Below are 56676 nucleotides of genomic sequence, written 5' to 3' on the forward strand. Positions count from 1 at the left end.
CCGGAGTGGAGGCGATGTTTTCCGAACTGGATCGCAAGACAGGGGCCAAGCACTTGCGGGTGCGGGGGCTGGAAGCCGTGCGATTCTGCGTGGTCCTGAAGGTTTTGGGGATGAACATTTTCCGGGCGACGCGTTACCGGAGGGCGAAAAATGGGGGCGGCCCCAGGTCAGGGGGCCTGAATCTCCCTGTTTTGCGCCTGCTTTTTCATTTCAAAGAACAAATTGTGCGCCTGTGGGAGAAGATGGGCTTGAATCCGGGTGGAAAACGGATTCGGATTGATATCCGCTGTTCATCGCCCCATTTCAGGCTGCAACCCGATTTTTAACTTTTTACCTGGGCATCATATATGACGCATCTTTAGAGAAAAACATTTTTTGTTGCTTATCCAGAGGGCGCCTTGGCATCAAGCGGCGTCTTGGTCAAGACTTCGCTCTTTCCTTCTTGGATCCGGCGCTTTCAACGGAAGAATATCCAGCGGGTATTCATTGCGAGCGTCTTTTCGGCCGGTCAGCAATGCCATCCGTCCCGCATCGGGAAGTTTCACTCCTTGGGATGACGCGTCCATATGAGAACCATTATAAAGGATGAATTTCAATGGGATAAACCTGTATGGAATTTAGACGCCCCCTATTTATGCAATATACACCCAACTCCCACAAAATGGAGTACTTTCGATATCTTTTTAAAACGCCTTCGGCTTCTTTTTCAAAGGAATGCATGGCATCAAGGGGGATGGAAAGCGTCGCCTCTCCTTGTGAATCAAAAACATTCCCGCGAAAGGAAAGAACTTCGCTCCCAAAAAAATTACGCCTTAGCTCCTTGCCGTTTTTTTCATAGGATTCATAACCCGCCAAGTGCACCGTAAAGATTTCCACCCTGCTCAAATCTCCTTGCAGTTTCCAATCCAGCTTAACCTTGTCGCCAAGGCGCAAAAAATCCGAATGGAGAATCAATGCCGCTTCCGTACTGAACCAGCTGAAAGCCTCTCGCGCTAGCAGGAGGGCGAAAACCGCCTCCGCCGCAAACAGGGCGAAAAACCAGAAAAACAGCAGGAGGTCGTCTTTGTTGAACCAAGCGTCAAACATGCCTAACAGGGTGTACCCAACCCCGCAGGCCAACGCCCAGAAAACGCCTGTACAAAACACCCTATCCATATTTCGGGGCTGAAAAATCAACTTGCCGTTTTTCTTTTTGGGCGCGCCTATCCTGACTAACATAAGTCCCCCATTCCTTATTTGAGATGGGCATTCTATGCTTCAACCATGGACCTTCATCTGTCTGTCAGTGATTATGGATGGATCTTGCGATGTTTAGCACGAAGCGGCGCCGGGGTAAATCCCTGACGGCATGTCATGCGCTTTTTTCTGCTTCCAAGGCGGCCCCAATATTCAGGCCTTGGGATCAGGATCATACCACATGCAGTGCTTTGCCCAAAAATATGCCCGGATTCCTAAAGATTTTTCGCCTAAAGCCCGATAAAACGAATACCATTAATATTCTCTTAGGGCGGCTGCTCCCGGGCTGCGGAAAGGAGACAAAAATTAAATAGGGAGGCTTTGGAGCCAATCGCGGTTCCAATGGGTTCCAGGCAACCAACAACCTTTTTCGGATTTAAAAAAAAGGAGGCAGCCATGGACAAACACCTTGTCAATTACGACACTCTCATCAAAGTCACCCGGGCCATTTCCATGAGCAAAGACCCGGAAGAAATCGCCATTCTGGCGGTCAACTCCATCAAGCGGGCCCTGTCAGTCAAGGGCGTCACCCTTTTCTTGGTCAACAGAAAAACCCAGGAGCTTGAAGTCGCCGCATCCACAGGGCTCAGCCAGGAATACCTGGAAAAAGGCCCCGTAAGCGCCATCCGCTCCATTGCGGACTCCCTGGATTCCGGCCCCATCGCCATTTACAACGTCACCGACGATCCCAGGCTCCAATATCCCCAGGAAGCCGTCAAGGAAGGCATTGCCTCCATTCTTTCCGTGCCTATTGAAATTCACGGCCAGGCCATGGGCGCATTGCGCGTGTACACCTCCGAGCCCTGGGAGTTTGTCATGGGCGACGTGAGCATGGTGCAGGCTGTGGGCCAGATGGTGGGCATGGCCCTGGATATGGCCAGGCTCACGCGCGGCTACAAAAGCAGCATAGAGGTCCTCAAAACCATGCGGGATCCCTCCCGCATGAAACCGCCCGTCATGGAGGGCTTTGAAGGGCTGCCCGTATGATTTCGCCGCCCCGGCGAACGGGGCTCGAACGCAACTCCGACTCCTTGCGGAGGCTGGAGAACCTGGACCGGCCTCCGCAAGACTCCTCTCCCAGGACCGTCCTCAAAGGCGCACGCCAAAGAACGATGGATCTCCGCTTGCGGTGTTGACGCTCTGTACAGATTATCGTGAATTCAAAGGAAAATTGATTTTTCGAGAGAAACGATGCGGATTGTATTCGTCTTTAAAACTTATTCAATATCCTGCGCACCAGCCCGACTTCGGGATCGTTTTGCCGGTATTTTTTCAAGCTGGCCATCATCTCGTTGATGGCGCCCGCCGCCGTTTCCCGCACTTCCTCCAGGACTTTGGGATCGTTCTCGCATCCTTTGTAGGGGGCCGTATCAATGGGTCTGCCAAAATAGCAATAAAAACGCTCCGGCCTTGGCAGCACGCTGAGCCCAAGCCCTCGGGCCAGGGGAGGAATGGCCTCCCCCTCCCTGACCAAATCCGGAAACCCGGAAATTTTGGACAGCAGCCTTCCCGGCCGGGATTTCATCACGTCCCCGCCGTCCAGAAATATGGAATAGGCGTAGTCCGGGCCCAGCGAGGCGATGGGGAGGATGGGGTATCCGTACTTGATCGCCAGCCGGGCGAAGCCGTATCGCTCCTTCCAGATGAGGTTGTGGATTTCCCCTTTGCGCCGGCAGACCTCCCTGCCCCCGCCCGGGTAGACCAATATATCGTCCCCGGCTTTCATGAGCCGCGCGCAGTTTTCGGGAGTCCCCTCCACCACGCCGAATTTTTCCAGAAACCGCCTCCACCCCGGAATTTTAAAATGAAAGCGGTCCCCCAGCCCGCGGGGGAAAACGCCGGTCTCCCGGTATAGGGCCACGGCGTACAAGGGGGCGTCCATGACTCCGTAGATGGTGTGGTTGCCGACGAACAAGTGCGGCTGGGAAGGGTCCACATTATCAAGCCCGAAAATCAGCGGGTTGAAATAGAGCCTGGGCAAGGTCTGCAGCAGGTGCATGGTTTCCGCGGACAAGGGCGGTCTGAATACATCTCTTTTTGGGGGCATCGCTAAACTTCGCTGTATCTGAAACAGTCCACAAGGTGATCGTTAACCATGCCCATGGACTGCATGTAGGCGTAGCATATGGTCGGGCCGACGAAATTGAATCCCCTTTTCTTCAAATCCTTGCTGATAGTCTGCGCCAAAGGGGTTTGGGCCGGAACCTCATCCATGGTTTTCCAGGCGTTTTTGATGGGCCTTCCGTCCACAAAATTCCATATATAGGAATCAAAGGACCCGAATGCTTCCTGAACCTTGAGAAAAGCCCGGGCGTTTTGCACGGCGGATTTGATTTTAAGGCGATTGCGGATAATCCCGGCGTCCTGGGCCAGCGCCTCCATCCTGGTTTCGTCGTACCGGGCGATTTTTTCGGGATCGAATGCGTCAAAGGCTTTATGATAGTTGGCCCTCTTACGCAGAATGGTAATCCAGGCCAAGCCGGCCTGGGCGCCTTCCAAAATCAAAAACTCAAACAGCCTGCGGTCGTCGTGGCAGGGCAGGCCCCATTCCAGGTCGTGATAGGCGATATAATCCGGGTCGTTCCCGGGCCATGGACAGCGTACTTTCATGAAATATTCCGGATTCAGAGGTAGTTTATTTTTCCGAGCAGAGTATTAACCAGCCGTTCAAACAGCTTCATTTCAATATCGGCCGGGGCGGGTCCTGTCAATACCGTATTCTGGGTATTCCGGGCGCGCATTCTAACAGTCGGCATTCCGGAAGCGGCCGCGGGTAAAAAGAATTTGGGAGGCAAGATTACACCTGGCTGTACCTGAAGCAATCCACTTGGTGGTCGTTGACCATGCCGATGGTCTGCATGAAAGCGTAGCAAATAGTGGGGCCGACGAAATTGAATCCCCTTGCCTTTAAATCCTTGCTGAGCACCTGGGCCAGAGGGGTTTGGGCGGGGGCGTCCTCCCAGGTTTTCCAGGCGTTCTTGATGGGAGTCCCGTCCACAAAGCGCCAGAGGTAGGAGTCAAAGGAGCCGAACTTCTCCTGAACCTTGAGGAAGGCCCGGGCGTTTTGCACGGCGGATTTGATCTTCAGGCGGTTGCGGATAATTCCGGAGTCCTGGGCCAGGGTTTCTATTCTGGATTCGTCGTACCGGGCGACTTTAGCCGGATCGAAAGCATCAAAGGCCTTGCGGTAATTGGACCGCCTGCGCAAGATAGTCACCCAGGCCAACCCGGCCTGGGCGCCGTCCAGAACCAAAAACTCGAACAGCTTGTGGTCGTCATGGCAGGGCAAGCCCCATTCCAGGTCGTGATAGGCGATTAATTCCGGATCGTCCCCGGTCCATGTGCAGCGTATTTTCATGTTTTTTTTGGATTCAGAGGTGGTTTGATTTTTCGGCGCGTTCAACCGGTTCCATTTTGATAACGGCAGGGGAAAGCTGTGTCAATATGATTGTGGGACTAACTCGGAGATGATTTTTTGATTTAGGGCATTTAGCAGGCGAGTGCTGGGAGCCTTCCCCTCCTGGCTTTGAGGGCGAGCAACCATGGTTTTCCCAAGAAGGAAAAGGCTCCCAAGATGAAATCAATTTTAGGTTTGCGGACTATTTTCCTTGATTGATGAAATCCGGCTTGGTGAACTCAGGGCCGGGGTAGTTGTAAAAGCCCTTGCCCGTTTTTGCGCCCAATTCCCCTTTGTCCACATAGGTTTTCAAAAAAGCGGCGTTTTCCTTTAACCTGGGGTCGTCGTCATATGTGGACCAATACTCGGTGATGTGGTGGCAGGTGTCCAGGCCGATGGAGTCCATGATGGCGAAGGGTCCCGTGTGGACGCCCATGACGCCCATCCAGGCGCGATCCACATCCTGGGGTTCGGCCACGCCGCGCGCCGCCAGGGATTGGGCCGCCCTAAGCCATTCGGTCAAAAGGGCGTTGAAGACGTAGCCCGGGCTTTCCTTTTTCAGGACGATGGAAACCAACTCCATCTGATCGCTAAAAGCCTTGACAGCCTCGATGGTCTCGGGCGCCGTGCCAGGGTGGGGCATGATGTCCACCACATTGTTAAAGGAAACGTCGTGAAAATGCAGGGCCGCAAATTTTTCCGGCCGCCCCGTGGCTTCCGCAAAGGCCGAGGGCAGCAGGGTGGAGGTGTTGGTCGTAAAAATGACGTGCTCGGGGCATAGTTCGTTGAACTGGGCGAAAACCTTGCCCTTCAGCTTGGGAACCTCGGGAACGGATTCGTTGATAATGTCCGCGCCTTCGGCGGCCGCGGCAGCGTCGCTGGTGAAGCTCATGCGCTTCAACGCAGCTTCCGCCTCTTCCTGCGACAGCTTGCCCATCCTCACAAAGCGCCTGCCCAGTTTGGCCGCCCTGTCCTGGGCGAAAGCCAGGCTCTCTTCGCTGATATCGTACACTGCCACGTCCAGGCCCTTGGTTGCGCACAAAAAACCGATCTGGTGCCCCATGGTGCCCGCTCCCAGAATCAATACCTTTTTAAATTCCATACCGCTCACCTTCTCTCCTTATTGGCCGTAATGGCCTTATTCTCTGCAAAGGCTTCCGCCGTCCACCGTCAAGGTCGCTCCCGTGGTGTAGGATCCGGCTTCGGAGACCAGATACAACACAGCCCCGGCCATTTCAATCGGCTCGGCGTGCCTGCGCATGGGCAGCGTCTTGGTGACGGATTCCTTCACGTCGTCGTCATCAAATAGGGCCTGGGCGAACTTGGTCCTGGTCAACCCGGGCAGCAGGGCGTTGACGCGAATATTGTCAGGCCCCAACTCCATGGCGTAAGCCCTGGTCAGCATAATGAGAGCCGCCTTGGTGATGGAGTAGATGCCCCGGAACTTGGCGGGGTTGATCCCGTTGACCGAGGACGTATTGACAATGGCGCCGCCCCCGCCTTTTCTCATAAGGGGCGCCGCATATTGACACATGAAAAAAGGCCCCTTGAGGTTGACGTCCAGAGTCTTGTCCCAAACCCCTTCGTTCGCCTGTTCCATGGGGCCGTAATAGGGGTTGGCAGCCGCGTTGTTCACCAGGATGTCCAGCTTTCCAAAGCGCTTGTCCACTTCCTGAAACAGCCCCTCTATCTTGTCCACGTATCCCATATGGCAGGGAATCACGTCCGCCTGGCCGCCTTTATCCCGGATGTCCCGGGCCACCTGCTCCAGGGCTTCGGCCTTCCGGCTGACCAGGATGCAGTGGGCGCCGTTTTCCGCCAATGTGTGTGCGATAGCCTCTCCGATTCCCCGGCTTGCGCCGGTGATCAGGGCGATTTTTCCTTCCAGGGAAAAGTTGACTGCCATGGGGGACCTCCCTTTTTGGTTGGGGTTTGTTGAGCAGCAAATTTCAGCCGGTACACGGTTATTCATTTTGGCGATGATTGTCAAGAAAAAACGAACGTTCGTTCTATTTATGAACGTCGAGCATACTCTTGCGGAACCATGCGACCCTTCATTCCAAACTGCTTTTTAATCTTGTTTATAGATCCGGCGGATGGCCGGATCGCGCACTACAAATATTTTTCGTGGGACTCGCCGGCCGCCTGGGTAAAGGCCATGTGGGTCCAGGAAACCTCGTCTCTGCCCAGGAGGTCGGGCAGATCGGCGTTCAGGATTATTTTCAGTTCCTTTTCCGCGGCCAGCTTTTCCAAGGATTGGGCCGAGCACGGATGCATCACCCTTTCATCGGGCGAGGGGCCGTGCCTGAGGGTTATGATCAACACGCCTTTTGAATCCAAAAGGTCTGCCAGGGATTCCATGGCGGCGGGCCTTTGGTCGGGAGACACATGAATCCATACGGCGTTAACCAGAATCAGGGCGAATTTTTCATGCAGGCTCAGGACTGTGTTCAGCAGGGGAAGGCTGTCGTCAATCCATCGGACCGAGGATTGAGGGTGAAGCGCCCTGGCCCTTTCCCTCATGGCGGCGGAAGGCTCCACGGCGGTCGCCTGATATCCCCTTTCCTCCAGCCAGGAGGCGTCCCTGCCCGATCCGGCGCCCACGTCCAAAACTTTGGCGCCCGGCCTGGGCAGCAGGTGCAGCCATGGGGCGTAGGTTTGTTCCGGGCTCACGCCCTCGTAAAAGGAGGCGTATCGGCCGGCGTTTTTGGAGTAGCCTTTTTCCATCTCCCTCCCTGCTTGCCGGAACTTTAACGCAATAGCGGCCGTCTACATCAATTCGTACCTGGGCCGTCGCCTTCTTCTATGAATTGACGGGCGTATTTTCTATATAAATGATAAAAAAGCACCCCCATGACCTCGTGGCCCCTCAGCGCCAGTTCCTGTTTTTCCTGGTTTTTTGTGTCCTCGGTGGCTTGGTGAAAGTCGTCGATGAGAATCTTGACGATATCAGTGAATTGCTTGCCTATGGCGGACATGGTGATCTCAGGATGAAAGCTGGATTTGCGGTTGATTCCGGATTTGGCCATGGCCACCATGACCTTTCCGATGCTCACATCATCCTGGGAATACACGCTTTCCCCATTTTCGGTCCTGGATCCGATCAGGTTCCATTCCTTCAACTTGGGCAGCCAGCGGGCGGCCAGGCCCGTGGCTTCCAGAAAAGCCTCATCTCCCTTGACCCCTGTGCCCAAATAATGCTCCATGGGCCGAAAAAATTCCATGCGCAGCTTCAGCATAGCCTGCTTGCTGGCGCTTCTGTGCTCCCACAACACCTTTTTGATCGTGGGCAGCGGAAAAAAGAAATCGTTTTGCAACTCTTTAATTAAATGAATCCGTTCCACATAACTCTGGTCATAATCGGCGGAGTTGCTCCCGGTTTTTTCCGGCTTGGGCAACAAGCCGGCCCGGATGTAATAATGTATGGTTTGTTTGGGCACTCCGGTGCATTTGACCAATTCGCTGATTTTCATAAAACCTGCCTCCCTGTAAAATAACCGGGGTTTTCACCCCAGAGTGAACGCTATACCGGAATGGGGCCTTCTTCGCAACCAACGCAACTGCAAACGGAGCGGCGTCCGGCTTTTACTGGGGGGCGGACGCCAAAAAAAACAGGTTTCGATAAAGTGGATCTGCGGGGGTATTTGCCATAAGAACCGAACACTTGCTCGCAAAAAAATACCTGGGTACAGCCTTGTTTTCAACGACTGTAAGCAAAATCTACTTGACAATGTATCCTACTGTTTATTAAAAATAAAGCAAAACTTTCGTATATGTTCACTAAACGTATAGTGAACATATACTCTATACAGTTCTATTTATTCCGTTTTCTGTTCTTGAAGCTCGTTTTTGCGGAATTGTCCCTATATATAAAGTCCGAAGCCGAACCTGATTTCCTTTTTAGGGTTTGGTCGCCATAAAATACAGACCTTCCCCCATCTGCAATTCCAGGAAGGTTAAGAGCCGGATACGGCTGGACGGGATTTACACATCCGGATAAATCCGGAGGCCCGTCCCAGGCGGGAAAAGGCGGAGGCCTTGTTTGACAAGGCCGGATGAGATCAGCCGGAAACGTTTCATTTCCTTGTTTCCACGGGAAATGTCGTCTTTAGAGCAGGATCTGAATTTATGTCCGGGCCCGTACCCTCCCCCTTACCGCCAGGGCGCTGTGCGCCCGAGGCGGTCCGCACCGGCAATAGATGTATTGTTGCATATAAGTCGCCCAAAAAATCTAAATTATCACGCTGGTGCGGTGGAGTGCGTGCTCGCCGGACAGGAGGCGTGGTTCACCCACACAAAATGAGGAGGGAGCTTATGAAATCATGCAAGATCATCGTTGTACTTATGGTGGGACTGGCGTTGTCCTGGGGGCTATTCCTGTCCACCGCAGCAGCAAAACCGATTAAAATCGGCATTTTGGGCCCCATGTCCTTCACTCAGGGCGAGGGGCACTGGAACGGCGCAACCATGGCCGCCGAAGAGGTGAATGCGGCGGGCGGCATTCTGGTGGGCAAGGAAAAACGGAAAATCGAACTGGTGAAAGTGGACACCAACGAGTTTCTGAGCATTCCGGACGCCACCAACGCTGCGGAAATGGCCGTGAGACGCCACAAGGTGGACTTTCTCATGGGCGGTTTCCGCACGGAAGCGGTTCTGGTCATGCAGGACATCGCCATGGAAGCCAAAAAGGTGTTCATCGGCTGCGGCGCTGCGCACCCCCAGCTTTGCACCCGAGTTTTGGACGACTATGACACCTATAAATACTGGTTCCGCCTGACTCCCATCAATTCCAGCTACCTGGGCAAGGTGGACTTTATTCTTCTGGGCACCGTGGGCCACATCATCAAAACCCAGCTGGGCGTGGAAAAAGTCAAGGTGGCCATTGTGGCTGAAAAAGCCGCCTGGGCCGACCCCATTGTGGCCGCCGCCCAAAAGGTGATTCCCGAAAAAATGGGCATGGAAGTGGCCGGCGTATGGCGTCCTTCCCCGGTTGCCACCGACTGCTCCGCCGAACTCTCCGCCATCCAGAGAGCCGGCGCTCACATCGTCTTCACCACCTTTTCATCCTCCGTGGGCCTGACCTTCGCCAAGCAAATGGGCGAACTCAAGGTTCCGGCCGCCCCGGTGGGCATCAACGTGGAAAGCCAAAAGACGGGCTTCTGGGAAGCCACGAACGGCGCCGGCAACTATGTGTTGACCATCAACACTTACGCTCCGGTGGCAATCAGCGATACCACCATCCCCTTTGTGACCGAATACAGAAAACGCTTCGGCGAAACCCCCAACTATACGGCGGGCACCCACGACGCAATCAAACTGCTCCAGGTGGCCATCGAAAAGGCCGGCTCCATAGACTCGGACAAGGTTGTGGCTGAGCTGGAGAAAATCGACTACACGGGCGCGGCCGGCAGGGTGGTGTTTGACAAGTCTCACGACGTAACCTGGGGCCCCCAGTACGTCACCTCCATCGGAACCCAATGGCAGGACGGGGAAATCCAATGCGTGTGGCCTTACAATTGGGAAGGCGTCACGTATGAAGGGTCCAAGCCTTACCAACTGCCCCCCTGGGTAGTGGAATACTGGAAAAAGTAGGACGATTTGCTTGTTTTTATCCGCCTTTCCCGGCCTTGGCGCCGGGAGGGCGGAGTTTATCAAAAACGAATCGAGCCGCCGCGCGAAGCCGGACCTTTAAGGCTTCGCGGGGAAGCTTGTGAGGTGATTTATGTTAGTTGATATTCTTATCGACGGCCTCATTAAGGGAAGTGTGTACGCCTTGCTGGCCATAGGGTTTTCCCTGGTCCTGGGCGTGGCGCGGATTATCAACATCGCCCATACCGCTCTTTACATGACGTCGGCGTACCTGATTTACGTTGGCACCAAAATAATGGGCCTGCCGGCCATATTATGCATGGTGACAGCCATATTTCTGACAATCCTTTTAGGGTTGCTCATTTACAATTTCTTTATCCGGCCAATCCAGGAGCACGAAGCCGCCATGCTCATATCCACCATTGCCGTGGGCATGATGCTCCAGGAAGTTTTTCTCATGATTTTTGGAGGTCACTACCTGGGCGTGGAGCCCCTCATTGGAGGTTACGCCACCATCATGGGAGTCAGGGTGACCAACCAGCATCTGCTGGCCTTGGGGCTGGCTATTATTGTTCTTGTGTCGGTTCGCTTTTTCCTCATGAAAACCCGCACGGGCCTGGCCATCCGTTCCACGGCCAACGACCGTGAAGTGGCCAACCTCATGGGAATGAACGTGACCGGCGTGGCTTTTGTTACCATGGCTGTTTCCGTTGGGCTCGCCTCCATTGCAGGGGCTATCGTGGTCCCGCTGGTGACGGTGGAGCCCACCATGTGGATGCATCCGCTGATTATGATGCTGGCCATCGTGGTGCTTGGCGGCCTGGGAAGCATCGAGGGTAGTTTTGTGGGGGCGTACATCTTGGGATTCGCCGAGTCCCTGGTTGTCTTTTTGCTGCCCAATGGTTCTTTTCTTAAGGATGCGGTGGCACTTACCATAATGATTTTGGTGCTGCTGGTCAGACCGGAAGGATTGTTCGGCGTATCCTTCGAGGAGGAGCGTTAGGATGCGTATGGTGGTTGCTTATATCCGCAGAGTATTCAAAATCCTGCGCGCTGAAGTGCTGGTGCTGCCCAGCCGGGTAGCTGTGCTGGTATTCATTGCAGCAGTTTTGGCGTTGCCCTTGGTGACTCAGGATTATTACATTCTGCGCATCATGATATTGACGTCCATTTTCGCCATTTTGGCGGCGAGCTGGGATTTGCTGTCCGGGTTTACCGGACAAATGAACTTCGGCCACGCACTATTTTTCGGGGTGGCCGCCTATGTAACGGCCCTGCTTAATCTCAGGCTAGGCCTGCCCCCTTATTTTTCCATTCCCCTGGGCGCCATGGGAGCGGTTTTGGCCGGCCTGATCATAGGCATTCCCTGCCTGCGCCTGAAAGGGTCGTACCTGGCTCTCACCACCCTGGCTTTTCCCATCATTCTTATGGGCCTCGTGTTCGCCTTTCCCGGCATCACCGGCGGGGAGCTCGGGCTTTCCGGCCTGAAAAAGCTCACCGGATCCCGCGTCGCCGACTATTACGTGACCAACGTTCTCATGCTGGTGCTGGGCGGAATCATGTGGAAAATCACGGATTCCAATACGGGAATCATCCTCCACGCCATCCGGGAGGATGAAGTCGCCGCCCGGGCGGCCGGGATCAACACCACCCGCTACAAGCTGCTTGCCTTTTGCCTGAGCGGTTTTTTTGCAGGAATCGCCGGCGGGCTTTACGCCCATTTCATGCGCCTTGCAGGCCCTTCCACATTGGAAGTAGGTCTTTCCTTTCAGGTGATTATCTGGTCGGTGTTCGGCGGCATGGTCTCCATCTACGGCCCTATTGCAGGCGTGTTCATCCTCAATCCATTCATGGAAGTGCTCCGGATTTTCCTGGACAATTTTCCCAGCCTTCCGGAAATGCGGATGTTCATTTTCGCCGCCCTGGTTCTTCTTACGCTCCGGTTCATGCCCGAGGGGCTGATTCCCTGGCTGCGGGACAAGGTGGAGTCGGAATGCCCCAGGTGCAAAGTGCGTAATGTATTTTTCCGACGAAGTTGCCGAATATGCAACGCCGAAATGACATGACAAATATTGATCCCCATACCTTAGAAATAGGGAGGTAAGTTTAGATGGACGCAATGCAGGCATATTTATCCAAGCCGTGGTTGCAACATTATCCGGAATCGGCGCCGCACACGATCGATATTCCGGAGGTTTCCGTCCCCGATCTTTTCAACCAGGTGACGGAAAAATTCGGCAAGAAGACCGCGGTGAATTTTTATGGCAGGAATATCAGTTATAAGGAGTTGAAAGATCAGGCGGATCGCTTCGCCGCGGCCCTGGATTCCATGGGAATCAAAAAGGGGGACCGGGTCGCCCTGTACCTTCTTAACTGTCCCCAATTCATCATTTGCTATATGGGCGCGTTGATGATCGGCGCCGTGGTCACCCCGGTCAGCCCGGTTTACAGCAGCAGCGAGGTGCGCCATCAACTCACGGACAGCGGCGCCAAGGTGATTGTTTGCCAGGATTTTCTCTACGACAATGTGGTCGAAGCGGAAGTGGAGCTGGAAAAAATTATTCTGACGGGCGTCAATGAATATTTGCCCAAGCTGAAGAAGTTCTTCAGCAAAGGCATCTTGGGCAAGGCGTACGGCGGCGTGGAAGCCCCGGACTCGGCGACCATGGCCGACCAGGGTTTGATCAGCCTCCAGGATCTGCTGAAAAAGCACTCCCCCAACCCGCCCAAGGTGAAAATCGACCCGGTTAACGACCTGGCCGCCCTGCCCTACACGGGCGGCACCACAGGCCATCCCAAGGCAGCCATGATCAGCCATTACACCATTGTGTCGTGCCAGGCTCAGGCCATGGAGTTCTGGGGCCACCTGCTGGAAGAGGGCAACGAAACCGTCATCGCCTTTTTGCCCTTGTTCCACATTTACGGCCAGGTGATCATCATGTTGACCGGCCTGGTGCACGGATTCAACCTGGTTCTGTTCACCACCCCGGATCTGGACAAGATTCTCAACGCCATGGACCAGTATCAGGCCTCGGCATTTTACGGGGTCCCCACCCTGTTCGAGTACCTGAAGGAATACGACAAAACCAACCGGGTGAACTGGAAAAAGCTCAAGCTGGTGGTTTGCGGCGCCGACACCCTGCACGACACCACCGTGGACGACTGGGAGCGCCGCACGGGCAGCCAGATCATCGAAGGCTACGGCATGACCGAAACCGCAGCCGCCAGTCTGGCCAACCCGCCGCACAGGCCGAAAAGAGGCTCCTTTGGAATTCCCTTGCCCAATATCACGGCGGCTATCATCGACGTGGACGGAACCGAAGCCATGCCCGTGGGTGAAGTCGGAGAACTGATCCTCTCCGGTCCCAGCATCATGACCGGCTACTGGCAGCGGTCCGACGAGAACAAGGATACCATGGTGGAACTCGCCGGCATGACCTGGCTCAGGACCGGCGACCTGGTAAAAATGGACGAGGAAGGGTATTTCTACTTTTTCGACAGAAAACGCGACCTCATCAAATACAAGGGATACTCGGTCTTCGCCAAGCACGTGGAGGAGGTCCTGTACGACCATCCCCAGGTCAAGGCCGCCGGCGTGGTAGGCGTTCCCAATCCCAAAGTCGGCCAGATGATCAAGGCATATGTGGTGCTCCAGGCGGAAGCCCGGGGAAAAATTTCCGAAGAGGAAATCACGGAATACTGCAAGACCAAACTCGCCCATTACAAAGTGCCCCAGATCATAGAATTCCGGGGCGAGCTGCCCAAGACCGACGTGGGCAAGGTGTCCAGACGCGAACTTCGGGAGGAAGTGGAGGAAGCCTAAAATGGCCCAATCTTTTTTGGAAGTAAAAAATCTGCGCAAGGAGTTCGGCGGGCTGACGGCGACCAATGACGTGACTTTCAGCATGGGCCGCCGGGAGATCATCGGCCTTATCGGACCGAACGGGGCGGGCAAAACCACCCTGTTGCGCCTGATCAGCGGCATACTCAAGCCCACGTCCGGCTCCATCAAATTCAAAGGCAAGAACATCACCGGCGCAAAAACCTGGAACATTGTGAACATGGGCATTGCCAGCACGTTCCAGAACATGCGCCCGTTCCGGCGTTTGCCCATCGTGGCCAACGTCATGGTGCCCTGCCTGAGCCCCAGAGCCATGAAACGCGGCGAATGGGTGAAAAAGGTGGAAGCCAAGGCCATGGACGCCCTGGAGTTCGCGGGCATATCGGACATGGCGCTGGAAAAGGCCTCCACCCTGTCCCAGGGGGACCTCAAGAGGCTGGAAGTGGCCAGGGCCGTGGCAACGGACCCGGAACTGCTTATTCTTGACGAGCCTTTTGGAGGCCTTAGCCCCGCGGAAACCGAGCTGATGGCCAAGTCCGTGGCCCGGCTTCACAAAGGCGGGCGCTTCGGCCGCCTGCACAGCGAAGGTCCGGCCATGATCATCATTGAGCACAAGCTGCAGCAGCTCATGAAAATCGTGGATCGCATCATTGTGCTGAACTTTGGAACCATACTGGCTGACGGCCCCCCGGACGTGGTGGTCAAAGACCCCAAGGTTATTGAGGCCTATCTGGGAGATGGAGGAACAACGTGCTCTTAGAAGTTTCCAACCTGACTGTTTGTTACGACAGGGCCGTGTTGATCAATGACGTCTCCCTCAACGTGGATGAGGGAGAACTGGTCAGTCTCGTGGGCCCGAACGGCGCCGGCAAAACCACCGTACTCCGCGCTATCACGGGGTTGGTGGCCTGGGATAAAATGACCCTTAAGGGGACGTCCCAGGGGGACATCACGCTTAAAGGCAAGGTGATGTTCAACGGTAAGGATATCTCGAAAACCCCGGCCCATCAAATCGTAAAAATGGGGCTTGTCCACTGCCCTGAGCGGCGCAGGCCCTTTAAAGAATTAACCGTTAAGGAAAACCTCATGGCCGGCGCTTTTCTCCATATGAAAAAAGCCGACCTGCAGGACGAACTGGACAAGGTGTTCAAGCTGTTTCCGGTCCTGGGGGACCGTTTGAACCAGGTGTCCGGCACCCTGTCCGGCGGCGAGCAGCAGATGCTGGCCGTGGGCAGGGCTCTCATGTCCCGGCCCAAGCTCCTGCTTATTGACGAGCCGTCCACTGGGCTGGCGCCCCTGATGCGGCAGGAGGTTTTTAACAAAATCGCCGAAATCAGGTCCCTGGGCATCACCATCATGCTGGTGGAGCAGGAAGTGGCCTCGGTTTTCGGCATGGCCTCCAGAAGCTACGTGCTTTCCACGGGCAAGATTATCGCCCAGGGCGCATGCGACGCCCTGCTGGAAGACGAAATGATCCGCAAGACCTACCTGGGCCTGTAGGGCCCGGCGAACAACAACCCGTCTTGTAAAGGCCACTACCGTCCCCCCGGAAAAGGACGCTGGATCCCGGCTAGCGGGCCGGTCCTGAAAAAAGGACCGCCCCTTGCCGGGATGACGGCCTCTCCCGCCTCCTGCAATTTCATCGGGCGATTTAGGCCCTATTTGGTTGGGTTTCGCAAGCTCAACCTACATCGCGGTTGCCAAGGTTGGGTTAAGAAATCCGGCTTCCAAACATCACGCGGCCATAGCTGTTTATGGCCTTCAAACCCAACAAAAAAACGCCCCAATTGATCCATAAAAAAACAGCCCGCAAAACGCCTTTAAAAGCGTCCTGCGGGCTGAGTTATTTTAGATTTTTAGTATGGAACGCGGCTTTCCTTTATTACTCCGTTCCCGGCACGGTCTGGGTTAAAATCGCCAGGCCCGACTCCTGCATTTCCCGTTGCAACTCCAGGTTCGCGTTTAGCACCGCCGATTGCTCCGGGCTTAAAAGGCCGTCCGTCATCTGACTGATTTCATGATGATAGGTCGCCAGGTCCCCGGTCCTTTCAAAGGCGATTTCCGGGTCCTCAAGCACTTGGGCGAACCCCTGGGGAGTGCGCGTGGATTGCAAAGACGGATAGTCCTGAATTTGCTGCACCATCAGCTCCAGCAACTGCTCTTCGTACACGGCGTTTAGCGGGACGCCGGCGTCCTTTTCGGCCAGCACAGCCAGTTGATGCTGTATGCGGGCCATGCGGACATCTTCAAAATCCTGATAGACCTGATTCAGCTCCTCCCCCAAAGTCTGGGCGATGGCGGCGTCCAGAGGCTGGACCACTGCGGCTGCCTGTTCCGCCAGTTCGGCCCGTTGGGTTTCCGTCAAATCCCGGGAGAGAAGTTGGACAATGTATTCGTTGGCCGCGGCCTGTCTTTCAATAACCAGAGCGCGGAATCGCTCCGCAGTTTCAGGCGGAAGGTCGAGGAGTTCGTCCAGGGCGTTATCCAGCATATTGGAGGCCGCCCTGTGGCGTGTCCGCAAAATGCTTCCCTGTTTCATTTTTTGTATGGCTTGGACTTCTGCGGAATTGGGAGGAGGAAAGGCGGGAGGCTCAACTCTTCCTGCTTCCGGAAGGTCTTGAATCTGCTTTTCAAAGGCCTCCACCGCCGCCTGGTAATTCCGCCCCTGATTCAGGCGGCTTTTCTCCTGGGAAACATTGTCGGGAATGACGGGCAAACGGGCTTCGTCCAGCAATGCTTCCAAACGGTGCACTTTTGCGGATAACAGTTTGACCTGCCTTTGGGCTTCTCTCAGCTTTTCATGCTCGAAATAATTGAGCCAGGCCAAGGCGATGATCACCAGAGTAACGACAAAGCTGATCTTCCTGGATCGCATTTTAGACGCATCCTCAAACGCAGGGAACGCAAGTATGTCATGTAAGGGAAGGGGCGGGGATTAATCTTCGGGCTCCGCCCACACAATGTGGCTTTTGTTGATGAACAAGACCTTGCCGGAGCATCCTCGATTCTCACAATTGGTGAGAACGATAAACTGGCTCTCCCCCTTGGTGAAGAGGTCGGAGACTCTTTCCTTAATGCCTATGTTGACCTCGCCCATGAGGGTGGATCCGTCAGTCGTCCGGACCGTGATGCGCCTATAGTCCTTTTTAAAGACATCCATCCTGGCTTTTTCATATAGCTTTTCCGGCGGCACGATCATCACCTCCATTGCATCTCATGATTAGGTGTGTGAAGCGTTATGTTGAATTTGACCATAAGCGGGGCCGGTCTGTCAACCCGGATTATCCGTTAATATGCCTGAACTGTGTGCAATTTCACTAGGGCGCCAGCATTTGGCATTCAGGCGCTTGGCCTTTTGCCAATTGGATAAGGGCGCCGGCCGACGAACGGCTCATTGCGCAGTTGACGACCAGGGTTTTTCCGGCCATGGCCGTTCCTGCGTTTTCATGGATGTGCCCGCAAATGCACACCGCCGGTTCGCGTTTTTTAATCAGGGAAGCCACGCTTTTTGAGCCAGCATTGAACTTGCCCAAGACCTTGTCCGTCACGCCGTAAGGAGGCGGATGCACCACCAGGACGCAACCCGGAGTCAGAAGATTGTCCAGACGCCTGACAACGTCTTTTTCAAACAAGGCCAGCTTGGACCGAAACGGAATGGGAACCGTCCCTCCCGCGCCCACGAAGGTCGCGCCTTCCAGCATGGCGGTTTTCAGATGCAAATCCTCCACGCCGGGCGTTTTTGCTGCAAGCTCTTGTATGGATTTTCCGTCCGTATTGCCTTTTATGACAAAAACAGGCAGCCCCAGGGAGCTCAGGGTCTGCATGACATCCTGGGCGCCTTTGCCCATATGGCTGGACAAATCGCCGGCGGCGATCAGAACGTGGGGCTTTTCCCGCTGCACGGTTTTTTTTATGGCTTCCAGATGACCGGGGTTCCCATGGATGTCGGCCACGGCGTATATCAGCATGGATCTCCTATTTGGACCACATCTGCTCCAGGTGGTCTTTAATTTCAAAAAAATCCTGATAAGGAATATATTCCAAATTGTTTTTATCCATGTATTTGGCGAGGCTCGCCCGGGCGAAAACCGTCTGGGCGGCCAGCCCCATATTCAGGTCCGTAACGCCGTCTCCGATGGCGATGCTGTGCTTGTAATTATACATGCCCATCACCTTGGCCTTGGCCATCAGTTCGTCGCCCTCCTCAAAATCCGCCAGCACCCTCATGTTGGGTCCGTCCAGATCCAGGGACAGGGAGTAAACGCCCGCCAAACGCTTGGTCAAAGGCCCCAAAATGGCCTGGGCCATGACATGCAGCCCGCCGGAAACCAGGATGAAGGGGACGCCGCGTTTGTCCAGAAAGTCCAGGAACTCCACGAATCCGGGCCGGATTTCCTTACCCTGGCAAAAGTCGATGATATCCCCGTAAGCGCTGGACGGAAGGGATTCCACAAGCATGCGCACCCCTTGAGCCAGAGTGGCCTTGCCTGCGTAAATCTGCTCCAAAACCTGCCGGGCCTTGTCCGGAACCATCTCCATAAGCATGGTGGAAAAGGTTTCCTGAACGGTAATGGTGCCGTCAAAGTCGCAAAACACTATATTGTCGTATTCTGGTTGCATGGACCTTCCAATGGCAGAAGCACGGTGAACCGGCTTCCCTTTCCCACTTCGCTTTCCACGGAAATGGACGCGCCCATGGAATCCAAAATTCCTTTGACGATGGACAGCCCCAATCCCGTGCCGGTGATAAAACGGGTCTTGTCGTTCTTGACCCGGTAAAACTTGTCAAAAATATTCGCCAAGTGCTTTTCTTCAATGCCAAAGCCCGTGTCCGCCACCGTCACTGTAATGGCCGTTTCGTCGCCCCCTACCTCCACGGTTACGGAGCCGCCCTCGGGGGTGTAATTGATGGCGTTGGCGACCAGGTTGCCGAAAACGCTTTCCAGGGCCATGGGGTCCACGCGCATCTTCGGCAGAGGGGAAGCCGGCAATGTAATTCCCAGCTCCTGATTTTTCGCCTTGGCCTTGGCCTGCATAAAATCCACAATGCTGGATAGCAGCTCCTCCACCTGCAAAGGAACCTGCTGCTGCGCCACGTTGCCGCACTCGATCCGGGACACGTCCAGCAAATCGCCTATAAGGTCAATCAGGGACTGGGTTTTGTCCTTGGCCCGGGACAACAGATATTGTTCCTGCTCCGTGGCTTCGTCAACCACGCCCTGAATGACCAGGGCCAATTGCTCCCTGATGGTCGCCAGGGGAGATCGCAGCTCGTGGGACACCTTGGCCACAAACTCGGACTTCAGGCGATCCAGCATTTTCATGGCCGTGACGTCGTTCAACACCACCACGGCGCCCAGACATTCCCCGTCTTCACTTAGCACGGGTCTGCCGCGCGCTAAAAGATATTTATCCTCGGACAGGGCGAATTCCACGGCGGGCGCCTGATCCGCATCCGAAAACTTCCCCTGGGAAATTTCCATGGCCAGATTGACCACGCCGTCATCCGGAACATATTCGTTCATGGATTTGCCGGGTTGCGTGTCAGGAGGCAGGCCAAGATGACGCAGAAAAGCCGGGTTCATGAGAACCACCTGGCCTTCCGAATTGGTGACCACCATTCCGTTGGGCAGGGCTTCAATGATGGTGCGGACGCGGCTTTGCTCCTTGCCGAGATCGGCCAGAGTCCGCTGGCGTTTGGCCTCCAGCTCCAGGGTTTCCTGGCGAAGGCGCAGCTTTTCAATGGCTCTGCCTGCCACAATCCGCAACTGGGCGGGTTCAAAGGGTTTGGGTATAAAGTCGTAAGCCCCTTGCTTCATGGCTTCAATGGCGGTCTCCACCGTGGCGTAGCCGGTAATCACAATGACCAGGATGTCCTGGTCCTTTTCGTGAATGCGGCGCAGGACCTCCATGCCGTCGATTCCCGGCATTTTCAGGTCCAAAAAAACGATGGAAGGCCGCCACGTCTCCATGATTTCCAGGGCCTCCTCCCCGCGGGAAGCCTTTTGCACCTCGCAATCCATACGGATGAGGATGCGCTCGCACCCGTCCCGAATGTCCTTCTCATCGTCAACGACCAGAATTTGCATGATTTCCTGACTGTTTTTCATAGGCTGACCTTATTCATCCGCGCCGTCTTGGTCCGAGTCAAATTCCAGGGGCAGCTCGATTCTAAAAACCGCCCCCCCGTCATGATTGTTTGACGCCATAATCCTGCCGTGATGGCTCTCTACGATTCCATACACCAGAGAAAGTCCCAAGCCAGTTCCTTTGCCTTGCTCCTTGGTGGTGTAAAAAGGCTCGAAAACATGGGGCAGAACGTCCTCGGGTATGCCGGGGCCGGTGTCGGATATTTCAATGGCGGCGATCTTCCTATCGGGGATGCGGTAAGAGGTGATCCGCAACTCCCCCCGTCCCTCCATGGCCTCGGCCGCATTCAAGATGATGTTCATAAACACGTGGTTAAGCTGCTGAATGTCCGCCGGAACCGGCGGCAAATCCTCCGCCAGATTTTTTACAATAGTGATGTTTTGGAAGACGGACTGATTTTCCAGCAAAAACAAGGTCCGGGATATGGCCCGGTTCAGGTCGTGAGGCCGGACTTCCTGACGCGTCTGACGGGCGAATTCCAGCAATTCCTTGACAATGTCCCGGGAACGCTGGGCGTCGTCCAGAATGCGCTTGAGATCCGCAACCGCGCCTTCCGGCAGTTCGTATTCCTCCAAGATCAACTGGGCGAACAAGATGATGCCCCCCAATGGGTTGTTCAATTGATGGGCCACCCCGGCGGCCAGCTTGCCCAGGGATGCCATTTTCTCGGCTTGCAAAAGCTGCACCTGGGTTTTATGCAGCTCCTGCCGGATTTCCAGGGCTTGGCGCATGTCGTGAAAAAAGCCGATAGTGGCCACTTCGCGTTCGTTTTCGTAAATAATGGAGGCGTTCAAACGGATGGGCACCAGGTCTCCGTTTTTGCTCACCACGTCCACGGGATAGGATTTGAGCTTGCCCTTGCCGCCGTATTCGTCGGAACGCAGCTTGGCCATGATATTCTTGGCGCCGTCGCCGGGATAGACGTCCCGGATGTCCATTTCATACAGGGCGTAATTCCGGTCGAACCCGGAGATGTCGGAAGCGGCCTGATTAAACACGATGATCCGGCCGGTTTTGTCCGCGGCGATAACCCCGTCCACGGAGCTGTTGATGAGGTTGTGCAGAAAAGCGTTGGTGCGCTGCAACTGGGCCTCCAGGCCGCCCAGCGCAGGCACGTCCAGATCCAGCACCAGGGAGGCTTGTATTTCTCCGCCTGGCTGAATGGGCAGGGCCCGCAGGCAGGAGTCAATGTCCGGCCCCACAAACTCGTCGCCGGAAACGGAAGCAGCGTTTCCGGAGCTGAAAACCAGCTTGGCCGGGCATTGGGCGCAGGGGGAGTCTTGATTGTGCAGGACTCTGTAGCAATGTTTGCCGATGAGCGGCTCATCAAAGCGGTCCTGGACGAACTTGTTGGTCCCCAGGATGATGTAGTCCGGTGAGATAACCACCAGTTTGCGTGAAAAGGCGTCCACCCCGGCAAGCAGGGCGCGTACTTCTTCGTCCGATCTCTGCATGGTTCTCCCCCCTGAATGGTATTTCCGAAATATATGCGGCCGAAATTAGGATCCAGGAACTCGTTTATATTGTTACCATCAGGGGGCTTTAGGAGCAAGAACAAAGGCGGAATTAACGGGAAAAACGACCCCCTCCTGCAATGATTAACCTAGGATGGACTTGGCTCCCCACAGATTCCGCCTTTCGCCGGGCGCTACACCTTCATGAGCCACCCTTTGCCCATGGCGGTGGCCCCGACTTTGACAGCGGAGAGAAACCGCGATTGCAGGGCCTCGCTCAACAGGGCGCGCTTGACCGCGGGCATGCGCAAAAAGCCGCCCAGGATGCCCCGCATGGCCCGGTGGGTGATCTTGGTGGGATCGTCGAACAACTGGAACTGTGCCGTTCCTTTGTCCAGGGTCTGGAGGATCACCCGCTCAAAGGTGGTTTCCGGATGAATCACCCGTTGCTTGCGTTTTTCCAGCTTCAAGGCTCCGGGCTTGCAGGACAAGGCGCAGACGCCGCAGCCCAGGCAGATATCCTCGTCTATGATGGGCTTTTTCTTCTTTTTGCCCTGGCCTTTCACCGGTGCCAGGGATATGGCGTTGATGGGGCATGCATCGGCGCATTTGCCGCAGCCTAGGCATGCGTCGTCGTCCACCTCGGCGATGCAGGACGAGGTCACCAGGGTGTTGGGATATCCGTAGGTGCTGATGCCGTTCAGCATGGTGCAGCAGCAGGCGCAGCACTGGCAGATGAACCGGGGCCGGCGCTGTACGTTGTCGGAGTTGAGCACCAGCCCCCTTTCCACGGACTGGGCGAGCAGGTCCAGGATTTCCCCGTGGCTGGCTTCCCTGGCTAACCCGTGGCGCACCGCGTACCGGGCGCCCACGCTGAAGGAAAGGCACAGCTCCAAGGGGTGGTCGCACTCCTTTTTTTTCAAATGATGGGTCTTGTGCCGGCATGAGCATACGCCGATGCCGCAATAATCCTGCTCCTTGACCAGGGCGGAGGCTTTTTCATAATCCAGAATTTCCGTATAGGCCTGGTCGGACAATGCCTCTTCGTGCGGCATGGTCCGCATGAGGGAGACCTGGGAGTCGGAATGAAAATTGGAGAAAAAGAACAGGTCGTCGCCCATCATGTAATCGTGCAGGTATTTGGAAACCGTTTTGAAGTCCAGATCGTCGTTGACCCGCATCATGGTGAACTCAAACAGGCCGATGATCATGGGCGAAGGCATGTAGTAATAACGCCCGTTGGCGTGAATGTCGATCACCAGGCCCTTGTCGGCCATGGACTCGATCACCCTTTCAGCGCGGGCCGGGTCGCACCCCGTGCACTTGGCGATGCGGTGGACGTCGGCGAAGGAGTATGGCATCTTGACGATGATCTCCGCCTCCTCCTCGGTATACAATTTTTTCAACACGGTCATGAGCGCTTTGTTCTGGGGAACCCGCACCCACAGGCTGTCCATTTTCTCGCCAAGCTGCTCGTATAAATCCCTAACCGCCAAATGCCCCATGTTCTTCCCTCCCGCTCCTCAGGGCGTCAAAGCCCGTGATGTACCTCCGGCCCGTGTATTCCATAAGACCCTGGACGTCCTCGTCCCGGGGGTCCGGATACACGCCGGCGTTCACCAAATGTGCAAGGCCGTGGGCGTACACCCATCCCTGGTGAACGAATTTTCTCACTTCCTCTTCAGGCAGCCCTTGGACCAGCGGATACGCCGCCAGTTTCTCCACCAAGGCCGACAGGTTCTTTTCCATAAACTGCTTCAACAGGCCCGCGTTTTCCTCGCAGCAGATGCACCGGAACAAATGCTTTTCATCCCGGGCGAAAAGCACGTAACCCAGTCCCATGTCGATGAAGACGTCTCCCGTCCTTGGCGTGGACTCGTATTTCAGCAGAATTTCCAAAGCCCGGGCTGCAATGGCGTCCTCCAGATCCTTTCGGGATTTCAGGCAGGTGTGCACCGGCATGGTGGAGCACCCGAGCCTTTTGGCCACCCCCCGGGTGGACAGGGACTCCATGCCCCCGGTTCTGACCACCTCAAAGGCGGCGTTCAGGATCTGTATTTTAGTGAATTTTGACTTGGGCGGCATAGCAAGCCTTTGGGTTGAATTTTTCCACGCCTGGGCGATATATAACAGCCGTTATTTATACTGTCAACATTTTTTTAACAATCGGTAAAGAATGCCTGATTCCCAATTGGTTTTTTTAGCGGGCCCCCTTTTTTAAGGGGATTCCGCTTGTAATTTTTCGCGATTCTTCATCATTTTGGGTTTGAATGACGGATTTCGCTTGACCTTAAGTTTCACCCGGTTCATAGTACTTATAGAGTGGAGAGGGATTTATTGCCAGGCGCTATCATAGGCCTGCCTGAACCTTGACAGCGTCGGCAAGGTTCAGGAGGCTGAAGCCGTTATGTCTAAATCGCCCAACGCTCAATCCTCGTTATTCCATCAGTGCTCCTGGATATTTTTCAGCATAGACAAAACTTCGGTTTTTACCAACATGGCGAAAGATAACCATTTTCTGTACGGGACTCGCGTCTACTGAATCCTGGTATCCAAGAAAGGAGCAAAGTATGGACAAAATTTTACGAATCGACATGGGCGCCGAAGGCGGCCCCAAACTCGCTGAAAGCCCGCTGGGAGAATACGAAGGCCTGGGCGGCCGGGCCATGACTTCGGCGGTAGTGCTTAAGGAAGTGCCCGCCGACTGCCATCCCTTAGGGGAGGAAAACAAGTTCGTCATTGCTCCCGGCATGTTGAGCGGGACATTGGGCGCGCAGACCGGCCGGATTTCCGTGGGGTGCAAAAGCCCGTTGACCGGCGGCATCAAGGAAGCCAACTCCGGCGGCCAGGCGGCTCAGGTGCTGGCCAGGCTGGGCTACGCAGCCATCATTCTGGAAGGCAAGCCGGCTGACGGCTCCTGCTACAAGATCGTGATCAACAAGGACGGCGTTTCCATAGCCGAGGATAAATCCCTGGCCGGATTGGGCAACTACGCCCTTGTGGATAAGGTGAAGGCGGAATACGGCGACAAGGTGGCCACCATCTCCATCGGCCCCGCCGGCGAAATGAAGATGGGCGCTGCGTCCGTGGCTTTTTCCGACATGGAAATGCGGCCCACCCGCCATGCGGGCCGCGGAGGCGTAGGCGCCGTCATGGGCGCCAAGGGCGTGAAGGTGATCGTCCTGGACGACACGGACATGCCCCGCCGCCAGGCCAAGGACGTGGAAGCCTTCAAGGACGCCAACAAACGCTTTGTAGCGGGCCTGAACTCCCACCCGGTCACCAGCCAGGGCCTTCCGGCTTTCGGCACCAACGTTCTGGTGAACGTGGTGAATGAGGCCGGCGGCTTCCCCACCAAGAATTTTAAAACCGGCCGTTTTGAAGGCGCCTCCAAGATCAGCGGCGAGACCATGGCCGAGCAGACCGCTTCCCGCGGGGGCGTGGTCACCCGCGGATGCCACAAAGGCTGCGTGATCCGCTGCTCCGGCGACTACACAGGGCCCGACGGCAAATGGCTCACCAAGCAGCCTGAGTACGAAACCGTATGGGCGCACGGCGCCAATTGCGGCATCGACGACCTGGACGTCATCGCCAAACTGGACCGTATTGACGATGACCTGGGCCTGGACACCATTGAAATGGGCAACGCCATCGCCGTGGCAATGGACGCAGGCCTGGCCGAATTCGGCGACGGCGAAGCGGCGCTCAAGCTCATGGACGAAGTGGCCAAGGGCACGGCTTTAGGGCGCATCCTGGGCGCAGGCGCAGGCGCAGTCGGCCGGATGTACGGCGTGGAAAACGTGCCGGTGGTCAAAAACCAGTCCCTGCCCGCTTACGATCCCAGGGCCGTCCAGGGCATCGGCGTGACCTACGCCACCAGCACCCAGGGCGGAGACCACACCGCAGGCTACGCCGTGGCCACCAACCTCATGAAGGTGGGCGGCGACGTGGATCCCCTCAAGCCCGAAGGCAATGTGGAGCTTTCCCGCAACCTGCAAATCGCCACGGCGTCCATCGACGCCACGGGCATGTGCCTGTTCATCGCCTTCGCCATCATGGATCAGCCGGAAACCTTCCAGGCTCTCCTGGACATGATCAACGCCCACTACGGTTATTCCTGGACCGCGGACGACTGGGCGGAATTCGGCATGCAAATTCTCCGGAACGAGCGGGAATTCAACAAGGCCGCCGGCTTCACCAATCTGGACGACCGGCTGCCCAAGTACTTCAAAAAGCTGCCCCTGGCGCCGCACAACATCACCTTCCAGGTGACGGACGCCGAGCTGGACTCTGTCTTTAACTTCTAAACAAGAATTAACCCCGGCGCCTCTCCCAAGGGGAGGCGCCTTTTTTTTATGGAAACAGCTCGTGACGATCTTAGAAGCCAACAAACCGCTCCCCCGGCTGAACCTGACGCTTGAACGCACGGTTCTGTCCGCATTCTTCCCCATGCTCCAAAAAGGCTGCCTGGTTCTATGCCCCAAGCCCGTCAGCGTGGAGGAATTCCTCCTGGCTCTGCCCGGGGCTTCGGACATCAACCTCCTGGAAAAAATACAGACGGTCTTTGTGGACGGCCATCCCGTGGACGACATCAAAGCCGCCATCCTCGCCCCGGATATGGAGGTGGCGCTTTCCGCCGCCATGCCCGGCGCTCTGGGAGCGGTCATGCGCCGGGGAGGCTATTACGCGTCCATGCGCAGGCATATCACCTTCCAGGCCCATGAAAGCCGGGACGGTCAGGGCGCCTTTTTCATCACCGTCAAGCTGTTCAACCTGCTGCTTTCCCAGGCCGGGCCGTCTTTATTGCAAAACGGCGTGGTTTTGGATTCGAACGAGCTTGAGGAGTTGGCGAAACCTGTTGAAGCAGGCTTTGTCAGGGGGGATCTGGACGGCAAAAAATTCCCTAAGGAAGAAGCGGCCCAGATCCTGGAGTCGATCCAAGGCGGGGCGATAGCCATCTTTACCATCCAATAATTTTGGACGGGTCTCCAACAACATCAGGGGGAAACCCCAATCAAGCCTTAGGACTCCAAGTCCTTTTTCATCTGCTCGAACTCGTCTTGGGTGATCTGGCCGGAGGCGTAGCGCCTTTTGAGGATGTCCAGGGGAGTTTCCTTGAGCACGGAGCCTTTGATGATTTCAAACTGCTCTTTGCCTTTGGGGGTGAAAATAAAATAAGCCGCGGCGGCCAGCACAACCAGAAATAAAAACACGCCCATGGTTTTCTCCTTCTTTAAGAAACGTTATTCTTTCTCTTCAAAAAATGGGCATTTATTCCCAATGCGCAACCTAAACTTCCGGTTTCCGCTCCTGGCTTATTTTATTTTAATCTCTTTTTGCAGGTCTTTGTACCACTTGGCTTCGCCCCACACCTTTTCCGCGCAATCCGGGCACATCCCATGGCTGAACTCCAGGTTGGAGCGTTCTTCCAGGTACGACTCGATCTGTTTCCAGTAGCCTTCGTCGTCCCGGACCTTTTTGCAATACGCGCAAATGGGGATGAATCCCCGCAAGACATTGATTTCGTCCAGCGAGGCCCGCAGTTTTTTGATCAGTTCCTCGTTTCGTTCATTGGACTTGGCCAATTCCCTGTAGGAGACGTATTCCAGCCTGCGCGTCCGGTTGTTGGAGCGCAGAATAATGACGCCTAAAAAGTTGATGGGGATCAAAAACAGGATGGAGCCTATAAAGCCGGAAAAATCCATATCCAGAAAAAAAAGGCTGGTAAAAAGCGATCCCACGCCCAAAAAAGCGCATGCAGCAATGGTGTAATAAAACTCATTATTGAGAAACTGGTAGAAAATCAGCGTAAGAAGGATTGTATTCACCCCCAGATAGGCGAAAATCATCTCCCGCGTGATGGACAGGACGAAGACCCCCAGGGACATGAGGATCTGGGTGATCAACAGCATCTTGGAATAATAGGCGATAAACTCACGGGACTTTTGGATGTACACCAAGGTCGTGCCCAGGGCGGAAGCCACGCCTATTCGCAGCAAAAGGAGGGCGTAAATGGACTCTGCATTTTTGGCTTCCATAACGTCTCTGACAAAAAACGCAATGGACAAAAACAACAGCACCGCCAAGGTGTTACGGGCGATTACCTTGTTTTCCTTCCAATTATAGCGGAGAAAAGCCTCTTCCTCTTCCTGGGAGAGAAACTCCGCTGTGACCCTGGACAATAATGTGTTTTCTGCAGCGTTTTTCACGTGATTCCTGATCTATCCCGGCGAGGACGGGTGCGGTTATCGCCTTGGACGCATAAACCGCAAAAAAATCAGTGCAAACCAGGTCCGGTCCTTCTCGGACCTTAAGATTGCATGGCTCATCTCAAAATACAAACTGTGCATCCCCCCAGGCGGCCGGCAACCCCTTCCCGAACCATACAACAATAGTCCATCGGCTTTTGCCAGGTCAAGAGGCGGGGCGTTTTCTCATCATGGAATAACGCGGGGGAAAGAGGAATCGGAGCCTGAAGGCGGCCTGAAAGACACAATCCAAATGTAGGGCGCAGGCCTCTGTGCCCGCCCTGGACATATTGGCTCATCCCTGGCAGGGCGCCCACAGGGGGGCGCGGCTACAATGAAAAATGTTGGACCTCCCTTAATTTGTCGGGAACGGACCAGGCAAGTCCCATCCCGCCATAGGCAGCCCATCATTTTGGATTGTACAATAAAGGTTTCTTGCCAATCCCTTCAACAAGTTCAACCACGGAAAGTACGGACGTCACCGAAAGAAGCACGTCCGCGCTTTCCGCGTCTTCCGTGGTTCCTTTTCCGGTTATTCACAGGGCGCGGCCCTTCTGCCAACCCGAGAGCGCCTAAGGCGCCAACGGAAAATGAAGCCGAATGAAGCCCCTATATGCATTCCCACGGAGGACCATGGGAACGAGCGGCCGGCAAGAACAAGGGCGGTCCGATCCATTTTCGCTTCATCAGACGCGGGAACAAGCGTGCATAGACCGGAAAGACGGAATCAAGAACGTTGTGATAAACAGGATGATAAAAAAGGAAGTGGTGGAGATGAGGGGGCTCGAACCCCTGGCCTCAGCATTGCGAACGCTGCGCTCTCCCAACTGAGCTACATCCCCACGTTGGAATTGATTCGGGGAGTATTAGCAAAATAAAATGGCGGGGTCAACGGAGATTTCACGTCTCCGGCAAAGAATTTGCCCGTTACGGGGATTTTTTGCCATCCGGCCTTTTAAAAGGGATGGTCAGGGTGAAAGCGGCGCCTTTGCCCTTGCCTCTGCTGTGGGCTGTCAGGCTTCCCCCCATTTCGGCCGCGGCGATGCTGCCGCTGTGCAGGCCGAATCCGTGGCCTTTTTTCCGGGTGGTGAAGCCATGGGTGAAGATTCTGTTCAAATTCTCAGGGGGAATTCCCACTCCGTTGTCCGAAACGCTGATGGCCACTTGGTCCTCTCCGTCTTTTTGGATGGAGACCATGATCTTTCCGCGTTTCCCTTGGGAGTTTTTTATGGCGTGCTTGGCGTTGGCTATGAGGTTCACCATAATTTGCATGACCCGGTTTCTGTCTGCTAAAAGAGGCGGCAAATCTTCAAAGTTTCTTTCCAACTTGATGCCGTGGCGAATCAGCGCTGCTTTATTAAGCGTGACGGCGGCTTCCACGACTTCCTGGATATCCGTGATTTCGGTCAGGCCCGCAGCTTTCCCAAAGGATTGCTGGAGGCTGATGATGGTAACCATGTGATCGATGTATTCCCTGAGTTGTTTGACGTCCTCCAGCATTTTTCGGCGTTCCCCGCCTATATGAGCCGCCAGCTCCGCCAGGTACGCGGGAAGTTTTTTTCCCTTGGGATCCAGGGCCAGGTATTCGCCGATGGAGTCAAGGTTTTCTTTTAGCATGGCCCCGGCGCGTTCAAAATTGACTACGCGGGAGTTCTCCATCTTTTCAAGGATGGATCCGGCGTTCACATGGACGCTGTTCAGGATGTTGCCGATATTATGCAGCACGCCGGTGGCCACTTCGGCCATGCCGGCTTCCCTGGCGGCCAGGACCAGTTGCTTGTTGGTTTCCTCCAGCTTGGCTTCCATCATTTTCTGTTCGGTCACGTCTTCCAGGACGTTCACCACGTTCACGACTTCGCCGTTTTGTTTAATGGGGTACATGGTGGCTTTCACCCAAAGTTCTTTTTCCGACTCTTTTATCCGGCTTGTGGGGCGATGTTGAAAAGGAGGCACGCGCACCACCTCCCCTGAAAAAACTTTATCCAAAATTTTTCTTTTGGAAGGATCGGTCATTATGACGGGGTCCTGAAACAAGTTATAGTTGCCTACCAAGGCTTCCCGCGTAGTTCCCCACATGCGGCAGTGGGCGGGGTTGTTTTCCAATAGCGTCCCGTCCATGCCGTAATATTCGTAGGATATGGGCGATTGGGTTATGAGGGATTTGAACCGCTCCTCGCTTCTTTGCAGGGCCTCCTCGGCGGCTTTGCGCTGGCTGATATCAATGATAACCCCTTCCACCGCCCCGGCCTCCGGATAGATGCGCAGGGAATAGCTGGCCCAAAACTCGGAGCCGTCTTTGCGGCGCATGAGAACCTCATGATTTTCAATCATCCCGTTCGCCTGGAGAATTTCCACCATGAATTCCCTGTCCTTGGCGTTCGCGTAAAAATCCGTGGACCTCAGCCCCTGCAAGTCCTCCGGCGCTATTTGAAACATCCTTGCACAAAGTTCATTGATGGCAAGCACCTTTCCATCCCCCAGCCTGGTGCGCACCAGCCCCACCTGAGCGTTGTTGAAAAGGTTGCGAAACCGCTCCTCGCTTTTACGCAGGTCCTCCTCCATGATTTTGCTGTCCGTAATATCCACCAAAATGCCTTGCAGCCCGGTAAAGCCTTCCTCGGTCATCATCGCCCTGGCATTGGCCCGAACCCAAATGATACGCCCATCCTTGCACATCATCCGGTACTCGGTGACCTGATTTTCACCCTCCATGATTTTTTGAAATTGATTCATCCGGCTGGCCAAATCTTCGGGAAACACGAATTCAACAAAGTTCCTCCCCAGCACCTCTTCCTGGGTGAAGCCGCTGACCTTGAAGATGTTGGGGCTTACATAGGTTATTTGCGCCTTAGCGTCGGTGGAAAAAACAATCTCATTGATGTTTTCAACCAGACTTTTATATCTTTCGTACTCTAAGCGATTTTCACCGTCATGGCCATGCCGGCCGGACTGCTTTTCCTGCGACTTGCAGGAATTCAGTTCCCGCTCAAGCTCTTGAATGCGTATTTCCAGGTCTTCATAGGAATCTTTGGAGCCCATGGCGCTCGCCTCGTCACTATCATTGGAGTTTAGGGTTTGGCGGCGGCAGCCGCGTATTTGACGATTTGCAAAAAACATACCTTCGTATTCAAAAAAATGAAGACGGCGGGAAAAACAGGAAAGAATGTGCGGGGTCAGGCCGAAGCCTTTTCTTAAGGCCAAAAGGGGTTAAAAGGAAAATGGGCGGACAAGCCGCCCGGGACCCCTGGAAAAGGCGCAGATAGCTTTGAAACAATCATCCGAGGCTTGGATTTCGGGTCATGAACCCGCATGCATATAATATGAAAAAATTTAGATTTACATAAATAAAATCAATTAATTATAAAGTTTTGACTAACCCATTTTTTGTGTCTTTCCCTGCCTATTAGTCACCTATTAGTCACAAACTGAGTGATCTCCCATGACCTCCAGTGATCAAATTCCGGGAAAATTATTTTTCTTACACCTCATTTTCCACCTTCGCTCAAAATCCTTATGGGCGTCATTTTCAATCTTTTTTTAATTTTTTTGCCGTTTCAAACGTAAAAAACGTTCCCTTATAGCCTACCCCCCTGGGGTATAGCCTATACCCCCATCTTCCGCACCCCATTTTACTCGCCTATCTTGTCGACATGAGAACGAACCTTTTAACAGCCAAAGAGACTGCACTCTATTTAAGGACCACCCCAGGAGCCTTAGCCAATCTTCGATTACGGGGCGACGGTCCCCCCTATGTGAAGATGGGTAGAAGGGTCCTCTACGATCAAAAGGACTTGGAAGCCTGGATAGACTCCCACAAAGTCCGAACCAAATGACGAAATAACAACCAACTATTGAGGAAAAGTGATCATGATTTTTTTCAGAGCCCCCCCCCCTACGCAAAGGGTTACCTTTTCGACCAAAACGAAACCTTTCTCAACAAATAACTACGATTCTAACTTTTAAGGAGGTCCAAAAATGGACAAAAACTTAAAAACTACAATTTCCATGAACACATGCAATTTTGGCCAAGCCGCTGCCCCCCAAGAGTCCTACGCCGAGACACCTGACGACGCAAACCAAAGCGTGAACACCGGGCTCCTGCCGAGCAGCTTTAGGAATTTGATTGCATTCCAAAAAGAGGGAGATGCCAATATGGAGACCTATTTTCTGCAATCAGCCCAGGAGGTCGAATCGGAGGAAGTCCATGGAGCTTTCGTAGCCCCTCAAAATGATCTTGAAAGATCGGAAAGCGATGAAGCTGACGAGCCCCTTGCCGAACCCGAAGAGGCTGCCGAAATCGACGATCATCCCGCAGAAGGAGGCGGAGAGGGTGTGGACGCCGATTCCATGGAGGAAGCGTCAGAGTCAGAAGGCGAGAGCGAAGGTGGAGAGCTAGCTGAACATCAAGATTCCAGCGCATCCGCGAACTCCGATGAAGCAGATGACTCTACAGCGGAGGTAGACGCCTCGGCTGAAGAGGCTCCTGCTCCAAGACTGGACAACTCCTTAAACATGGCGGGTACAGGTGCCACGACCCTTGGAGTCCTAATCGAAAGCCGAGCTGAATTTCTTCAGATCCCACTGATGCGGGACCACGAGCAGGTCGTGGAACTCGCGAAGGAGGGTGCGAGCGCAGATGTGCTGGTGCAGATCCAAGAACGTGGGGCGGATGAGGTGCTCAATGAGTTATTAACGGCAGCGAACAGATTCCAGGTTTGCATGAATCAATCAGGCCACTTAACCTCCTTCAACGAGGCAGCGCTCCGAATCATTAGAGCCCGGCTGTGGAAAAATATCAAAATCGCCTATCAAAGAAAACATGGCAGGGATGGAAATTTTAACGAATGGTTCTCCAGCACTCAGCAAGGCCTATCGTGGAGGAGCCTTCACAATGACCTTAGAGTGGCCAAGGCAAAAGATGCGGAAGGGTATGCCTTTCTCGGTATGGGGAGGTTGCTTAATATCGTCATTGCCATCCTCAGAGGAGACGGCGGTAAAGATAGAATCAAGGAAGAAACCCCCATTAAGAACTTTTTACGGGAAAGAGGGGTCTCGCCTATCGGGGGCGGAAGCAACACCAAGGTGCCCAAGCTGAAACAGGACGTAGACGCCGCCATCAATGCCCAGGAGTTGCTGAACGCAAATATCACGACGATAGCGGCTCCAAAAATCAAAGCCTTCACCACCAAGCATGGGTTGCTGAAAAATGTTCACCTAAGCCATCTGAAGAAATATGCAGACGAGGAGGAGCAACTGAGGGCAGCCTTCGAAGCGCTTGTCAGCTCCAATGATGGAATTCCCAAAAGGCAGCATCGAACGCCCGATCAAATCAATCTTGGCAGATTCACCAAGTTCATTGAAGATGTGGATTTGGCCTTGGATAAACCCGAAAAACGCGAGGGTATAACCACGGAGGCGATCCAGGAGGTCATCGAAAAACTCCAGGAGTTGCAGCAGCACCTCAGCGATGAAAACGACGAATAAGCTATGTCCGGGGCTCTCTCCGAAAGGCGGGAGCCCTCCACATTCTCAATTGCAAGATTTTGCAGTTTTACAAACCCAAATCTGCTGCGCCCCCTTAGCTTCGGGCAAAACATGCATGATCACAAGGAGATAAATATATGAGCGTATATCCAACAGCAACAATCACAACCCAAAACGGTTGCCAGGAATGTGTAAAACCTAAAATAATTTCAGCCAGTAGGCTTACGGATGTCTGCGCCCATTATTCGGAATGGTTTATGAACGGCATGGATAGAGGGTATTTTTTGGCGAGGCCTTCTCGCAGTCCTAAAGTCTATGTTTCCATGGAAAAAGTGAAGGGAATTGTATTCTGGACCAAGTACGTCAGACACATGATCCAGTACATGGACGATCTGGATGGGCGAGGGATTGCATCGTATTTCTTGGTTACCATGAACGACTATGAAGATGTTGGCATGGAGCCCAACCTGCCGTCCCTGGATGAACGCATTGATGCTTTTCAGGAGATGTCTCGGAAAATAGGCAAGGAGCGAATTCTCTGGAGAGCCGATCCGATAATCGCGGCTGACCAGATTCCGCTTACGGACTCTCTCCGTAGGATAGAGGGTATTGGCGACCAACTCCAAGGATATACCGAGAAGCTGATTTTCGGTTTTCTTGAGCCAGAGAAAAACTCGTCCATTCGGAAACGCCTGGATAAAGCCGGATTGAGTCAGTACGACATCAGCGTAGCAGACCAATGCAAGGCAGCTAAGAGGTTGGCCCAGTTGGGTCAAAAGTGGGGAATGGAAGTGGCCTCTTGCTGTAACACTCTGGATTTTTCGCATTACGGCATCCGAACAAACAGATGCACAGACCCTGAACAGTTCAAGCGCATCGCTCCAAATAACCCAAGTCTGGTAGAGTTTTGTAATTCAAGCGATGCGAAGAAGCGAGGGGATGGGCAGCAAACGGATTGTCAATGCATGCCAGCAAAAGATATCGGGATAAAATTTGGCTGCCCGTATGCTTGTACTTACTGTTACGCTTTTGGGAGATACGACACTCTTGAAGCCAAGACGGCTCAACACGACCCCAACGGCGAATCCATCTACCCTATTTAACCACCAGCTAATACGGCGCGTCGGCTTTCCGGTCGGCGCGTCGTCTATAGGAGACCTCAATTGAAAAATAAGTTTTATATTCCTCGAAAAATCATAGACGGCTACAGCATGACCCGTGAACAGGAGGGAGTATACAAGTGGCTGAATCGCCAATACTACCCTAAGAGTCCCAAACAGATAGGAGATGCCATAGGCAAGTCTCAAAAAGCGACCTGGAGAATACTGAACGGATACCTCTTCACACAAGGGGCCTTCCAGAAAGACGGGCATGGGCGTTATTACGTGAGCGGTTCCCGGGCCTCTCGAAACCTTGCTTAAATGGTGTGCGGGAAACGGCGTTATGGTAATGGGCTTAGACCCTGATGAGACCTTGCCACCAAGACCTTTTTCATCATTAACCACAACATACTGTTATTGCTACAGATAATCAAGGCGTCGATGAGCATCATTTCTACACGACAAACTATTGAAGAGTAAGAGCAACAGCAGGGCCACTGCTATTGAGAACAAACTGAAAGCGGCTCTATAGAGACATCCTTTATAGAGCCGTATCACTTAAAACATAGGAGGAAGATTTTATGAGCACTAAAAAGCAAGCAAGTTTGATGATTAGCCTGCCTAAAGAAACAAAGCTGGCATTACGCAAAATAGCCGCAGAAAAGAACATGGATAATCCAGATAGGGTTACATCTGCTGCTGCAATTGCAAGAATGATTATTTTAGATCACATGGAGAAGATTGAATCTTTAAAAACTGAGTAACTTTTAAACATTGGCTGGAAGACAGAATAATTTTTTATTTTGATGGATGTCAATTTAATCTGATGGCATCTGTCTTCCTCCATAATTTTAATGGAGGAATTTAATTAATGAGTAAAATTAATTATGAAAGTAATGTAGTAGGTATTGAAACAAAGTTAAAAAATGCAGGAGTTGATATCGATAAAGTACAACAGTATGAAGATGCAAATGATAGGATTAATCAAGAAGAGCAACAGAAATATCTGAATCAGCAGAATGTCAGGCAAACATCAAGTGTAGATTCTAAAGATATTCTTAAAGCTCTATATTCAGAAGAAGACGGCGATGCTAGTCTGTATATAAAAATCCATAAAGATCACTTCTGTTTCGACCATGCGGCAGGCAAGTGGTTTGAGTGGAAGGGGCATCACTGGGAACTGGACAAACTCAATCAGGCCACGGCTGACATTGATGCTGTTATTGATGCTTATGGAAGTGAAGTACCCAGGCAGTCTGCAAAAGGATTGGAGGCTACAAAGGCTAACGATTCGGAAGCCAGAAAAAAGCACGAGAAGATTGAGAAAGACTTAAAGGATCGTATTGCTCAACTTCAGCACAGGAGCAGAAGGATCAATGTGCTTAAATTAGCAATGGCTGGAAGAGAGTCCCTTGCTATCTCAGGGGAAGAATGGGACTTGAATCCTTGGCTGCTGGGTTGCCCAAACGGGACCATAGACCTAAAGACTGGCGATTTCAGGCCCGGAGAACAATCCGATTATATACAAGCTATATGCCCGACCGAATGGAAAGGTTTGGATGCCCAATGTCCGAACTGGGAGAAGTTTTTGAAAGAGGTTTTTAATAACGATGCAGATCTTGTTTCCTATATGCAAAGGCTCTTTGGATACGGTCTTACAGGCCTTTCCACCGAGCATGTACTGCCGATCCTTTATGGGCAAGGGCGCAACGGCAAAGGCACACTCTTGGAGACGCTATCACACGTTTTAGGAGAGTTGGCCCAGCCGGTTCAAGCAGAAATGCTGTTAGAACAGGGGAGAGCCCGATCCAGTTCCGCTCCAAGTGCGGACCTCATGAAACTGCGTGGTTGCAGAATGGTTTGGGCAAGTGAAACGGACGAGGGAAGAAGACTGAACGCTGGGAAAGTCAAGTGGTTGACCGGCGGTGACTCTATTCCAGCAAGACCGCCATACGGGACGCGAATAATCACATTCAAGCCGACTCACACTTTATTCTTGATTACCAATCACAAACCAAGAGTCCCCGGTGATGAATACGCTTTGTGGAAACGAATACACCTGATCCCCTTCTCTTTATCGTTTGTCCCCGATCCACAGCTTCCTGATGAGCGTCCGGCAGATAAACGCCTGCCTCAAAAATTACAAGATGAAGCGCCAGGGATACTTGCATGGTTAGTTAAGGGGTGCCTTGAATGGAAACGTATAGGCGACTTGAAACCACCCAGGTCCATAAAAGCCGCCACAGAAGCCTATCAAGAGCAGGAAGATATTCTTGGTCATTTTATATCGGATTGCTGCTCTATATCAGAAACAACCAAGGTAAGTGCAAGAAATCTTTATCAGGCCTATCAAGATTGGTGCAACCGGACAGGTCATTATGCCCTGTCGGAAACGAAATTCGGAATGCGTATGGGTCAGAAATTCAACAAGAAGAAGTCTGGCACGATGATTTATGAAGGTATTGAGTTAGCCGGAAATCTGTAACCATGACAGTCTTGGGAGGGTAGGGATAGTTGGAAGGCTTTGTAGTAAACTTTGGTATAGGAATTTACCCCCCTATAGAGGGGTTTCCCTACGAAAGCCTCCAAACCCTCCAAAGTGTCCCAAACCCTCCCAAATATAAAGAAAGTACCCTTATGAACATTCTTGATCTATTAAAAGAAGACAATTTTAAACCGGTGAAGGTTGCCAACACCAAGGGCGGGGAGTATGCGTGTTCCTGCCCATGGTGTGGCGGCGACGATCGGTTTCGCATCTGGCCCAAGCAAGGCAGCGGCAGGTTCTGGTGTAGGCAATGCAAAAAGTCAGGCGACAGAATCACATACCTGATGGATTATCGAAAAGAATCCTATCCCAATGCCTGCGCCTTATTGGGCATTAAACCTAAACCCAAGACATATTCCATATTGTCCAAGCCCAAGGCTCCCAACGGCTCATTCACGCCCTGGAAACCCTATCCGATTAAATACCCATCCCGCGATTGGCAGACTCAGGCCCGATTTTTTGTGTTCCAGGTCAGGGACAAATTATTAAAGAGCCCAGAAATTCTATCATACCTGAATAGCCGTGGCCTAAAATTGGACACAATTAAAAGGGCCTTTCTTGGATTCAATCCCGAAGACCGCTTTGAAGACAGAACCAAGTGGGGATTGCCGGAAGAGATGAATGTCCAGGGCAATCCTAAAAAGCTCTGGATTCCGAGAGGTATTGTGATCCCTTGTTATCGCAACGAGCAACTGGTTAGAGTTCGTGTTCGCCGAATGAATGAAGACGTGGAAAGAGACCGGCAACGAAATTCTTATCGGGAGCCTATTCGGTATTACAATCTCCCTGGTGGAGACGCCCATGCCTGCATGGTGCAAAATCAGAGCCCTTTTTACATAGTCGTAGAGTCCGACCTGGACGCAATTTTATTGGATCAAGAAGCCGGTGATTTAATCTCCGCTTTGGCTCTTGGTTCTGCACAGAATAGACCAGATGAAGAAACGTGCAGAGCCTTGAATGATGCGAAGGTTATACTCTTATCCTTGGACGCCGATTCTGCGGGAGCGAAAGAAGCCTGGACTTGGTGGCAAAATCAATTCCCCAACATGATTCGTTGGGCTCCGGTAAACGGCAAAGACCCTGGTGAGATGCATGAGAATGGAGAGAGCCTGAAGAACTGGATCGCAGCAGGGCTAAATAAAGCCGGTTATCTGGTGCAAGCATTGGCCCTGAGAAAGCAAGGAGCCGACGAACCACAGGTGATATCGGTTCCAGCAGACATGGCATTGGAGGACTTATTAGACCGGTTGAAGGACAAAAAACGGATTGCTGTCAACCTGGTTACTTCGGGCGACGATCCGTTCACCCATCACATCCTAAAAGTATACTTGGCGGCTGATGATTGCCCTATTCTGTGTGTTGATCTATCCAAGCTCCCAGATTCTGAACTGGACCCGTTACGTCAATTTTTTGAGTCCGGTGTTCCCAAGATTTTCTTCAATGCCAAGCCCCAGCTCCAGTTTCTATGGCGATCTGGGTTTAAGGTGAACGGTGGAATTGTGGATCTGATGCTCGCTGAACAGATTGTAACCGCCGGACTACAGGAACAGCCGCTCACCCTTGAAGGTCTGGTAGATAAGTATCTGGGCCACGAATCAACGGATGATGCATCGAGACCTCTGGCGATACTCCAGATGTTGCCCTTTTTAGGAACCAACATCACAAAATTGAAGTTACAAAATGTTGCAAGTCTGGAATTCAGATGCATCCAGCCAACAGCACTCATGGAACTGAACGGTATGAAAGTGGATGTTGATGGGTGGCAAATCGCATCCCAGTCTTTCAGAGAAGAACTTGCACAAAACCCGGATAACAACAGTCTGAAACACAAAATTGGATTCATGGATAATCTTTGCAATGCACTTCACCCCGTCACTGGTCGTATTCATGCTCAGTATAGCCAAATAGGGGCTCCCACTGGCAGATTCTCCTGTTCCAATCCTAACATGCAAGGGATTCCCAAAGACAAAGTTATCAGGGATTGTTTCGTGGCAGAAGCTGGGCATTGCTTGATCCGAGCAGACTATTCTCAGATTGAACTTCGGATCTTAGCTGAAATTTCCGGCGACCAACGAATGATCCAAGCCTTTAAGGACGGACAAGACCTCCACAAGCTAACTGCTTCTGAAGTCTCAGGGATCGCCTTTGATGAAGTAAGTGACGAACTACGCAAAGCAGCCAAGGCTATTAACTTCGGAGTGATCTATGGAATGGGGGCAGAAGGTCTTGTAACGTATGCTTGGAAGAATTTTGGTGTGCAAATGACCATAGAGCAGGCGAAGGATTACATGGATGGCTTATTCCTGGCTTATCCCGGCGTGAAAAAGTGGCGGGACCAGACTATCCAGAATACTCATGCGAAAGAGACATGCACCCTGCTTGGAAGAAAGAGATTCTGGTCTGATGATCCCAAAGTCACAGAGTTGCTGAATTCTCCAATCCAAGGCACTGCCGCCGACATTATGAAGATTGCCATGAAAAGAGTTTCAGAATGCATTACGGAGTATCCAGCCAAGGTAGTTGCCTGCATCCATGACGAACTTGTTATTGAATCCCCCATTGAGAAAGCCGAAATCGTCGCCAGAGTGGTTCAATATGAAATGGAAGAATCAGGAAGGCAGGTCTTGAAGAGTGTGCCGGTTGTGGTGGACATTGAAAGGTAAATCTGGAAATATATGTTCCCAGAAAACTCGAATCAACAAAGGGAGCCTGAATATGCCATTTGATCAAGAATCCACTGGTTATGAAAAAACGATTCTATCCGACTTGCAAGGAGCTTGGATTCTATTGCGCCAATCAGTGGTTGATACCAACGGATTTGAAGGATGGGACCGTGCTCTTTTCCACATTGATGAAGCAATGAGTTGGGAGGTAGTACGGGACTTAAGACGAATGCAACCCTTGCTGCTGGTCATTCGGAATATCTGTGCTCAGGGTCCAGCCCCTCAAGACGTGGTGGATTGTATTCAGGAGATTGATGAAATTCTAACCGAAACACTCACAATGTATCCGAAATAAAAAGAGCGGTTCCAGAGACTACAAAGGGGGCCAGCCTAAGCCAGCCCCCCTTTCAACACTACCGGGAAGATTGCCTATTTGAGTTCCGAAGACATGTTCCCATAAGAATCCACCTCATACACCTTGCTTCCAGATTTATGGGTTGCACTCAGGCGCATACTCCCAGAACTGCCATCCAGAATCTCCAGGGTAACTCCGTCAGACAATTTGAGTCCGTTCTTTTTCAGGGAGTCCAGGGTTAAATTCTGGTTGGGGTTCTCGCTGAAAAATAACTGAGCCGCCATGTTTGCCGAGTAGAGATCATACTGGGCCACGGAATTAGCATCGTCCCTGGTTAATCTGCCTTTGGGTCCGTGGCGTGAATACATTCTCGTGAAAAGCCGCTCCAAGGCGTACGGAGGTAACTCCTCTCCGTTTAAGTAGACCGCAATAGCCTGGACGGATTCTGTTTTCGGAATGACCTTAAACTTTATGGAGACCAGTTGCTTTTGGTCTTCATCTTCATACGTGCCGCTGACCACAACAAGCCCAATTCCATTTTCGCCCTCGTCTTCCGCCCAGTCCATATCGTCGAACGACTTATTCAATAATTTCCCAATACTGATGCCTGGATAATCATTGAGCTCAGCCTTTTTAACCATGGATGCAAGGTTACCGTCCCCCACCATACTGGTCAGGAGAGTAAGTGCAAACAACCCTCCCAATACCCCCAGAACAACTTTCTTCTGCGTCTCAGACGGTTCCACCGGGTTTTCCTGGGCAATGGAGATCAGGTCTTTTCTTTTGAAGAGATACATCGGGAAGACAATGATCCAGGCCAGTATGACGCCGACAACCCATTCAATAGGAGATGCGTCGGTCAATTTCCTGGAGTTGGGATCAGCCCCGATGTGATGCTTGGTAGCGTCCCTGTATACGTAGATCGCACCGTAGCCGCATGCGGCACAATACAGAGAGATCAATACGTTGTATACCAGGAATCCCATCCCATCGAAGCTATGCTGGAAACCCCAGATGATTTTGTTAATGAACTCCCACATTAAAAGGGCAATCGGAGCACCCGCTGCGATCCCGAGAGCGATGATTACAACCTTTTGTTTTTTATCGGATACTATAACCGGCTTTTCTTTGGCCTTCTCGATCAGGGAGTTCCGTTTAAAATAGTACAAGGGAGCAAACAAGAACCATAACACCATGGTTCCAATCGCATAAAACAAGGGCCTGTTAGTAAGATCCAGGCCCGGTCCGTCAATTTGCCTTCCGATTTTGTTCTTGGTTGCATCCCAATATACCCAGGCTGCACATCCGATCACGATCAACCACATCAACGTACCCATAACGCCTCCTTTTCAGATTCAAAAATAGATTCAGGGAGAGAAGTCGAGAACTCTCATAATTTCATATATATAGTGAAGAAACAGGCGCTTATTCCACCCAGGATAGCGCCCGGCAATGAAGGAGGGAGTACGGCTTATTTTCTATACAGTTTCACCCCTACGCCTTTAACCATGGCTTCCATGTTGTACTCCTTCCACAGAGCGAAAAGGAGGACGGTTCCCAGTGTGAGCAAGGCAGTGATTGCAAGAGCGACGCTAATAGAAACTACGGCTCCACCCTCCGTAATAATTATCAACGGAGCCAACTGGTAAACCGCAGTTCCCGCCACAGCCGAAGCCCCACCAGTAGCAGGACTTAAAGCTATCAGAGCTGTACCCGTTCCAGCAGTAGCCATCATAGCAGCCAATCCCCACTTGGTTAGCTTCCTGATCTTTTTGAAGTTAGTTACGTGCTTAGCCAGAGTCTCATCTTCTATGAAAATCTCTTTGTCTTTGCGCTTCAATGCCGCTTTGAGTTCCGCCTTGGTATTCACTATCGTAGCCATGATTTCCCTCCATGCAGTTGTCACAGAATGTTGAGTCTCCGCCATATTAACAGGCATTTTTATACGAGTCAATACAACAGAATCAACATATCGCCTCCTGTTTTACCAGGACTAAATTGTCTATTTGTTGGGAAACAGGGAGGATAGATATGTCTGGTTTGGAGAAGAAGATCGGGAAACGCATAGCGGAATTGCGGATAGAGAATAATCTTACCCAAGCGCAATTGGCTGAGGCAATGGGGCTGAGCGTGGAAAGCATCTCCAGAATGGAAAGGGGAGTGACTTTTCCATCGGTTAAGACATTAGCAAGGGTAGCTGAGGCTTTGGGGTCGTCTTTGAAGCAGTTTTTCGACTTTGACGAAAACGAAGTCCAGGGGGAAGGCTATCAACTGGAAATGGCAAAGCTGATTGCCCAGATAAAGAGCCTGGACGAAGGCGAGGTTGTGCTGCTCCGGCGAATTCTGAAAGAGATTGAGAAGTGGAAAGAAAGCAGGTAGGTAGCCTTCTTCGCCAATTTCAAATTTTTGAAGTTGCCCAGTTCGGTTTTATGGATGTCCAGGGCGAAATTAACAAAGGCCTGACTGTGGCGTCGATGAAAATGAATGAACTCGTGAAATCCTGGAATGCAGAGCGAATTCAGAAGTTAAGAATTTTTGTTAGAGGATGTATTATTGAAAAAGCTCCCCTTATCCTACTGATAAGCTGCGAGCATACCCCTAAGTGATTGCACGACTTTTTCTTTCAACCATTCCGGCTCCAGAATTTTGGCGTTTTCCCTAAAAGACAAAATCCAGGCAATGACCTCGACTTCTGAAGAGGCTTCAAATTCTATGATGGTGCTGCCGTCTTCCTGCTTTTCAATCTTCTGATGGTCGCTCCAGATTCTTTCACAAGCATAAACCGCAGCATGATGAAAGAATTGGCCTTTAACCAGAAACGTCTTTCCTTTCATAATCCCAAAGGTCTTATTGAAGAATGCCTCAAAATCATAGTTTTGTGGTGGCTCGAAAGTGTTTTCCAATACTTCTACCTTGTTGAATCTATGGACCGAAAAAAGTGGGAAAAAATCATCCTCTTTATTCGGTTCTCCCTGTGGGTTCGAGCGCTGGGCATGAACATAGAGAGAGTCTTTGTGGGAAAAAATTTTTAAAGGCAATATATGAAAAGAATGTGCCTTTTCAGCATAGAGTGCCTGGTATGAAACCCGGCACACCCGCTTGCTGGAGATTGCTGTTATGAGATTCTGCAATATATCCTGGTAGGGAGTATAATCGATGGTGCCAGGGCTGATGCTCCCAAACTCATTGCCGGTAGTTCCACATTCGCCGTCTGACAACAATCCATAGCTTTTCTGCATGGCCCTTGTCGCTTCTTCAAACTGTTTATCGCCTAAAAGATGCCGGGTGAATGCTTGGCACATTTCCAAAATGGCAATTTCGTTGGTGGACAAAGGAAGGATGGGATATCTTTTAACTGTGGGAATACGGAAATAGAGCTGTTTGCCAACCTTCTCTTCTTCGATTGGAATGAAATGGGACATACATATATCATCAACTATGCGCCTGACCGTGGGCTTTGAACAATCCAGCATTCTTGCCAACTCGGTCATGGATCTGCGTCTTCCTGTGAAAAGCAGGTCAGCAAAAACCTGAATTATTTTCTCTCCATACCTGGAATCAGGATTATTTTTTCTGGGCACTTTTTTCTCCATTTTTTATTATCGTTATGTTTAATGAAACGATAGCATGATAATAGTCCTCCTGTAAATTTGGATCTATTTCAATTCCAGGGGAGGGCTACATGCTGATCACGAGGAGATCCTTTGTATCGGACATGAGCCGAATCGGTCTTTTGGTGGGTGCCGCCAGCATCATGAACGGGGTATCGTTCCTGATGCCCCGTGCGGCTGATGGAGTAGATGTGAACCGCGACGAAAATCTTGACTTTGGCCTCAAGGCTTGTGTCGTGGGTGTAGGCCAAGCAGGCTTGGCGATCACAAGTCAACTGCAGTTCGATCAACCGGCGCACAGGCTTCCAGTCATGCACCTTGACCGGGATCATGCTTTGGTGTCGCGTGTGCTCGCTTCAAGCCACCTGGTCTTTATGGCAGGGTCGATAAAGGATCCCGCGCTTGACGCATTGCGAACACTGGCTGCTGATTTAGGCGTCAGTTTGTTGGTGTTGTTCGAGGATATGCCAGAAATCAGCGGAATTGCTCACTCCCTCAGCCCAAGTGATAGAGAGTGTGTAGTGCCCTTGAATAGGCGTACTGAATTTGGGATGGCGAGCACCGTGATCAGTGAAATATACGGAGCACTGGCCCTACCTGGCCTCGTCTGCATGGATTTTGCGGATGTGCACGATGTGCTGTCTGGGATAATCTGCCGGACGTACACCCTGGTTGCCGCTGACATCAAAACCGGCATCAGGGTTTTCAGGGAGAGGCTGGATATAACACGTACCTTGTCCAAGGTGGATGGAGGTCTTGTGATCCTGTCCACGGATCATAACCGGCAGGAACCGCTTGAGTCGTACTTAGAGTTCGAGGAGGAACTACATCGTCACGTTCGCCCCGATGCTAACATCTTTTGGTGCGCGAATGTGCTGGGGGCGATGCCTGAAGGTTTTCGCATGACAGTCATTGCGGGTCAGCGCCCGAATAGCGGAATTTAATAGGGAGGACCATCATGTTTTTACCCGCGTTTACACCTTGGGAAACCGATGAACTTATTCTGCAGAATGTTTCCAAACTTAGCCATGTGGATATTGGGAACCCTGATTCAGTCCATGAAAGAATTACCATTCTTGAATCACTGGGAAGTGTTGCAGAAAATGGGTTGATTGAGTACGGCTCTCCTATAGACGAGAATGAGGCCAGATTCGTTATGGACATTTTTTGGAATGCTTTTAATATGTTAAAACGAGAAGAAGGATTGCACTTTAAAATTGCCCTTATCCAATATAAGTGTTGTCTAAGGCTTCTCCATTTAGTCTTTGGTTTGCTTTACGATAACTTTGGCTTTGAAATGCCGGAAAAAATGAGATATATGGTGTAGCATACTTCTTGTGTCATAAGGTCAATTGCAACCATACATATCAAGAAAGGGGAACGATGGAAAACGTATACTTCAAACCTTGGGTCGGAAGCCAATATGGAACAGGCAAGGATAGGATTCTCTTACTGGGTGAGTCGCACTATGCTGATCGTAAACCTTCTCCCAGTTTCACAATTGATCTTACTCAAGAATACATAGATGGAGAATTGAGGCACCGGTATTGGACCCAAATCATGCAAGTTGTCTCTGGAAAAAGGCATTGGGATATTGATAAGCATAGTTTTTGGCATGAAGTTGCTTTTTACAACTTTATTCAAGACGTGGTTGGAGACTCCGCTGGTAAACCACCGACAAGCCAACTGATTGAAAATAGTGTAGTTCCATTTTTCGAGGTATTATCTGAACTTAAGCCCACTCACCTTTTAGTTTTATCCAAGCGCCTTTGGGGGTATTTGCCTTCAGACGGCAAACAAGGATCCGATCTTGTTATCGAAAATGACAAGAGGGAAACAAGGATCTACAACATTCCTGGAGGAGAAGTGAAAGCCACGTGGCTGCCCCATCCATCATATTTTAGCGCGCCGAAATGGCACCCATGGGTTGTTGCGTTCCTAAAACAATAGTGTATTTGTAAAATTTTTTTAATCTGCTGGAATCCATGAAATGCTCCGACCACTGCGCCGAGTCTATTAAGCTCTTTGGCAAACCGTTTGAAGAGGTCCATCTATGGCTGGATGAATTTGCCGGGTCTCCCGAATATGGGATGCGCCACCGCAAAGTCCGGCACCACGAACAGGGCATACAGAAAGCCATTCGCTTATTCGGAGAAGAAGCCGGTCTCGTAGCCAGACAACATATCATCTCAGACCTGAAAGAAGAGGGCTGGACCGAAAACGATCCTTTTCCCAAGGATGAGGCTGATTATGTTCGGATGGGATTGTTTTGACCTAAAATCTTAACTTGCACCGCTAAAAATGACTTCATCATCAACGTTCCACCCTGATTCCTTCGCCCAAATAGCAACGGTTGCAGGGGCATTTTTCAACTGTGCGGTCGGCATTTGCACAGTACAAATTATTGATTCCGGGTATTTGTGAGCATAAGCTCCAACCATCGCCTTGGTTGATTTGTATAAACATTCTTGATTATTTCTTGAGCAGCGAGTGACAAAAAAACGTATCGGGGAGGGGATCATAAGGAGTTTATATAGATCCCACATCATATCGTTATTATCGTCCTGCCAACCCTTTTTTTGCAAAGCAACAGCATGGTTCTCATATCCCTCTGATTCAGCAGTTAGGACAGTCTCATAAGGATGCGTTTTTCCGTACATAATATTAATATCTACCAGACACTCTTCTGACCAGATATTTGAGTTTTGTGTCTTAACCTTCTTTGGACGAGAACCTTTCTTCATAGGGCTAACACAGAGGCTAAAGTCCTTTTGAGGACGATTTCCCACAACATCTGGCAACAAGTGGTCTAATGCCAGAACTACGATAGGTAGAAGATCTGCCTGCTTTATCCGGTTTACATTGTAGCTTTCGATTGCCCACTGAAATACAGACGAAATCTTCTGTATTGTAATATTCTGCTTCACTCTTCCCATGTCCAAAAAAAAAGATTGGTCCTTTTTCATTGCCACCTCCCCTGCCATTTTTAAGAATCACAATTGGCATAATTGCACATCCCCCAGTTCCTTTACAGGAACCAGGGGTGAATTCAGTTCACAATCTTATTCAGCCAGTGCATCCGCCTTAGGAGCAGCCTTTTTCTTAGGTGCCTTGGCTTTCTTCGCATCTGCCTTTTTTGCGGTCCTGGCGGCTACCAGCTTATCAGCAAGGCCTTTTTCTTTGGCGACCTTTGCGCGATCCGCAGAGAGAGACTTGCAAGACAGAGGTTGCCGTTTCTTCATGCCGTATTTGGCCCTGTATTCGTTTGCTGTCATACCATGCTGCTCAAGGTGTTTGTTAGTCAGCATCTTGAATTCGGCACCGCACTCAAGGCATACCACTGACTTCTGACGAATGGACCGTAAAGGAGCTTCCCTAAGTTTTAAGAGTTTCTCAGGAATCTCTTCAGCCGGTTCCGTTTCAACTTCGGGTGCTTCTCCTGCTTCTTCCATTGACTTGATGGAAGCCAACGTTTGATATGCCTTTGTGATCGCTTCTGCCATTTCATCAGGTGTCATGGCAACGTGAGATGCCTGGGCTGTAACCATTTCTGCGGCAAGTTCATAAAGTGATTTGGACATGGGATGATCTCCTTTATATCGGGGGTTGGGGTGAAGTTTGGAATTAATATAGATAGTGTAATAGAAAATGGTGGCGGGAGTAAAGTAGATTCTACAGCCGCTAAAAACGCTATATAATTTACAAGCCTCCAGAGAGCGGATTAGTCAAGTGATAACTATCACCGTATGAATTTACCGTATTCATCTGATATATATAGAGCAAATACTCGTAATTGATCTACTGTAAAAATAATTTCAAAATCTTTTATTTTAGATTTTGTTATATTATACAATCTAACGCTAACAATGGAACCGTGTTGATTTAAAGGTTCAATATTCGTATGGGCAATAGCATGCCTAATTTTACGTATGAACCACGACTTCTTCATATTATTTTTTAGATCAATTTTGTGTTTTACAGATAATCCTGGTGTACTGGTTACTTGCGTATCGCATAAATTACCAACATCCAGCTCATTGAACTGAATATATCCAATTTGATTTGGAATTACATTGAAAAACTCATCGTCTATATCCCCAGAAAACGGACTATCTCTATCAGGATTTTCCGATACAGTAACAATTAATCCGAGCAAACAGTTGAGGAGAAAAGTCACCTCCTTATCTTTTTCTAAAAAATGACAGTAACTATTAACTAACATTTCGTGAGTTCGTTTGACAAAATCTCGTGAAAAAGAATGCATTTCAGTCATAACATCTATCCTTTGTTTTGTTGTTTCAAAAACACACGGTTATGCAGAGTGTAAAAACAACAAAAGTTAGAGACTATCAAGTAGATTTTTTGTTTCAGGCCAAGCCCATGAAGCTGCCTTTTCAATACTAAGGTTCCCTGAGTGTTGGCTATAATAGAAATTGATTCTTCCTGTAAAATATTTTGCTGCTGCGTTTATTTGTTGTGAATTATATTTTGGATTACCAATTCCTACCATTCCATAAATTAATATTTCGCAATAGGCAATCTTTTCTGATTTAGGCATTCTTTCCCAATCGTAGCCATTAGCTGGAGGTGCTGAAGAAAATGAACTACTCATAATTGATATAAAAAATACTAACAGGATAATAAAAAATATTATATTTTTACCTTTTCTTAGCATCATTTGTAGTAACCCTTTTTATAACCAGCAATGAATCCATCTCTAAAGGCAAGATCAACTACGTCTTCTGAGTGCCCAACTTTCTGTTTTAATGCTGTTATAACCATTTGAATCCCAGGGTCACTTAGCACCTCTTCTGGAGAGTAACTATAACCATCCGCTTTATCTGACATACCGCTTTCAACACCAGCTTCGTATGCATAGTCATAGATGATTTTATACAGGTCATCAGAGTAGCCAACAGAAACCAAGCCAGATATAATCACCATTAAAATAAATAATATTCTAGTTTTCATTAGCTTTCTCCCTATAGAAGTATTGGGTAATATTCTTGGATATAATTCTCCCCCAAGATATTTTGGATTTTTAAATGGTATTTATATGATTATTATATCTTGGTTAAACACGCTATTCAAGATTTTTTTTAATTTTTATGTAAACTAATATACATATTAAATTTAAAGGTCTTTCTTTAATAAAACAAAGACTTATGCTTCCTCATCCGTGAAAAGGAGCCGCCTATGCCCATTGACCCCAAGAAAGTACGAACTGTTTTGAAAATCTCATTGGAAGTGCTCAAGACCATCTTGAGCGCCACAGATGCCCCGCCATCAACCCACAAACAAGAAAGGGAAAAATCCAATGCCGAAGACAACCACAAAAACCACAAACCTTGACTCAGCCCAGAACGAAGCAGTGAACCTTGACCCCAGATGGATCGTGAAGATCGAAGGACGGGATTTCGTCACTTACCCTGGTCTGCTTGATCTTGGGCATCAAAAGGGTCTGGAATCCATCGAGGTGGAACCGCTGCAACTGCCCAACGACCAGAACGGGTTCTTCGCCGTGTGCAAAGCGGTGGTCACATCCAAGAACGGAGAGACCTTCACCGACATCGGAGACGCAAACCCGCAAAATACGTCTTCCAGGGTGTCCAAGCATCTGCTCAGAATGGCTTCTACCCGTTCAATAGCCCGTGCCCTTCGCACCTTCACCAACATCGGCATGACCTGCCTGGAAGAACTGGATGGAGATTTCAGTGCAAAAGACCAGGGGAATAATGCTGCCCATACCAGCCCCAGGAAACAGGCTCCCAAAGCTGCGCCTAAGTCTCAAGCCGCCACTCCCAAAACCTCCGCCCCTTCCCAAGGCACTAAACCAGCCATGTCTGACTCCCAGAAACGGGCCATTTATGCCATATCCAAACGCCAGGGTATGAACGAAGAAGACATCAACGCCCTTACCGTCGAGCTGTTCAACCGCGATTTCGATCATCTGAATGTCCACGAAGCATCCTCCGTCATCTCCCACCTCCAGAACAACAAAGCCGCCGCCTAAACCAACCAGCAAAACACAATCTGAGATCACAACTTAACCAGGGGCATACCCAGGACCGTATTTCTGCGTCCTGATTTAACCCCTGTTTTGTGAAGTTTTCTTCATTTTCCAACATGGAGGTGAAATGGATGGACCTACAAGAACTACGTTCTCAACCCCATTTATCGTGCTCAAGCATCAGCCTTTACCTGGATTGCAGCTTAGCCTACAAATTCCGATACGTGGACCGGCTCAAATCAGAATCTGTATCGGATGCTCTGGTCTTTGGATCTGCTATTCATACCGTATTAGAACGATTTTACAACTCGCTCATGATCGGCGAAGTTATTCCCGTGGACGCCCTAGTTGACCTCTGGGAGCTGACCTGGAAGGAACACGCTCATGGTCGTGACGAGATCCACTGGAAGCGGGGCAATGACTTCGACAAAGGTTTGGAAACCGGAGCCGGGTTATTGAGAGCATTCTCACAGAAATTCGAGGTGGTGGATACAGCGATCATCTGCGTGGAAGAGGCGTTCAGTCTTGAGATTGAAGGTCTGGATATCCCGGTTATTGGGGTATTCGACCTTGTGCTTCAAGACCTGGCTTCCGGGCTGGTTACCATCGTGGATCACAAAACCAGAGCCAAAGCCATGCCCGAAAGAGATGCAAACGAGTCTCTTCAGGCATCCATTTATGCTCTGGCTGCGAAGACCAACGGGTTCGGTTTCAATGACCTTCTCCTTCGCTTCGACTGCCTTATCAAGACGAAAGAGCCCAAATTCGAGCAGGTGTACACGACGCGATCTGAACTTGAAATTTTTCAAGTTGCCCGGCTTATCAAACAAGTCTGGGCTGGAATACAGGCGGAGGTGTGGTTGCCTAATCTGGGCTCTTGGAAATGCTCTGGATGTGGTTACAAGCAGGCCTGCCAGGATTGGATGCAGGAGGGATACGACCATGGATGATAAAACCGTCTCAACTGCACAGAACTGGCTGACCATCGACCAGGGCCATACCGAACTCAAACTGGTGGACCTGACTATGATTATGCACCGGCACTCCCCCGATAAGGTGCTTGAGTTCCTGGGATACCTCTGCCAGGATTACGACCGCCACCTGAAACGCCATATCCGCAAAGACAAGACCGATCCCAGAATCAACGACATCGTAGCCAGGAGATTCCGGGTCAAAATGGCTCTGAATACTCTCCGTAACGCCATGACCAGGAAGGCTGCCTGATTACAGTTGCAAGATCTCGCAAGCCTAACTTTCCAGTCATTCTGGAGGGTATAGAGGGTTTGGATACTTTTGCAGAGAAACCCCCTATAAGGGAGGTAATTTCCTATACCAAAGTTTACTACAAATCCCTCCAACTATCCCTACCCTCCCAAATATCAGCTTAAACTCCATGATCTAACCTGTTTCAAAGAGAGTAAAGAGGGTTTGAGGGTTTTGTATAGAAACTCCCTATAAGAGGAGGGGTAATTTTATATCTCAGAGTTTACTGCAAAAGGGTCTAACTCTCTCAACCCTCTTGAACATCTCCTGTTCAAGCATCCCAACGATAAAAACTAACCACAACCGTTGACCGGGACGGATGGGACAAATCCGACTGCCTCATTCGTCCCGGTTTCTATATGGAGAACACACTATGAACGATAACCTTGCTACGCCGGAACGTCTGGAATCCGAATGTCAGGCACACTGGAAGCAGCTTGGCCTCAACTCGCCTGAAGATGTGCAGGCCTACATCCAGGCTATCTTCGATTCCTGCAATGACCAATCAGAAGTCATGTCCGCCTTGTACGAGCTGCTCTTCCCTGCCTGGGACAACATCGACAAGATTAACGGCTACCCTGTTGTAGGAGAAGAATTCTGGCTGTTCGTTTCCAGGCGGTTCATTGACTTCGACCGAATCCACCACCCGAGAGTCATGCCCGGTGGAGCTTGGATGAACATGGGCTTCGCTTCTGACAAGTCCCTTGCACCGTGGGAAATCAGCTTCACCGGCTGCAATGCTGAACTGATCCCGCTGGCATCCTAAGCCGCCTGATTACCGATTACACTCATACCTTATTATAAAGGAGAACCTGTTATGCAGACTATGACCACCATGGAAGACGCCTGGAATCGAGTTTCTGAACTGTCCCAAAACTGCTTTGATGATCTGGTGCCTGTGAAAGACATCCGGTTTGAAGGCATCGACAACATGTTCATCGGAGAAGAGCGCCACCCGGTTCGGACCACCGCTCAGAGGCAGATCGCTACTCGCCTGGGCGTACCTTATTCGTACCTGTCCAAATGCGATGCTGATCTTCAAACCGAAAACCTGGGCTACTGGCTGACCAGGGAAAAGAACGACGATTTCTTTGTTCGCTTCGACGGGGCTGAAGTCAGGGCTCTGTTCACTCCCCGTTACCAGCCAGTCGATAACATCAGGGTCATGGAGCGACTCGATGAAATGGGATTCGGGCATGATATGGAAATTCAGTTGGCCCTGGACGCCGAGTTCATGTCGTTGTCGATCCCTGACCACGAGAAGACCTTTGCAGTGGGAAATGACGACAGGCTGACGCCGGGAATTACGGTCTGCAATTCAGAGGTGGGAAGAGCCGCCTTATCCATTGCAGCTTTCGTTCTGCGTCTGGTCTGCACCAATGGCCTGATTGCTAAAACGGCTGTATCCGCCTCTTATAGGCATATCAGTGCAAAGGTCATGGAAGTGTTCCCTGAAACCCTGCAACAGGTAGCCGGTGAGCTGGACGTGCAGCAAACGCGGTTCAGGCTGTCCATGGAAAGCCCGGTTGAAAATCCGTCCAACACTATTCACTCCTTTAATCGGCAATTCCAGCTTGCTGAGCCCGAGGTACAAGCAGTGGACTGGGCCTATCCTCAGGAAATGGAACTTCCTGCAACAATGTTCAACGTAGTCAATACCTACACCAAAGCAAGCCAAGCCCCAGGACTCCCGGCTGAATCATGTCACCGGCTTGGTCGTGTGGGAGGTGCCATTTTGGGGATGGTGAAATAGAAAACGAAGTTGCTGCTCTATGAGATTCGCCCCTGCCCCGAAAAGAGGCAGGGGTTGATCCGATTCATTCGATTCCAAGCGGTTGTCTCCGATTCTCGACATCAAATACCTGCCACTCCTGAAAACGTGCTATCTCATCATCGGCATATATCTTCAGGTTAATTTTCTTTTCACCCTTACCATCGACACTACATTTTCTTAAAAGCGACTTTGCTTCATCTGCATTTAAAAAAAGGTAAGAATAAGAGGCGCAATCTTCATTTTCCATTATCAGGGCAAGGTAGTCATTTGACTCCCAGTTTTCCCAATAGCTCTTAGATACCCCCCAAAACCATTTCATACGGGCTTGTTCTGTATGGGCGCTTGAATATTTGCATAGGACTTGAGCGTCATTAAAAACAAGATGGGACTGACCTCTTACGACAAAGCCGCCGAATTGACTTTGGAGACTTTTCCCTAACGCCCTTTTCAATGCAGATTCCAGGGCTGGATCTCGCTGTTTACGCTGTGCTTTTGAGCGATAGGATGAGTGAGGTATTGTTTGTGGTTTATCCTCTTCCAACTGTTGGGTGAGTTGATCCATTTCATTCCCTCCCTGTTGAAGTTGATTGAAAAATGCGTTGACTGTTTCTTTGTGGGACTGGAATTTGTCCAATAGCACCTTTCTGAGCCCGTACAGATCAGATTCTTCCAAAAGCATATCGATTTCATTGGCCTTTTTTCCAAGCTGGCGACAGTATTTGTCCATAATGGTCTGGGGGTCAGTTTTATTTCTAATCGCGACGATCCTAGTGGCCTTGGGTCTAGTTGCGCCCCCGACTACTATTTCGTGGATAACTTCTAGGATCTGCGCAAGAGCCTTCGGCACACTTCCAGGCAAAGTACGGGACTTTATACTAGAACCACGCTCACTAGTTGTAGTCCCAAAAAGCAGCCTATGTAAAACTGTGTTTGGTGTATCAACAAAAGGTTCCGCTTGCTCTTTAAGATAATTCATTATAATATCATCAATTTGTATTGTGTGCCTTTCCATGTCATCCTCCTTGTATATTGGAGTTCCTATCAGAGCCTAATAAGTTTCTTAGCAAAGAATTCATTGGAGGTCAAGTAAAAAACTAACTTACTTCTCTTGCTTATGTATTATGGATTATTCCAGAGCGTCTTTATCAATCTTAACTTCTATGCAAAAGTTAATATCCTCAATTTTCTAAATCCAACACAAATTCAATCACTTAACCACAATACCACCCTTGCGCCCTAAAACCGCTAAAATTTTTCATTAACTTTCCCACTCCATACGTCACCAAACTTAACATTACAAAAGGGAGACCTCTCTATGGACAAGAATACCCGAAATCCGAATCATCCCAAGAAGGGGTCTCGAATCAGAGTGGACCCTATTCGGAATGAAGCTGACATAAACGCAATCAAGAAACTTCTGGCTGATAATCCTCGTGACCTTCTGCTCTTCACCATCGGCATCAATAACGGTCTCCGGGCTGGCGATCTTTTAAAATTAAAAGTTGCCCAAGTTCGGAAACTTAAACCGGGCCAGACCATAACGATCATAGAATCCAAGACGGGCAAAGAGAACATTCTCATGGTCAACAAGGCAGTGGCTAAAGCGATCAAGGCATACATGGATCAGGCTGCTCCAGGGGATCACGATTATCTCTTTCCCAGTAGGAAGACTGGGCAAGCCCTAACGGTCCAGGCTGTGAATGCTCTGGTTAAAAAGTGGACCAGGGCTATCAACCTGGACGGCAATTATGGGTCACATACATTGAGAAAGACTTTTGGATTTATGCAAAGGGTTAAGTACGGGGTTGGATTCGAGCTTCTGGCTAAGCGCTTCAATCACTCCAACCCGAGCATTACCATGCGGTACCTGGGGTTGAGCAGTGAAGAGGTTGTGGACGTATTGATGAATGAGATTTGAAGGAGAGGGATGCTCCCATGCAATGAAGTGAAGGGTGGGGGCATCAACAAAACGAATTGAAAAAATGACAGAATAGGGGTAGCATAAGTATACTCACATTCCAAACTTGGAGGCTGTCATGAGAAATCAATGGTACGGAGATGGGCGGGATCTCATAAAGTGGGGGACGCTTATAAGTATTGCTCAATCTCAAAATTTTACCAAAATAATTCAAGTAGCCTACTTCAGACCTGACTCCCAACGCCCTATTATAAAATCCAATAATAGTCTAATTGAAATACCCGATTCTGTGTATAACCATTTTAGAAATATCAACGACATCAAGCGCCTTTCATGGTTTACAGGTATAGACATTGAAGTTATTGATGATTTATATGACAAACGAAAACGGATGGACTACACAGAGAAAATGCTGCCCAGAATTACCGGCAATAATGGCCCATTGCTTGTTTTTTTAGATCCTGATACCGGTTTGGCGGTTAAGAATCCGGGCAACAAGCATGTTACAGTTGAAGAGGTTGCTACCATTTGGAATGCTCTGAAACCTTCTGACTGCTTGGTGCTATATCAGCACAGCTTTAGAGATACCGATTGGTTAGAAATCAAAAAAGCTGAATTCGAGAGTGCCATAGGGTGCAATGATGTTATATCGTACAGATCAGTAAAAGGGGGCACGGATGTAGTTTTTTTCGCAGCAATAAAGCCGTAGCCGATTCATCAACCACATAGAATGTAAGCCCGAAAAGCACACTAAGTATTTCATTTATATGCTTTAGGGCACATCGGTATTGTTCTCTTTGGGCTCTTTGATGGTATCAGCAACAGATATATGGAACCTTTCCGGGAGAAAAACCTTCAGCTACTCTCCTCCACAAATCGCCAGAACTCTTGACAAAAAAGTGCTTCCAGATTCTTTTTTTCGGCGATTGAAAAGTCCCGAGTATAGTGCTATTCATTCTCATAAATTTTTGTACAATCCCGAATCTTTTACACTCAGAGATAGTGTGCCATGATAATCCGCTACTCCGCCAAACTGGCAAAGAAGCTCAAAGAGATTCCAAACGAACCAATGCCGCTTGATCCCAATCCTTTTCTGGATTGGAGCGGGCATCTGTTTTCAGCTGAACGAACCCAGTTCATCATTATGGTCAACACGGCGTCTCTTTATTCCACCGTCATGTATGGGCGGGGTATAACCGACTTTTCAGAATTTATGAGATACTGGCCCGGCTTCCTGAGAGACACCATGAAGCACGATGGGCTTCAGATGATTTATGACCGTATCGTTGGCCCAGCTATGGGGAAGTTTACCCCTTCCAAGGCTTTGAACAAGTCAGTAACTGCCTCCATTAACAATCTTGTGGAAAATGCTAAAGTCGACCTGATCTATCATGAGTTGTCCCCCTTGGATGTCGCTGGAAAACTAAATACAATCGTAAGACCAACGGATAAAGGTTTGCTGAGGACTAAAGAAATATTTGCCGGGATGAAATTGTAAAATCTTGCAACTGGAAAAATGAAGAACCTTCATTTTTTCCGCCTCCCACGCCCCTTTTTATTCCCTATCTTCGCCTCTCGTTCAGCCCTTATCCGCGCCAAAAGCACAGATGCAGGTTCGTCATTCGGGTCTTGTGGGATCAGTTCACCACGGAATGCTTTGGAGAGGATGGATTGGCATTGAGAATCAAGGAGTCTATTCGCCTGAAGCATTCTAATTTTCACATTGTCTGAATAATCCAAAAGTCGCTGAATTTTATTCACAATTACTGCTTGCTCTTCAGAAGAAGGTACAGGTATCTCTGCTTTTTTCATCGAACCAACATTAAAGTGTGGCTGGGCATTTCCAACCTTTCTAAGGTTAAGAGCATCCTTGAAAAACGGTGAATTTACGTACAAGGAAGCGAAGAAAGGATTTAGTCCGGTGAGTGGTCTGGTAATCACCAAATCCGAACAATTCGATTGCCCTGCATCAGTGGGATACACACAAGAATCACCAACATTGACCCCTGAGCGCACAACCAATATCTCGCCGCCATAG

General features: G+C 50.9%; 60 protein-coding genes and 1 tRNA gene (1 of these 61 only partly in view). 31 read left to right on the forward strand and 30 right to left on the reverse strand.

Translation table 11 applies throughout. From position 1 onward, the window contains the following. On the forward strand, positions 1-326 hold a 326-nt coding region (locus BUE18_RS15035; RefSeq protein ID WP_170868378.1), incomplete at its 5' end, for a transposase. A 250-nt stretch (positions 327-576) separates the two neighbouring features. Here the strand turns inward: BUE18_RS15035 and BUE18_RS15040 are convergent. Then, positions 577-1218: a hypothetical protein gene (locus BUE18_RS15040; RefSeq protein ID WP_073476935.1), complete on the reverse strand. Its 642-nt coding sequence runs from the start codon at positions 1216-1218 to the stop codon at positions 577-579. A gap of 414 nt (positions 1219-1632) precedes the next feature. On the opposite strand from BUE18_RS15040, the gene BUE18_RS15045 reads away from it, so the two are divergent. Then, positions 1633-2223, forward strand: coding sequence for a GAF domain-containing protein (locus tag BUE18_RS15045; RefSeq protein ID WP_073476936.1), 591 nt, complete (start codon positions 1633-1635; stop codon positions 2221-2223). Between the two features lie 223 nt (positions 2224-2446). Here BUE18_RS15045 and BUE18_RS15050 read toward each other — a convergent pair whose 3' ends face one another. The 7 genes from BUE18_RS15050 to BUE18_RS15080 all read right to left on the reverse strand — a co-directional run bounded on the left by BUE18_RS15050 (position 2447) and on the right by BUE18_RS15080 (position 8106). Further along, positions 2447-3283 carry a lysophospholipid acyltransferase family protein gene (locus tag BUE18_RS15050; RefSeq protein WP_073476937.1) on the reverse strand — a complete coding sequence of 279 codons (837 nt, stop codon included), beginning with the start codon at positions 3281-3283 and terminating at the stop codon, positions 2447-2449. Positions 3284-3285: 2 nt separating this feature from the next. Further along, positions 3286-3846 carry a DNA-3-methyladenine glycosylase I gene (locus BUE18_RS15055; RefSeq protein ID WP_073476938.1) on the reverse strand — a complete coding sequence of 187 codons (561 nt, stop codon included), beginning with the start codon at positions 3844-3846 and terminating at the stop codon, positions 3286-3288. Between the two features lie 187 nt (positions 3847-4033). Next, entirely contained in the window at positions 4034-4594 is a 561-nt protein-coding gene (locus tag BUE18_RS15060; RefSeq protein ID WP_073477119.1) for a DNA-3-methyladenine glycosylase I, read from the reverse strand. A 241-nt stretch (positions 4595-4835) separates the two neighbouring features. After that, entirely contained in the window at positions 4836-5735 is a 900-nt protein-coding gene (locus BUE18_RS15065) for a 3-hydroxyacyl-CoA dehydrogenase (protein ID WP_073476939.1), read from the reverse strand. Positions 5736-5771: 36 nt separating this feature from the next. Then, entirely contained in the window at positions 5772-6539 is a 768-nt protein-coding gene (locus BUE18_RS15070; RefSeq protein WP_073476940.1) for an SDR family oxidoreductase, read from the reverse strand. A 206-nt stretch (positions 6540-6745) separates the two neighbouring features. Next, entirely contained in the window at positions 6746-7360 is a 615-nt protein-coding gene (locus tag BUE18_RS15075) for a class I SAM-dependent methyltransferase (RefSeq protein WP_073476941.1), read from the reverse strand. Between the two features lie 47 nt (positions 7361-7407). Beyond that, the gene (locus tag BUE18_RS15080; RefSeq protein ID WP_073476942.1) at positions 7408-8106 is read right to left on the reverse strand and encodes a MerR family transcriptional regulator; all 699 of its coding nucleotides are present in this window, start codon (positions 8104-8106) and stop codon (positions 7408-7410) included. Positions 8107-8947: 841 nt separating this feature from the next. On the opposite strand from BUE18_RS15080, the gene BUE18_RS15085 reads away from it, so the two are divergent. From BUE18_RS15085 to BUE18_RS15110, 6 genes are all read left to right on the forward strand, one after another. Beyond that, complete coding sequence (locus BUE18_RS15085) at positions 8948-10225, forward strand: ABC transporter substrate-binding protein (protein ID WP_073476943.1); 1278 nt, start codon at positions 8948-8950, stop codon at positions 10223-10225. A 130-nt stretch (positions 10226-10355) separates the two neighbouring features. Next, complete coding sequence (locus BUE18_RS15090; RefSeq protein WP_073476944.1) at positions 10356-11225, forward strand: branched-chain amino acid ABC transporter permease; 870 nt, start codon at positions 10356-10358, stop codon at positions 11223-11225. A gap of 1 nt (position 11226) precedes the next feature. Beyond that, a complete protein-coding gene (locus BUE18_RS15095) occupies positions 11227-12288 on the forward strand; it encodes a branched-chain amino acid ABC transporter permease (protein WP_073476945.1) in 1062 nt (353 codons plus the stop codon). A gap of 44 nt (positions 12289-12332) precedes the next feature. Beyond that, positions 12333-14045 (forward strand): AMP-binding protein, encoded by a 1713-nt coding sequence (locus BUE18_RS15100; RefSeq protein ID WP_073476946.1) that lies wholly within the window; start codon positions 12333-12335, stop codon positions 14043-14045. A gap of 1 nt (position 14046) precedes the next feature. Next, a complete protein-coding gene (locus BUE18_RS15105; protein ID WP_015947855.1) occupies positions 14047-14823 on the forward strand; it encodes an ABC transporter ATP-binding protein in 777 nt (258 codons plus the stop codon). Beyond that, entirely contained in the window at positions 14814-15563 is a 750-nt protein-coding gene (locus BUE18_RS15110; RefSeq protein WP_073476947.1) for an ABC transporter ATP-binding protein, read from the forward strand. Before BUE18_RS15105 ends, BUE18_RS15110 begins: the two co-directional genes overlap by 10 nt. A 382-nt stretch (positions 15564-15945) precedes the next feature. Here the strand turns inward: BUE18_RS15110 and BUE18_RS15115 are convergent, their stop codons facing one another. From BUE18_RS15115 to BUE18_RS15150, 8 genes are all read right to left on the reverse strand, one after another. Further along, on the reverse strand, positions 15946-16938 hold the full coding sequence (locus BUE18_RS15115) for a hypothetical protein (RefSeq protein ID WP_073476948.1): 993 nt from the start codon (positions 16936-16938) through the stop codon (positions 15946-15948). A 60-nt stretch (positions 16939-16998) separates the two neighbouring features. Next, on the reverse strand, positions 16999-17271 hold the full coding sequence (locus tag BUE18_RS15120; RefSeq protein WP_073476950.1) for a DUF6812 domain-containing protein: 273 nt from the start codon (positions 17269-17271) through the stop codon (positions 16999-17001). Positions 17272-17380: 109 nt separating this feature from the next. Then, positions 17381-18031, reverse strand: coding sequence for a metallophosphoesterase family protein (locus BUE18_RS15125; protein ID WP_073476952.1), 651 nt, complete (start codon positions 18029-18031; stop codon positions 17381-17383). 7 nt (positions 18032-18038) lie between these two features. Then, positions 18039-18683: an HAD-IB family phosphatase gene (locus tag BUE18_RS15130; RefSeq protein WP_073476954.1), complete on the reverse strand. Its 645-nt coding sequence runs from the start codon at positions 18681-18683 to the stop codon at positions 18039-18041. Next, a complete protein-coding gene (locus BUE18_RS15135; protein WP_073476956.1) occupies positions 18659-20173 on the reverse strand; it encodes an ATP-binding response regulator in 1515 nt (504 codons plus the stop codon). Before BUE18_RS15135 ends, BUE18_RS15130 begins: the two co-directional genes overlap by 25 nt. 9 nt (positions 20174-20182) lie before the next feature. Further along, entirely contained in the window at positions 20183-21667 is a 1485-nt protein-coding gene (locus BUE18_RS15140) for a two-component system sensor histidine kinase NtrB (RefSeq protein WP_073476958.1), read from the reverse strand. Between the two features lie 194 nt (positions 21668-21861). After that, positions 21862-23172 carry a 4Fe-4S dicluster domain-containing protein gene (locus BUE18_RS15145; protein WP_073476960.1) on the reverse strand — a complete coding sequence of 437 codons (1311 nt, stop codon included), beginning with the start codon at positions 23170-23172 and terminating at the stop codon, positions 21862-21864. Continuing rightward, the gene (locus BUE18_RS15150) at positions 23153-23752 is read right to left on the reverse strand and encodes a TetR/AcrR family transcriptional regulator (protein ID WP_073476962.1); all 600 of its coding nucleotides are present in this window, start codon (positions 23750-23752) and stop codon (positions 23153-23155) included. The genes BUE18_RS15145 and BUE18_RS15150 overlap by 20 nt, the downstream gene beginning before the upstream one ends. 485 nt (positions 23753-24237) lie before the next feature. Here BUE18_RS15150 and BUE18_RS15155 point away from each other — a divergent pair, with 485 nt between their 5' ends. Next, positions 24238-25974 (forward strand): aldehyde ferredoxin oxidoreductase family protein, encoded by a 1737-nt coding sequence (locus BUE18_RS15155; protein ID WP_073476964.1) that lies wholly within the window; start codon positions 24238-24240, stop codon positions 25972-25974. 61 nt (positions 25975-26035) lie between these two features. After that, on the forward strand, positions 26036-26641 hold the full coding sequence (locus tag BUE18_RS15160) for a hypothetical protein (RefSeq protein WP_073476966.1): 606 nt from the start codon (positions 26036-26038) through the stop codon (positions 26639-26641). Between the two features lie 47 nt (positions 26642-26688). Here BUE18_RS15160 and BUE18_RS15165 read toward each other — a convergent pair whose 3' ends face one another. The 4 genes from BUE18_RS15165 to BUE18_RS15180 all read right to left on the reverse strand — a co-directional run bounded on the left by BUE18_RS15165 (position 26689) and on the right by BUE18_RS15180 (position 30954). After that, complete coding sequence (locus BUE18_RS15165) at positions 26689-26886, reverse strand: SHOCT domain-containing protein (protein ID WP_073476968.1); 198 nt, start codon at positions 26884-26886, stop codon at positions 26689-26691. Between the two features lie 96 nt (positions 26887-26982). Beyond that, positions 26983-27876: a hypothetical protein gene (locus tag BUE18_RS15170; RefSeq protein WP_073476970.1), complete on the reverse strand. Its 894-nt coding sequence runs from the start codon at positions 27874-27876 to the stop codon at positions 26983-26985. Positions 27877-28681: 805 nt separating this feature from the next. Continuing rightward, positions 28682-28757: transfer RNA gene (locus tag BUE18_RS15175), tRNA-Ala, on the reverse strand. A gap of 85 nt (positions 28758-28842) precedes the next feature. After that, positions 28843-30954, reverse strand: coding sequence for a PAS domain S-box protein (locus BUE18_RS15180; RefSeq protein ID WP_073476972.1), 2112 nt, complete (start codon positions 30952-30954; stop codon positions 28843-28845). A 611-nt stretch (positions 30955-31565) separates the two neighbouring features. Between BUE18_RS15180 and BUE18_RS28785 the strand changes: the two genes are divergently transcribed. From BUE18_RS28785 to BUE18_RS15220, 8 genes are all read left to right on the forward strand, one after another. Beyond that, the gene (locus BUE18_RS28785; RefSeq protein ID WP_073476976.1) at positions 31566-31748 is read left to right on the forward strand and encodes a helix-turn-helix transcriptional regulator; all 183 of its coding nucleotides are present in this window, start codon (positions 31566-31568) and stop codon (positions 31746-31748) included. Positions 31749-31890: 142 nt separating this feature from the next. Then, the gene (locus BUE18_RS15190; RefSeq protein ID WP_073476978.1) at positions 31891-33399 is read left to right on the forward strand and encodes a hypothetical protein; all 1509 of its coding nucleotides are present in this window, start codon (positions 31891-31893) and stop codon (positions 33397-33399) included. Between the two features lie 137 nt (positions 33400-33536). Beyond that, on the forward strand, positions 33537-34502 hold the full coding sequence (locus tag BUE18_RS15195) for a DUF1848 domain-containing protein (protein ID WP_073476979.1): 966 nt from the start codon (positions 33537-33539) through the stop codon (positions 34500-34502). 60 nt (positions 34503-34562) lie between these two features. Continuing rightward, positions 34563-34820, forward strand: a complete 258-nt coding sequence (locus tag BUE18_RS15200; protein WP_073476981.1) for a hypothetical protein — start codon at positions 34563-34565, stop codon at positions 34818-34820. Positions 34821-35080: 260 nt separating this feature from the next. Beyond that, positions 35081-35263: a hypothetical protein gene (locus BUE18_RS15205; RefSeq protein ID WP_073476983.1), complete on the forward strand. Its 183-nt coding sequence runs from the start codon at positions 35081-35083 to the stop codon at positions 35261-35263. 107 nt (positions 35264-35370) lie between these two features. After that, on the forward strand, positions 35371-36984 hold the full coding sequence (locus BUE18_RS15210) for a DNA primase family protein (protein WP_083611052.1): 1614 nt from the start codon (positions 35371-35373) through the stop codon (positions 36982-36984). Positions 36985-37013: 29 nt separating this feature from the next. Further along, the gene (locus tag BUE18_RS15215) at positions 37014-39707 is read left to right on the forward strand and encodes a DNA polymerase (protein ID WP_073476985.1); all 2694 of its coding nucleotides are present in this window, start codon (positions 37014-37016) and stop codon (positions 39705-39707) included. A 52-nt stretch (positions 39708-39759) separates the two neighbouring features. Further along, complete coding sequence (locus tag BUE18_RS15220; protein WP_073476986.1) at positions 39760-40062, forward strand: hypothetical protein; 303 nt, start codon at positions 39760-39762, stop codon at positions 40060-40062. 74 nt (positions 40063-40136) lie between these two features. Here the strand turns inward: BUE18_RS15220 and BUE18_RS15225 are convergent, their stop codons facing one another. Further along, positions 40137-41399 (reverse strand): hypothetical protein, encoded by a 1263-nt coding sequence (locus BUE18_RS15225; RefSeq protein ID WP_073476988.1) that lies wholly within the window; start codon positions 41397-41399, stop codon positions 40137-40139. A 134-nt stretch (positions 41400-41533) separates the two neighbouring features. Beyond that, positions 41534-41944, reverse strand: coding sequence for a hypothetical protein (locus BUE18_RS15230; protein WP_073476990.1), 411 nt, complete (start codon positions 41942-41944; stop codon positions 41534-41536). A gap of 149 nt (positions 41945-42093) precedes the next feature. On the opposite strand from BUE18_RS15230, the gene BUE18_RS15235 reads away from it, so the two are divergent. Then, entirely contained in the window at positions 42094-42441 is a 348-nt protein-coding gene (locus tag BUE18_RS15235; protein ID WP_073476992.1) for a helix-turn-helix domain-containing protein, read from the forward strand. 194 nt (positions 42442-42635) lie between these two features. On the opposite strand, the gene BUE18_RS15245 is transcribed toward BUE18_RS15235, so the two are convergent. Next, positions 42636-43553, reverse strand: coding sequence for a helix-turn-helix transcriptional regulator (locus BUE18_RS15245; RefSeq protein ID WP_073476996.1), 918 nt, complete (start codon positions 43551-43553; stop codon positions 42636-42638). A gap of 191 nt (positions 43554-43744) precedes the next feature. On the opposite strand from BUE18_RS15245, the gene BUE18_RS15250 reads away from it, so the two are divergent. Genes BUE18_RS15250 through BUE18_RS15265 form a run of 4 tightly spaced genes read left to right on the forward strand, consistent with a single transcriptional unit; the run spans position 43745 to position 45946 of the window. Further along, positions 43745-44617, forward strand: a complete 873-nt coding sequence (locus tag BUE18_RS15250) for a hypothetical protein (protein WP_073476998.1) — start codon at positions 43745-43747, stop codon at positions 44615-44617. Between the two features lie 14 nt (positions 44618-44631). Continuing rightward, complete coding sequence (locus BUE18_RS15255) at positions 44632-45000, forward strand: hypothetical protein (RefSeq protein WP_073477000.1); 369 nt, start codon at positions 44632-44634, stop codon at positions 44998-45000. Positions 45001-45056: 56 nt separating this feature from the next. Beyond that, a complete protein-coding gene (locus BUE18_RS15260; protein WP_073477002.1) occupies positions 45057-45623 on the forward strand; it encodes a hypothetical protein in 567 nt (188 codons plus the stop codon). A 35-nt stretch (positions 45624-45658) separates the two neighbouring features. Beyond that, entirely contained in the window at positions 45659-45946 is a 288-nt protein-coding gene (locus BUE18_RS15265; RefSeq protein WP_073477004.1) for a DUF6915 family protein, read from the forward strand. A 9-nt stretch (positions 45947-45955) separates the two neighbouring features. Here the strand turns inward: BUE18_RS15265 and BUE18_RS15270 are convergent, their stop codons facing one another. The 5 genes from BUE18_RS15270 to BUE18_RS15285 all read right to left on the reverse strand — a co-directional run bounded on the left by BUE18_RS15270 (position 45956) and on the right by BUE18_RS15285 (position 48644). Continuing rightward, a complete protein-coding gene (locus BUE18_RS15270; RefSeq protein WP_073477006.1) occupies positions 45956-46639 on the reverse strand; it encodes a hypothetical protein in 684 nt (227 codons plus the stop codon). Positions 46640-46735: 96 nt separating this feature from the next. Continuing rightward, positions 46736-47254: a MucR family transcriptional regulator gene (locus BUE18_RS15275; protein WP_073477008.1), complete on the reverse strand. Its 519-nt coding sequence runs from the start codon at positions 47252-47254 to the stop codon at positions 46736-46738. 158 nt (positions 47255-47412) lie between these two features. Then, the gene (locus BUE18_RS15280; RefSeq protein WP_073477016.1) at positions 47413-47946 is read right to left on the reverse strand and encodes a HEPN family nuclease; all 534 of its coding nucleotides are present in this window, start codon (positions 47944-47946) and stop codon (positions 47413-47415) included. Positions 47947-48012: 66 nt separating this feature from the next. Continuing rightward, the gene (locus BUE18_RS27535) at positions 48013-48351 is read right to left on the reverse strand and encodes a hypothetical protein (protein ID WP_139264761.1); all 339 of its coding nucleotides are present in this window, start codon (positions 48349-48351) and stop codon (positions 48013-48015) included. Beyond that, positions 48348-48644 (reverse strand): hypothetical protein, encoded by a 297-nt coding sequence (locus tag BUE18_RS15285; protein ID WP_073477018.1) that lies wholly within the window; start codon positions 48642-48644, stop codon positions 48348-48350. The genes BUE18_RS27535 and BUE18_RS15285 overlap by 4 nt, the downstream gene beginning before the upstream one ends. A gap of 346 nt (positions 48645-48990) precedes the next feature. On the opposite strand from BUE18_RS15285, the gene BUE18_RS15290 reads away from it, so the two are divergent. The 5 genes from BUE18_RS15290 to BUE18_RS15310 all read left to right on the forward strand — a co-directional run bounded on the left by BUE18_RS15290 (position 48991) and on the right by BUE18_RS15310 (position 52699). Further along, the gene (locus tag BUE18_RS15290; protein ID WP_073477020.1) at positions 48991-49686 is read left to right on the forward strand and encodes a hypothetical protein; all 696 of its coding nucleotides are present in this window, start codon (positions 48991-48993) and stop codon (positions 49684-49686) included. Positions 49687-49814: 128 nt separating this feature from the next. Beyond that, the gene (locus tag BUE18_RS15295; protein WP_073477021.1) at positions 49815-50633 is read left to right on the forward strand and encodes a PD-(D/E)XK nuclease family protein; all 819 of its coding nucleotides are present in this window, start codon (positions 49815-49817) and stop codon (positions 50631-50633) included. After that, the gene (locus BUE18_RS15300; RefSeq protein WP_073477023.1) at positions 50626-50907 is read left to right on the forward strand and encodes a hypothetical protein; all 282 of its coding nucleotides are present in this window, start codon (positions 50626-50628) and stop codon (positions 50905-50907) included. The genes BUE18_RS15295 and BUE18_RS15300 overlap by 8 nt, the downstream gene beginning before the upstream one ends. Before the next feature lie 412 nt (positions 50908-51319). After that, a complete protein-coding gene (locus BUE18_RS15305; protein ID WP_083611055.1) occupies positions 51320-51712 on the forward strand; it encodes a hypothetical protein in 393 nt (130 codons plus the stop codon). Positions 51713-51763: 51 nt separating this feature from the next. Then, a complete protein-coding gene (locus BUE18_RS15310; RefSeq protein WP_073477025.1) occupies positions 51764-52699 on the forward strand; it encodes a DUF932 domain-containing protein in 936 nt (311 codons plus the stop codon). Positions 52700-52763: 64 nt separating this feature from the next. On the opposite strand, the gene BUE18_RS15315 is transcribed toward BUE18_RS15310, so the two are convergent. Continuing rightward, complete coding sequence (locus tag BUE18_RS15315) at positions 52764-53732, reverse strand: hypothetical protein (RefSeq protein WP_073477027.1); 969 nt, start codon at positions 53730-53732, stop codon at positions 52764-52766. Positions 53733-54035: 303 nt separating this feature from the next. Between BUE18_RS15315 and BUE18_RS15320 the strand changes: the two genes are divergently transcribed. The 3 genes from BUE18_RS15320 (at position 54036) to BUE18_RS15330 (ending at position 56136) form a co-directional block, all read left to right on the forward strand. Then, entirely contained in the window at positions 54036-54638 is a 603-nt protein-coding gene (locus BUE18_RS15320; RefSeq protein ID WP_073477029.1) for a tyrosine-type recombinase/integrase, read from the forward strand. 118 nt (positions 54639-54756) lie between these two features. Next, complete coding sequence (locus tag BUE18_RS15325) at positions 54757-55347, forward strand: hypothetical protein (RefSeq protein WP_073477031.1); 591 nt, start codon at positions 54757-54759, stop codon at positions 55345-55347. Between the two features lie 300 nt (positions 55348-55647). Further along, on the forward strand, positions 55648-56136 hold the full coding sequence (locus BUE18_RS15330) for a DUF6933 domain-containing protein (RefSeq protein ID WP_073477033.1): 489 nt from the start codon (positions 55648-55650) through the stop codon (positions 56134-56136). 29 nt (positions 56137-56165) lie between these two features. Here the strand turns inward: BUE18_RS15330 and BUE18_RS15335 are convergent, their stop codons facing one another. Continuing rightward, on the reverse strand, positions 56166-56676 hold the final stretch of the coding sequence (locus tag BUE18_RS15335) for a restriction endonuclease subunit S (RefSeq protein ID WP_073477035.1). 1007 nt of this gene lie beyond the right edge of the window; 511 of the gene's 1518 nt are visible here — the last part of the coding sequence; its start codon lies beyond the right edge, outside the window; its stop codon occupies positions 56166-56168.

This window comes from Desulfatibacillum alkenivorans DSM 16219, assembly GCF_900142135.1.
GTDB classification, from domain to species: domain Bacteria; phylum Desulfobacterota; class Desulfobacteria; order Desulfobacterales; family Desulfatibacillaceae; genus Desulfatibacillum; species Desulfatibacillum alkenivorans.

Coding starts and splice junctions, on each gene's coding strand:
- BUE18_RS15040 (WP_073476935.1), bottom strand. CDS start 1,218: ATGTTAGTCAGGATAGGCGCGCCCAAAAAGAAAAACGGCAAGTTGATT.
- BUE18_RS15045 (WP_073476936.1), top strand. CDS start 1,633: ATGGACAAACACCTTGTCAATTACGACACTCTCATCAAAGTCACCCGG.
- BUE18_RS15050 (WP_073476937.1), bottom strand. CDS start 3,283: ATGCCCCCAAAAAGAGATGTATTCAGACCGCCCTTGTCCGCGGAAACC.
- BUE18_RS15055 (WP_073476938.1), bottom strand. CDS start 3,846: ATGAAAGTACGCTGTCCATGGCCCGGGAACGACCCGGATTATATCGCC.
- BUE18_RS15060 (WP_073477119.1), bottom strand. CDS start 4,594: ATGAAAATACGCTGCACATGGACCGGGGACGATCCGGAATTAATCGCC.
- BUE18_RS15065 (WP_073476939.1), bottom strand. CDS start 5,735: ATGGAATTTAAAAAGGTATTGATTCTGGGAGCGGGCACCATGGGGCAC.
- BUE18_RS15070 (WP_073476940.1), bottom strand. CDS start 6,539: ATGGCAGTCAACTTTTCCCTGGAAGGAAAAATCGCCCTGATCACCGGC.
- BUE18_RS15075 (WP_073476941.1), bottom strand. CDS start 7,360: ATGGAAAAAGGCTACTCCAAAAACGCCGGCCGATACGCCTCCTTTTAC.
- BUE18_RS15080 (WP_073476942.1), bottom strand. CDS start 8,106: ATGAAAATCAGCGAATTGGTCAAATGCACCGGAGTGCCCAAACAAACC.
- BUE18_RS15085 (WP_073476943.1), top strand. CDS start 8,948: ATGAAATCATGCAAGATCATCGTTGTACTTATGGTGGGACTGGCGTTG.
- BUE18_RS15090 (WP_073476944.1), top strand. CDS start 10,356: ATGTTAGTTGATATTCTTATCGACGGCCTCATTAAGGGAAGTGTGTAC.
- BUE18_RS15095 (WP_073476945.1), top strand. CDS start 11,227: ATGCGTATGGTGGTTGCTTATATCCGCAGAGTATTCAAAATCCTGCGC.
- BUE18_RS15100 (WP_073476946.1), top strand. CDS start 12,333: ATGGACGCAATGCAGGCATATTTATCCAAGCCGTGGTTGCAACATTAT.
- BUE18_RS15105 (WP_015947855.1), top strand. CDS start 14,047: ATGGCCCAATCTTTTTTGGAAGTAAAAAATCTGCGCAAGGAGTTCGGC.
- BUE18_RS15115 (WP_073476948.1), bottom strand. CDS start 16,938: ATGCGATCCAGGAAGATCAGCTTTGTCGTTACTCTGGTGATCATCGCC.
- BUE18_RS15120 (WP_073476950.1), bottom strand. CDS start 17,271: ATGGAGGTGATGATCGTGCCGCCGGAAAAGCTATATGAAAAAGCCAGG.
- BUE18_RS15125 (WP_073476952.1), bottom strand. CDS start 18,031: ATGCTGATATACGCCGTGGCCGACATCCATGGGAACCCCGGTCATCTG.
- BUE18_RS15130 (WP_073476954.1), bottom strand. CDS start 18,683: ATGCAACCAGAATACGACAATATAGTGTTTTGCGACTTTGACGGCACC.
- BUE18_RS15135 (WP_073476956.1), bottom strand. CDS start 20,173: ATGAAAAACAGTCAGGAAATCATGCAAATTCTGGTCGTTGACGATGAG.
- BUE18_RS15140 (WP_073476958.1), bottom strand. CDS start 21,667: ATGCAGAGATCGGACGAAGAAGTACGCGCCCTGCTTGCCGGGGTGGAC.
- BUE18_RS15145 (WP_073476960.1), bottom strand. CDS start 23,172: ATGGGGCATTTGGCGGTTAGGGATTTATACGAGCAGCTTGGCGAGAAA.
- BUE18_RS15150 (WP_073476962.1), bottom strand. CDS start 23,752: ATGCCGCCCAAGTCAAAATTCACTAAAATACAGATCCTGAACGCCGCC.
- BUE18_RS15155 (WP_073476964.1), top strand. CDS start 24,238: ATGGACAAAATTTTACGAATCGACATGGGCGCCGAAGGCGGCCCCAAA.
- BUE18_RS15165 (WP_073476968.1), bottom strand. CDS start 26,886: ATGGGCGTGTTTTTATTTCTGGTTGTGCTGGCCGCCGCGGCTTATTTT.
- BUE18_RS15180 (WP_073476972.1), bottom strand. CDS start 30,954: ATGGGCTCCAAAGATTCCTATGAAGACCTGGAAATACGCATTCAAGAG.
- BUE18_RS28785 (WP_073476976.1), top strand. CDS start 31,566: ATGAGAACGAACCTTTTAACAGCCAAAGAGACTGCACTCTATTTAAGG.
- BUE18_RS15190 (WP_073476978.1), top strand. CDS start 31,891: ATGGACAAAAACTTAAAAACTACAATTTCCATGAACACATGCAATTTT.
- BUE18_RS15195 (WP_073476979.1), top strand. CDS start 33,537: ATGAGCGTATATCCAACAGCAACAATCACAACCCAAAACGGTTGCCAG.
- BUE18_RS15205 (WP_073476983.1), top strand. CDS start 35,081: ATGAGCACTAAAAAGCAAGCAAGTTTGATGATTAGCCTGCCTAAAGAA.
- BUE18_RS15210 (WP_083611052.1), top strand. CDS start 35,371: ATGAGTAAAATTAATTATGAAAGTAATGTAGTAGGTATTGAAACAAAG.
- BUE18_RS15220 (WP_073476986.1), top strand. CDS start 39,760: ATGCCATTTGATCAAGAATCCACTGGTTATGAAAAAACGATTCTATCC.
- BUE18_RS15225 (WP_073476988.1), bottom strand. CDS start 41,399: ATGGGTACGTTGATGTGGTTGATCGTGATCGGATGTGCAGCCTGGGTA.
- BUE18_RS15230 (WP_073476990.1), bottom strand. CDS start 41,944: ATGGCTACGATAGTGAATACCAAGGCGGAACTCAAAGCGGCATTGAAG.
- BUE18_RS15235 (WP_073476992.1), top strand. CDS start 42,094: ATGTCTGGTTTGGAGAAGAAGATCGGGAAACGCATAGCGGAATTGCGG.
- BUE18_RS15245 (WP_073476996.1), bottom strand. CDS start 43,553: ATGACCGAGTTGGCAAGAATGCTGGATTGTTCAAAGCCCACGGTCAGG.
- BUE18_RS15250 (WP_073476998.1), top strand. CDS start 43,745: ATGCTGATCACGAGGAGATCCTTTGTATCGGACATGAGCCGAATCGGT.
- BUE18_RS15255 (WP_073477000.1), top strand. CDS start 44,632: ATGTTTTTACCCGCGTTTACACCTTGGGAAACCGATGAACTTATTCTG.
- BUE18_RS15260 (WP_073477002.1), top strand. CDS start 45,057: ATGGAAAACGTATACTTCAAACCTTGGGTCGGAAGCCAATATGGAACA.
- BUE18_RS15265 (WP_073477004.1), top strand. CDS start 45,659: ATGAAATGCTCCGACCACTGCGCCGAGTCTATTAAGCTCTTTGGCAAA.
- BUE18_RS15270 (WP_073477006.1), bottom strand. CDS start 46,639: ATGAAAAAGGACCAATCTTTTTTTTTGGACATGGGAAGAGTGAAGCAG.
- BUE18_RS15275 (WP_073477008.1), bottom strand. CDS start 47,254: ATGTCCAAATCACTTTATGAACTTGCCGCAGAAATGGTTACAGCCCAG.
- BUE18_RS15280 (WP_073477016.1), bottom strand. CDS start 47,946: ATGACTGAAATGCATTCTTTTTCACGAGATTTTGTCAAACGAACTCAC.
- BUE18_RS27535 (WP_139264761.1), bottom strand. CDS start 48,351: ATGATGCTAAGAAAAGGTAAAAATATAATATTTTTTATTATCCTGTTA.
- BUE18_RS15285 (WP_073477018.1), bottom strand. CDS start 48,644: ATGAAAACTAGAATATTATTTATTTTAATGGTGATTATATCTGGCTTG.
- BUE18_RS15290 (WP_073477020.1), top strand. CDS start 48,991: ATGCCGAAGACAACCACAAAAACCACAAACCTTGACTCAGCCCAGAAC.
- BUE18_RS15295 (WP_073477021.1), top strand. CDS start 49,815: ATGGACCTACAAGAACTACGTTCTCAACCCCATTTATCGTGCTCAAGC.
- BUE18_RS15300 (WP_073477023.1), top strand. CDS start 50,626: ATGGATGATAAAACCGTCTCAACTGCACAGAACTGGCTGACCATCGAC.
- BUE18_RS15305 (WP_083611055.1), top strand. CDS start 51,320: ATGAACGATAACCTTGCTACGCCGGAACGTCTGGAATCCGAATGTCAG.
- BUE18_RS15310 (WP_073477025.1), top strand. CDS start 51,764: ATGCAGACTATGACCACCATGGAAGACGCCTGGAATCGAGTTTCTGAA.
- BUE18_RS15315 (WP_073477027.1), bottom strand. CDS start 53,732: ATGGAAAGGCACACAATACAAATTGATGATATTATAATGAATTATCTT.
- BUE18_RS15320 (WP_073477029.1), top strand. CDS start 54,036: ATGGACAAGAATACCCGAAATCCGAATCATCCCAAGAAGGGGTCTCGA.
- BUE18_RS15325 (WP_073477031.1), top strand. CDS start 54,757: ATGAGAAATCAATGGTACGGAGATGGGCGGGATCTCATAAAGTGGGGG.
- BUE18_RS15330 (WP_073477033.1), top strand. CDS start 55,648: ATGATAATCCGCTACTCCGCCAAACTGGCAAAGAAGCTCAAAGAGATT.